This window comes from Erythrobacter sp. (assembly GCF_023653175.1).
Lineage (GTDB): Bacteria > Pseudomonadota > Alphaproteobacteria > Sphingomonadales > Sphingomonadaceae > Erythrobacter.
Genome location: NZ_JAMNXL010000006.1, coordinates 1 through 53144, shown reverse-complemented (window position 1 = coordinate 53144; position 53144 = coordinate 1). Strand labels below are relative to the sequence as shown.

The 53144-nt window shown below is 68.2% G+C and carries 55 protein-coding genes, 2 tRNA genes and 1 other RNA gene; 25 read left to right on the top strand and 33 right to left on the bottom strand.

Going from position 1 to position 53144, the window contains the following annotated elements; genetic code table 11:
- The 3 genes from NBV68_RS01710 to NBV68_RS01700 form a co-directional block, all read right to left on the bottom strand.
- A partial coding sequence (locus NBV68_RS01710) for a phosphatidylserine decarboxylase (protein WP_296306685.1) occupies window positions 1–718 on the bottom strand: 718 nt, incomplete at its 3' end.
- A gap of 51 nt (window positions 719–769) precedes the next feature.
- Window positions 770–1909, bottom strand: a complete 1140-nt coding sequence (locus NBV68_RS01705) for a beta-ketoacyl-ACP synthase III (RefSeq protein WP_296306684.1) — start codon at window positions 1907–1909, stop codon at window positions 770–772.
- Between the two features lie 104 nt (window positions 1910–2013).
- A complete protein-coding gene (locus NBV68_RS01700) occupies window positions 2014–2901 on the bottom strand; it encodes a LysR family transcriptional regulator (protein ID WP_296306683.1) in 888 nt (295 codons plus the stop codon).
- Between the two features lie 129 nt (window positions 2902–3030).
- Between NBV68_RS01700 and NBV68_RS01695 the strand changes: the two genes are divergently transcribed.
- From NBV68_RS01695 to NBV68_RS01680, 4 genes are all read left to right on the top strand, one after another.
- Window positions 3031–4596 (top strand): proton-conducting transporter membrane subunit, encoded by a 1566-nt coding sequence (locus NBV68_RS01695; protein WP_296306681.1) that lies wholly within the window; start codon window positions 3031–3033, stop codon window positions 4594–4596.
- Between the two features lie 25 nt (window positions 4597–4621).
- Window positions 4622–7009 carry a DUF2309 domain-containing protein gene (locus NBV68_RS01690; protein ID WP_296306679.1) on the top strand — a complete coding sequence of 796 codons (2388 nt, stop codon included), beginning with the start codon at window positions 4622–4624 and terminating at the stop codon, window positions 7007–7009.
- Window positions 7010–7102: 93 nt separating this feature from the next.
- Complete coding sequence (locus tag NBV68_RS01685; protein WP_296306676.1) at window positions 7103–7600, top strand: hypothetical protein; 498 nt, start codon at window positions 7103–7105, stop codon at window positions 7598–7600.
- Window positions 7601–7666: 66 nt separating this feature from the next.
- The gene (locus NBV68_RS01680; protein WP_296306675.1) at window positions 7667–8077 is read left to right on the top strand and encodes a hypothetical protein; all 411 of its coding nucleotides are present in this window, start codon (window positions 7667–7669) and stop codon (window positions 8075–8077) included.
- 605 nt (window positions 8078–8682) lie between these two features.
- On the opposite strand, the gene NBV68_RS01675 is transcribed toward NBV68_RS01680, so the two are convergent.
- Together NBV68_RS01675 and NBV68_RS01670 are read right to left on the bottom strand one after the other, a co-directional pair.
- Entirely contained in the window at window positions 8683–9567 is an 885-nt protein-coding gene (locus NBV68_RS01675; protein ID WP_296306674.1) for a hypothetical protein, read from the bottom strand.
- An 87-nt stretch (window positions 9568–9654) separates the two neighbouring features.
- A tRNA-Tyr gene (locus NBV68_RS01670) sits at window positions 9655–9740 on the bottom strand.
- Window positions 9741–9918: 178 nt separating this feature from the next.
- On the opposite strand from NBV68_RS01670, the gene rlmB reads away from it, so the two are divergent.
- Window positions 9919–10710 carry a 23S rRNA (guanosine(2251)-2'-O)-methyltransferase RlmB gene (gene rlmB, locus NBV68_RS01665; protein ID WP_296306673.1) on the top strand — a complete coding sequence of 264 codons (792 nt, stop codon included), beginning with the start codon at window positions 9919–9921 and terminating at the stop codon, window positions 10708–10710.
- 32 nt (window positions 10711–10742) lie between these two features.
- Window positions 10743–11654, top strand: coding sequence for a hypothetical protein (locus tag NBV68_RS01660; RefSeq protein WP_296306671.1), 912 nt, complete (start codon window positions 10743–10745; stop codon window positions 11652–11654).
- An 85-nt stretch (window positions 11655–11739) separates the two neighbouring features.
- Here the strand turns inward: NBV68_RS01660 and NBV68_RS01655 are convergent, their stop codons facing one another.
- Together NBV68_RS01655 and lon are read right to left on the bottom strand one after the other, a co-directional pair.
- Window positions 11740–12012, bottom strand: coding sequence for an HU family DNA-binding protein (locus tag NBV68_RS01655; protein ID WP_296306670.1), 273 nt, complete (start codon window positions 12010–12012; stop codon window positions 11740–11742).
- Between the two features lie 412 nt (window positions 12013–12424).
- Window positions 12425–14836 (bottom strand): endopeptidase La, encoded by a 2412-nt coding sequence (gene lon / locus NBV68_RS01650; RefSeq protein ID WP_296306669.1) that lies wholly within the window; start codon window positions 14834–14836, stop codon window positions 12425–12427.
- A gap of 122 nt (window positions 14837–14958) precedes the next feature.
- On the opposite strand from lon, the gene NBV68_RS01645 reads away from it, so the two are divergent.
- Both NBV68_RS01645 and NBV68_RS01640 read left to right on the top strand, forming a co-directional pair.
- A complete protein-coding gene (locus tag NBV68_RS01645) occupies window positions 14959–15378 on the top strand; it encodes a hypothetical protein (protein WP_296306668.1) in 420 nt (139 codons plus the stop codon).
- A 109-nt stretch (window positions 15379–15487) separates the two neighbouring features.
- On the top strand, window positions 15488–15907 hold the full coding sequence (locus NBV68_RS01640) for a hypothetical protein (RefSeq protein ID WP_296306667.1): 420 nt from the start codon (window positions 15488–15490) through the stop codon (window positions 15905–15907).
- Here NBV68_RS01640 and NBV68_RS01635 read toward each other — a convergent pair.
- From NBV68_RS01635 to NBV68_RS01605, 7 genes are all read right to left on the bottom strand, one after another.
- Window positions 15904–16377: a hypothetical protein gene (locus NBV68_RS01635; protein ID WP_296306666.1), complete on the bottom strand. Its 474-nt coding sequence runs from the start codon at window positions 16375–16377 to the stop codon at window positions 15904–15906. The two genes, NBV68_RS01640 and NBV68_RS01635, sit on opposite strands and share 4 nt — an antisense overlap.
- Window positions 16378–16382: 5 nt before the next feature.
- The gene (locus tag NBV68_RS01630) at window positions 16383–16724 is read right to left on the bottom strand and encodes a YbaB/EbfC family nucleoid-associated protein (protein WP_296306665.1); all 342 of its coding nucleotides are present in this window, start codon (window positions 16722–16724) and stop codon (window positions 16383–16385) included.
- A 14-nt stretch (window positions 16725–16738) separates the two neighbouring features.
- A complete protein-coding gene (locus NBV68_RS01625) occupies window positions 16739–18529 on the bottom strand; it encodes a DNA polymerase III subunit gamma/tau (RefSeq protein WP_296306664.1) in 1791 nt (596 codons plus the stop codon).
- 59 nt (window positions 18530–18588) lie between these two features.
- An RNA gene (gene ffs, locus NBV68_RS01620) (signal recognition particle sRNA small type) lies at window positions 18589–18683 on the bottom strand.
- Window positions 18684–18718: 35 nt separating this feature from the next.
- Window positions 18719–18997, bottom strand: coding sequence for an ETC complex I subunit (locus tag NBV68_RS01615; protein WP_296306662.1), 279 nt, complete (start codon window positions 18995–18997; stop codon window positions 18719–18721).
- A gap of 15 nt (window positions 18998–19012) precedes the next feature.
- Complete coding sequence (gene hrpB, locus NBV68_RS01610) at window positions 19013–21448, bottom strand: ATP-dependent helicase HrpB (protein WP_296306661.1); 2436 nt, start codon at window positions 21446–21448, stop codon at window positions 19013–19015.
- Between the two features lie 19 nt (window positions 21449–21467).
- Entirely contained in the window at window positions 21468–22478 is a 1011-nt protein-coding gene (locus NBV68_RS01605; RefSeq protein ID WP_296306658.1) for a polyprenyl synthetase family protein, read from the bottom strand.
- Between the two features lie 69 nt (window positions 22479–22547).
- Between NBV68_RS01605 and NBV68_RS01600 the strand changes: the two genes are divergently transcribed.
- Entirely contained in the window at window positions 22548–22856 is a 309-nt protein-coding gene (locus tag NBV68_RS01600) for a chorismate mutase (RefSeq protein ID WP_296306688.1), read from the top strand.
- Window positions 22857–22862: 6 nt separating this feature from the next.
- Here the strand turns inward: NBV68_RS01600 and NBV68_RS01595 are convergent, their stop codons facing one another.
- The 8 genes from NBV68_RS01595 to NBV68_RS01560 form a co-directional block, all read right to left on the bottom strand.
- Window positions 22863–23240: a hypothetical protein gene (locus NBV68_RS01595; RefSeq protein WP_296306656.1), complete on the bottom strand. Its 378-nt coding sequence runs from the start codon at window positions 23238–23240 to the stop codon at window positions 22863–22865.
- Between the two features lie 194 nt (window positions 23241–23434).
- The gene (locus tag NBV68_RS01590; RefSeq protein WP_296306655.1) at window positions 23435–23992 is read right to left on the bottom strand and encodes a hypothetical protein; all 558 of its coding nucleotides are present in this window, start codon (window positions 23990–23992) and stop codon (window positions 23435–23437) included.
- Window positions 23993–24113: 121 nt separating this feature from the next.
- A complete protein-coding gene (locus NBV68_RS01585) occupies window positions 24114–25037 on the bottom strand; it encodes a hypothetical protein (RefSeq protein WP_296306653.1) in 924 nt (307 codons plus the stop codon).
- Window positions 25034–25651, bottom strand: a complete 618-nt coding sequence (locus NBV68_RS01580) for a sigma-70 family RNA polymerase sigma factor (protein WP_296306651.1) — start codon at window positions 25649–25651, stop codon at window positions 25034–25036. The genes NBV68_RS01585 and NBV68_RS01580 overlap by 4 nt, the downstream gene beginning before the upstream one ends.
- 76 nt (window positions 25652–25727) lie before the next feature.
- Window positions 25728–27065, bottom strand: coding sequence for a HAMP domain-containing sensor histidine kinase (locus NBV68_RS01575; protein WP_296306686.1), 1338 nt, complete (start codon window positions 27063–27065; stop codon window positions 25728–25730).
- Window positions 27066–27183: 118 nt separating this feature from the next.
- On the bottom strand, window positions 27184–27861 hold the full coding sequence (locus NBV68_RS01570) for a response regulator transcription factor (RefSeq protein ID WP_073976149.1): 678 nt from the start codon (window positions 27859–27861) through the stop codon (window positions 27184–27186).
- 120 nt (window positions 27862–27981) lie between these two features.
- Entirely contained in the window at window positions 27982–28293 is a 312-nt protein-coding gene (locus NBV68_RS01565; RefSeq protein WP_296306647.1) for a PepSY domain-containing protein, read from the bottom strand.
- A gap of 47 nt (window positions 28294–28340) precedes the next feature.
- Window positions 28341–29072, bottom strand: coding sequence for an SIMPL domain-containing protein (locus tag NBV68_RS01560; RefSeq protein WP_296306645.1), 732 nt, complete (start codon window positions 29070–29072; stop codon window positions 28341–28343).
- 114 nt (window positions 29073–29186) lie between these two features.
- Here NBV68_RS01560 and NBV68_RS01555 point away from each other — a divergent pair, with 114 nt between their 5' ends.
- A complete protein-coding gene (locus tag NBV68_RS01555) occupies window positions 29187–31022 on the top strand; it encodes an ABC-F family ATP-binding cassette domain-containing protein (protein ID WP_296306643.1) in 1836 nt (611 codons plus the stop codon).
- Window positions 31019–31621 (top strand): uracil-DNA glycosylase family protein, encoded by a 603-nt coding sequence (locus tag NBV68_RS01550; protein WP_296306641.1) that lies wholly within the window; start codon window positions 31019–31021, stop codon window positions 31619–31621. The genes NBV68_RS01555 and NBV68_RS01550 overlap by 4 nt, the downstream gene beginning before the upstream one ends.
- Window positions 31622–31627: 6 nt before the next feature.
- Here the strand turns inward: NBV68_RS01550 and NBV68_RS01545 are convergent, their stop codons facing one another.
- Window positions 31628–32110 carry a DUF6456 domain-containing protein gene (locus NBV68_RS01545; protein ID WP_296306638.1) on the bottom strand — a complete coding sequence of 161 codons (483 nt, stop codon included), beginning with the start codon at window positions 32108–32110 and terminating at the stop codon, window positions 31628–31630.
- Between the two features lie 191 nt (window positions 32111–32301).
- Here NBV68_RS01545 and NBV68_RS01540 point away from each other — a divergent pair, with 191 nt between their 5' ends.
- Both NBV68_RS01540 and NBV68_RS01535 read left to right on the top strand, forming a co-directional pair.
- Complete coding sequence (locus tag NBV68_RS01540; RefSeq protein ID WP_296306636.1) at window positions 32302–32880, top strand: helix-turn-helix transcriptional regulator; 579 nt, start codon at window positions 32302–32304, stop codon at window positions 32878–32880.
- A 24-nt stretch (window positions 32881–32904) separates the two neighbouring features.
- Window positions 32905–34086, top strand: a complete 1182-nt coding sequence (locus NBV68_RS01535; RefSeq protein ID WP_296306635.1) for a glycosyltransferase — start codon at window positions 32905–32907, stop codon at window positions 34084–34086.
- A 43-nt stretch (window positions 34087–34129) separates the two neighbouring features.
- Here the strand turns inward: NBV68_RS01535 and secF are convergent, their stop codons facing one another.
- The 3 genes from secF to yajC all read right to left on the bottom strand — a co-directional run bounded on the left by secF (window position 34130) and on the right by yajC (window position 37122).
- A complete protein-coding gene (secF, locus tag NBV68_RS01530; protein WP_296306633.1) occupies window positions 34130–35107 on the bottom strand; it encodes a protein translocase subunit SecF in 978 nt (325 codons plus the stop codon).
- A gap of 13 nt (window positions 35108–35120) precedes the next feature.
- Window positions 35121–36719: a protein translocase subunit SecD gene (gene secD, locus NBV68_RS01525; RefSeq protein WP_296306630.1), complete on the bottom strand. Its 1599-nt coding sequence runs from the start codon at window positions 36717–36719 to the stop codon at window positions 35121–35123.
- A 70-nt stretch (window positions 36720–36789) separates the two neighbouring features.
- On the bottom strand, window positions 36790–37122 hold the full coding sequence (gene yajC, locus NBV68_RS01520; RefSeq protein ID WP_073975880.1) for a preprotein translocase subunit YajC: 333 nt from the start codon (window positions 37120–37122) through the stop codon (window positions 36790–36792).
- A gap of 198 nt (window positions 37123–37320) precedes the next feature.
- Here yajC and NBV68_RS01515 point away from each other — a divergent pair.
- Both NBV68_RS01515 and NBV68_RS01510 read left to right on the top strand, forming a co-directional pair.
- Window positions 37321–37397 (top strand) — tRNA-Pro (locus NBV68_RS01515).
- Window positions 37398–37508: 111 nt separating this feature from the next.
- The gene (locus NBV68_RS01510; protein WP_296306625.1) at window positions 37509–38516 is read left to right on the top strand and encodes an XdhC family protein; all 1008 of its coding nucleotides are present in this window, start codon (window positions 37509–37511) and stop codon (window positions 38514–38516) included.
- Here the strand turns inward: NBV68_RS01510 and NBV68_RS01505 are convergent.
- The 3 genes from NBV68_RS01505 to NBV68_RS01495 are packed head-to-tail and all read right to left on the bottom strand — an operon-like array spanning window position 38429 to window position 41791.
- Window positions 38429–39040 (bottom strand): nucleotidyltransferase family protein, encoded by a 612-nt coding sequence (locus NBV68_RS01505; protein WP_296306623.1) that lies wholly within the window; start codon window positions 39038–39040, stop codon window positions 38429–38431. The two genes, NBV68_RS01510 and NBV68_RS01505, sit on opposite strands and share 88 nt — an antisense overlap.
- 10 nt (window positions 39041–39050) lie before the next feature.
- Complete coding sequence (locus NBV68_RS01500) at window positions 39051–41315, bottom strand: molybdopterin cofactor-binding domain-containing protein (protein WP_296306621.1); 2265 nt, start codon at window positions 41313–41315, stop codon at window positions 39051–39053.
- Window positions 41315–41791, bottom strand: coding sequence for a 2Fe-2S iron-sulfur cluster-binding protein (locus NBV68_RS01495; protein ID WP_296306619.1), 477 nt, complete (start codon window positions 41789–41791; stop codon window positions 41315–41317). The genes NBV68_RS01500 and NBV68_RS01495 overlap by 1 nt, the downstream gene beginning before the upstream one ends.
- Before the next feature lie 166 nt (window positions 41792–41957).
- Between NBV68_RS01495 and NBV68_RS01490 the strand changes: the two genes are divergently transcribed.
- Window positions 41958–42860 carry a CoA ester lyase gene (locus NBV68_RS01490; RefSeq protein WP_296306617.1) on the top strand — a complete coding sequence of 301 codons (903 nt, stop codon included), beginning with the start codon at window positions 41958–41960 and terminating at the stop codon, window positions 42858–42860.
- Between the two features lie 73 nt (window positions 42861–42933).
- On the top strand, window positions 42934–43347 hold the full coding sequence (locus tag NBV68_RS01485) for a holin family protein (protein ID WP_296306616.1): 414 nt from the start codon (window positions 42934–42936) through the stop codon (window positions 43345–43347).
- 10 nt (window positions 43348–43357) lie between these two features.
- On the opposite strand, the gene NBV68_RS01480 is transcribed toward NBV68_RS01485, so the two are convergent.
- Window positions 43358–43897, bottom strand: coding sequence for an STM3941 family protein (locus NBV68_RS01480; RefSeq protein WP_296306614.1), 540 nt, complete (start codon window positions 43895–43897; stop codon window positions 43358–43360).
- Between the two features lie 96 nt (window positions 43898–43993).
- Here NBV68_RS01480 and NBV68_RS01475 point away from each other — a divergent pair, with 96 nt between their 5' ends.
- The 5 genes from NBV68_RS01475 (at window position 43994) to NBV68_RS01455 (ending at window position 48576) form a co-directional block, all read left to right on the top strand.
- Window positions 43994–44434: a type II 3-dehydroquinate dehydratase gene (locus NBV68_RS01475; RefSeq protein WP_296306613.1), complete on the top strand. Its 441-nt coding sequence runs from the start codon at window positions 43994–43996 to the stop codon at window positions 44432–44434.
- Between the two features lie 123 nt (window positions 44435–44557).
- The gene (gene accB / locus NBV68_RS01470; RefSeq protein ID WP_296306612.1) at window positions 44558–45073 is read left to right on the top strand and encodes an acetyl-CoA carboxylase biotin carboxyl carrier protein; all 516 of its coding nucleotides are present in this window, start codon (window positions 44558–44560) and stop codon (window positions 45071–45073) included.
- 4 nt (window positions 45074–45077) lie between these two features.
- Window positions 45078–46427 carry an acetyl-CoA carboxylase biotin carboxylase subunit gene (accC, locus tag NBV68_RS01465; protein WP_296306611.1) on the top strand — a complete coding sequence of 450 codons (1350 nt, stop codon included), beginning with the start codon at window positions 45078–45080 and terminating at the stop codon, window positions 46425–46427.
- Window positions 46391–47110, top strand: coding sequence for a phytanoyl-CoA dioxygenase family protein (locus NBV68_RS01460; protein WP_296306610.1), 720 nt, complete (start codon window positions 46391–46393; stop codon window positions 47108–47110). The genes accC and NBV68_RS01460 overlap by 37 nt, the downstream gene beginning before the upstream one ends.
- A gap of 155 nt (window positions 47111–47265) precedes the next feature.
- Window positions 47266–48576, top strand: a complete 1311-nt coding sequence (locus NBV68_RS01455; protein WP_296306609.1) for an NAD(P)/FAD-dependent oxidoreductase — start codon at window positions 47266–47268, stop codon at window positions 48574–48576.
- On the opposite strand, the gene NBV68_RS01450 is transcribed toward NBV68_RS01455, so the two are convergent.
- A complete protein-coding gene (locus NBV68_RS01450; protein WP_296306608.1) occupies window positions 48573–48959 on the bottom strand; it encodes a hypothetical protein in 387 nt (128 codons plus the stop codon). The genes NBV68_RS01455 and NBV68_RS01450 overlap by 4 nt on opposite strands.
- A 23-nt stretch (window positions 48960–48982) precedes the next feature.
- Window positions 48983–49351, bottom strand: coding sequence for a GFA family protein (locus NBV68_RS01445; RefSeq protein WP_366067269.1), 369 nt, complete (start codon window positions 49349–49351; stop codon window positions 48983–48985).
- On the opposite strand from NBV68_RS01445, the gene NBV68_RS19030 reads away from it, so the two are divergent.
- Window positions 49317–49469: a hypothetical protein gene (locus NBV68_RS19030; RefSeq protein ID WP_366067267.1), complete on the top strand. Its 153-nt coding sequence runs from the start codon at window positions 49317–49319 to the stop codon at window positions 49467–49469. The two genes, NBV68_RS01445 and NBV68_RS19030, sit on opposite strands and share 35 nt — an antisense overlap.
- On the opposite strand, the gene NBV68_RS01440 is transcribed toward NBV68_RS19030, so the two are convergent.
- Entirely contained in the window at window positions 49426–49887 is a 462-nt protein-coding gene (locus NBV68_RS01440; RefSeq protein ID WP_066525791.1) for an Lrp/AsnC family transcriptional regulator, read from the bottom strand. The two genes, NBV68_RS19030 and NBV68_RS01440, sit on opposite strands and share 44 nt — an antisense overlap.
- Window positions 49888–50158: 271 nt before the next feature.
- On the opposite strand from NBV68_RS01440, the gene NBV68_RS01435 reads away from it, so the two are divergent.
- Window positions 50159–51973 (top strand): histidine kinase dimerization/phospho-acceptor domain-containing protein, encoded by a 1815-nt coding sequence (locus NBV68_RS01435; protein WP_296306604.1) that lies wholly within the window; start codon window positions 50159–50161, stop codon window positions 51971–51973.
- Window positions 51974–52004: 31 nt separating this feature from the next.
- Window positions 52005–53006, top strand: a complete 1002-nt coding sequence (locus NBV68_RS01430; protein ID WP_296306603.1) for a polysaccharide deacetylase family protein — start codon at window positions 52005–52007, stop codon at window positions 53004–53006.
- Window positions 53007–53144: the final 138 nt, after the last annotated feature.

Below are 53144 nucleotides of genomic sequence, written 5' to 3'. Positions count from 1 at the left end.
CGATCTCGGCAAGCACCGTCTCGCCCGCGACCACCGTCTGGCCGATCATGACCTTGGCGTCGGTCCCGGCGGGCAGGTACACGTCGACCCGGCTGCCGAAGCGGATCAGCCCCACCCGCTGGCCCTTGGCGAGGATGTCGCCGGGCTTGACGAAAGGCACGATCCGCCGCGCCACCAGCCCCGCGATCTGGGTGAAACCGACGCGCAAGCCGTCAGAGCGCTCGACCAGCAGGTGCTGGCGCTCATTCTCCTCGCCCGCCTTGTCGAGCTCGGCGTTCACGAAGCGGCCGGGGATGTAGACCACGCGGCGCACCGTGCCGCCCACGGGCGTGCGGTTGATGTGAACATCGAAGACGCTCATGAAGATCGACACTCGCGTCACCGGGCCCGCAGGCAGACCCGGATAGCCCGAACCATCGTCGATCTGGAGTTCGAGCGGGGGCTCGACCTCCCGGATGAGGCTCACGATCCCGTCGGCGGGCGAGAGGATCACGCTGTCGGCCTGCGGCACCACGCGCTCGGGATCGCGGAAGAAGGCGAAGATGCCCCCCGACAGCACCAGCAGCGGCCAGCCGATGATCTCCCAGCTGAGCACGAGCAGGAAGAACAGGCTCACAGCGACCGCGATCAGCCCGAACTTGCGTCCTTCGGGATGGATCGCGGGCCAGTCCCAGCCCGCCTCGCCGCGGCCCTTGTTGTCGAGGATTTCACCTGCCATGGCTCACGCTTCTAGGGAGAGCTTGCGCCCCCCGCAAGGCAAGTCGCCCCCTCAGCCAACCTTGCGCACGAACACGGTGCCGGCCGAATAGCCCGCACCGAACGAGCAGATCAGCCCGGTATCGCCCGCGCCAAGCTCCTCATTATGCATATGAAAAGCGATGATGGAACCGGCGCTCGAGGTGTTGCCGTAGGTGTCGAGCACGGTCGGGCTTTCGTCCCCTGTCGCTTCGTGGCCAAGCACGCGATGCGCGATCAGCCGGTTCATCCCCGCGTTGGCCTGATGCAGCCACAGTCGCCGCAAACCCGCCGGATCGATCCCGAGCCGCGCGGCCTCCTCGACGATCATCTGCGCGACCATCGGCACCACTTCCTTGAAAACCTTGCGCCCTTCCTGGACGAAGAGCTTGTCGGGCGCGCCCTCGCCCTCGGGCGCGGCGCGGTTCAGAAAGCCGAAATTGTTGCGGATGTTGTTCGAAAACACCGTCTTCAGCTTGGTGCCGAGGATTTCCCAGTGCTGCACGGGCGCGATGGCGGCGTCTTCCACCAGCACCGCGGTCGCCACGTCACCGAAGATGAAGTGGCTGTCCCGGTCGCGCCAGTTGAGGTGGCCCGAGGTGATTTCAGGGCTGACCACCAGCACGCTCCGCGCATTGCCCGCCCTCACGTAATCGGCCGCGGTCTGGATGCCGAAGGTTGCCGAGGAGCAGGCGACATTCATGTCGAAGCCGAAGCCCTCGATCCCCAGTGCCTGCTGGATCTCGATCGCCATCGCAGGGTAGGCGCGCTGCATGTTCGAGGCTGCGCACAGCACCGCATCGACATCCTCGGGCCGCCGTCCTGCGCGCTCCAGCGCCTGCTTGGCTGCAGCGACGCCGATTTCGGCCATCACCGAGATCTCGTCGTTCTCGCGCTCGGGCAGGCGCGGACACATGATTGCAGGGTCGAGGATCGGCGCCTTGCTCATCACGTGGCGCGCCTTGATCCCGCTCGCCTTCTCGATGAACTCCACCGTGGAATAGGCCAGAGGTTCGGCGTCCGGGTTCGCGGCATTGTGGCGGTCAACAAAGGCGTTGAAGCTTGCGACCAGCTCCTCGTTGGTGATGCTTTCGGGCGGAGTGAACAGACCGGTGGCGGAAATGACCGGGCGGCCGGTCATCGTGGCGTTGGGTGCGACGTGCGTTTCCTGCATGGAACTCTCTTGCATAGGGATGGCGGCATTAATCCGCAGCCTGCAATGCTGCAAGTCTTGCAAGTTAGATGTCGGTGGGTGGTCAGAGGGCCGCAGCGGACACGTCAGCCCCCCCCACCTGTCGTCCCGAGCACATCGCGCAGCAGCGGATTGGGGAAGGTGCGCGGGGTGGTGACGGCGTGGAACTCCTCGGTAAGGCCGGGCAGCTGGGCGAGCTCGTAGAGCGTGCCATTGGCCAGCTCGTCGCGCACCACGATCGGCGGGATCACCGCGACGCCCGCGTCCGAGCGCGCGAGCAGGCGCAGCATCGCCATGTCGTCGGCTTCGGCGGCGATGCGCGGAACGATGCCGAGTCCCTCGACCAGCGCGTCGAATCCGGCGCGCAGCGCGGTTTCGGGGGTGGGCAGGATCAGCGGCGCGCGCGACAGCAGCATCGGCAGGCCCTGGGCTGCCAGCGCCAGCCGCGTGCGGCTGCCGACGAGGCTGACCGGCTGCTCGGCCAGCCGCCGCACCAGATAGGGACTCGCCGCGTCGCGGGCGGGCACCTGGTTGGTGAGCAGCACGTCGATCCTGAGCGCTTCCAGCGCGCGCAGCAGGGAGGCCTGTGTGCCAGAGCGCAGCACCACCTCGACATCGTCGCGCCCCAGCAGCGGTGCCAGAAACCCCATCTGGAAGTTGCGCGAGAGCGTGGCGAGCGCGCCGATGCGGAGCACCTTCCTCTGCCCGCCCACCGCGCGGAAGGTGGCGGTGAGCTGTTCGGAAGCGCGGAAGATCTGCTCGGCATAGTCGAGCGCGATCCGCCCGGCCTCGGTCAGCACCAGATTGCGCCCGCGCCGTTCAAACAGATCGTGGCCGAGGTCGGTCTCGAGCGCCTTGATCTGGGTCGAGACCGCGCTTTGCGAGATGTTGAGCGCACGCGCGGCGGCGGTCAGCGTGCCCTCACGGGCGACGGCGCGGAACAGGCGCAGGTGGTGGAGATTGAGCGTGGCCATGGCTGCGAATCCGCATGAGCGTTCCATTGTATAGAACGATTGACGATAAAATATGAATTTTCTTTGATTTCGTCCAGCCCCTATCCGCTCGGCATCAGCAATCCTGCCCGCCGACGGAGTTTTCGCCAGATGCCAGACGCCATCACCCAGACCATGATCGCCCCGCTGGCGCTAGTGCCGGCCATCGTGCTGGCTCTGCTGCGTCCGGGCAAACGCCCCGGCAACCTCCCGGCCCTCGCCGAACTGGCAGCCTTTGCCGCATTCGGCGTGACGCTGGTCGGGCTTGCGCAGGCGATGCTGGGCACCCCTTCTGGAGCGGCGCTGTTTGACGCACCCTTCACCCTCGCCCTGCGCGCCGACCTCGTCGCGGCGAGCCTTGCCACGCTGGTCGGCTTCATCGGCTGGATCGTGATGCGCTACAGCCGCACTTACCTTGATGGCGAAGCGCGCGAGGGGGCATTTCACGGGCTGATGCTGACCGCGCTCGCCGCAGTGCTGGTGTTCGTCCAGGCGGGCACGCTCCCCACCCTGATCATCGCCACCATCTCCGTCGGGCTCGCGCTGAAGCGCCTGCTGCTTTTCTACCCCGACCGCCCGGAGGCCCAGCGCGCGGCGACCAAGTTTGCCGCCGTGTGGCACACCGGCGACATCATGCTAGTGATCGCGGCGGCGCTGCTCTTCGCGCGGTTCGGCACGCTCGACCTGACCGCCCTGCCCGCTGCCGCAAGCGTCGCCGGCGTCGGTCTGGCAGGAACGCTCGGTATCGCCGCGCTCGTCGCCGCCGCTGCCCTCAAGACCGCCGCCTTCCCCCTGCACGGCTGGCTAACCGAGGTGATGGAGGCCCCCACCCCTGTCTCCGCACTGCTCCATGCCGGGATCATCAATTCGGGCGGCGTGCTGCTGATCACCGCTGCGGGCCTCGTCCAGCAGAGCACCGGAGCGATGGCCGCGCTGGTCATGATCGGCGGCTTCACCGCGCTGTTCGGCGCGGCGGTGATGCTGACCCAGAGCGCGATCAAGACCGCGCTCGCCTGGTCGACGGTCTCGCAGATGGGCTTCATGCTGCTCCAGTGCGGTCTCGGCCTGTGGACGCTGGCGCTGCTGCACATCATTGCCCACTCGCTCTACAAGGCGCACGCCTTCCTCTCTTCGGGGACGGCGGTGACCGAAGTCGCGAGCATCCGCCGCCCCGGGCCGGTCGCGGTGCCAAGCGTGGCTGCGGTGCTCAAGAGCTTCGCGCTTGCGCTCGCCATCTTCGCTGCCATCGCCGCGAGTTTCACCTATGCCTTCGGCTCCAAGACCCCGCAGGCGCTGGCGCTGGGCGCGATCCTGATCTTCGGAGTGGCCTACCTCGTCGCGCAGGGCCTTGCCGACCGCGCGCCCGTGGCCCTGACCAAGCGCACCGCCGCCGCCGCGCTCGCTGCCGCGATCGGCTATTTCAGCTTCCAGACCCTCGCGCAGGGCATCTGGGGTCCGGTGCTGCCCGCCGCGCCGCGGCCGACGGATCTCGAATGGGCACTGCTGGTCGTCGCGGTCGCGAGCTTCGGCCTCGTCGCCTTTGCCCAGGCGCTGTTCCCGCTGTGGGCGCATCACCCCGCCGCTGCTGGCCTGCGCGTCCACCTCGCCAACGGCCTCTATCTCAACGCCCTGCTCGACCGTGCGATCGGCGGCTTCCGCACCGCAACGACCCGCTGACGAACGCATCAAAGGAGACAACGCCATGCTGATGAACCACGCCGACATCGCCCCGGCCCGCTTCTCGGCGGTGCTCGAAGCCGCAGAGGCCGCAGGCCGCATGGTACCCCCCGCCTTCCCGCTCGATGCGACCGTCGCGGTCAATCCCTTCCTCGGCCAGACGCACGAGGACCTTGCCACTGCCGCCGCGCGGCTGGCGCGGGTCGCCGGGGTGCGGGTCACGCAGACCGGCGCGGACTATTGCGAGGCGATCGTCAGCGGCGCGATCATCGAGAGCGACCTTGCCGAGGCGCTGGCTGCAAGCGCCTCGCCGCTCAAGCCCGCCGACACCGCGATGCTGCGCCACGCCGCCGCGCGGATCGGCGCCGGGCCGGCCCCGCGCGCCCTGCCGACCGTCGCCGACCTGGCAGCGCAGGCGACCGGCATCGACTGGCCCGCGCTCATCGACAAGTGCATCGGATTGTGGGCCGCGGGCCACTTCGATCGCGGACAGGCGCTGTGGTCCCCCGCCCCCGGCGCCGAGGCCTTCACCGCCTGGCGCGGCTGGGCGATGCATGACCTCACCCCCGAGATCGCGGGCCTCACCGGCTTCTGCGCCCATGTCGCCTGCGCCCCCGACACCACCGAGCGCGCGATCCTTTCGGCTGCCGAGACCCTCGGCATCACCGACGCCGCCGCGCCGACCGCCTTCCACCGGCTTGCGATGAGCCTCGGCGGCTGGGCGCAGCATGCGCGCTGGCTGCTGTGGCAGGCGGAGCTTGACGGCGGCACCGACCGCACCCTGATGGACCTGCTCGCGATCCGTCTGATCTGGGACGAGGCGCTGCTGGTCCAGACCCCCGCCATCGCGACAAGCTGGGCCGCGGTCGTTGCCGCCCATGCCGAGCAGGTCGCGCCCTCGCCCGAAGGCGTCGCGCTCGCGATCCTTCAGGACGCTGCCGACCGCGGCCACCAGCGCCGCCTTGCCGCTGCATTGGACGGCGCGGCTCCCAACGCTGCGGAGCGCCCCTTCCTGCAGGCCGCCTTCTGCATCGACGTGCGTTCCGAAGTGTTCCGCCGCGCGCTCGAAGCCATCGACCCTGCGATCGCCACGATCGGCTTTGCCGGCTTCTTCGGCCTGCCGCTGGCGCATCACGCCCATGGCTCGGACATCCTCGAGGCGCGCCTGCCGGTGCTGCTCAACCCGGCGATCGAGACCACCAGCGCTGGCGATCCGGCGAGGGATCAGGCCGACCGCATCGCGGCGCGCACCGCCCGCGCCTGGGGCCGGTTCCGGCAGGCGGCGGTCTCCTCCTTCGCCTTTGTCGAGGCGATGGGCCCCGTCTATGCGGTCAAGCTGGTCAAGTCCGCGCTGGGCTTCACCCCCAAGCCCGCGCCCGAGCCCGCCCCCGCAGTGATCGGCGGCATGAGCGCCGAGGCCAAGGCCGATACCGGTGCGGCGGTGCTCAAGGCGATGAGCCTGACGCGCGGCCACGGCGCAATCGTCCTGCTGCTCGGCCATGGCGGCTATGTCACCAACAACCCGCACGAAAGCGCCTATCACTGCGGCGCCTGCGGGGGCTACACCGGCGAGGTTTCGGCCCGTCTGCTGGCAATCCTGCTCAACGATCCCGAGACCCGCGCAGGGCTTGCCGCACGCGGGGTCGAGGTGCCTGAGGACACGCTGTTCGTGGCGGGCCTGCACGACACCACGACCGACGCGATCACCCTCTACGACGATGGCCTGCCCGCCGCCCGCGCCAGCGATCTGGCGAAGGTCCGCGGCTGGCTGGCGCAGGCCGCCAAGGTCGCCCGCGCCGAGCGCGCGCTGCGCATCCCCGGCGCTTCGGCCACGAGCATCCCCGCCCGGGCGCAGAACTGGGCCGAGATCCGCCCCGAATGGGGCCTTGCCGGTTGTGCCGCCTTCATCGCCGCGCCGCGCGAAGCCACGGCGGGCCGCGACCTCGGCGGCCGCGCCTTCCTGCACTCCTACGACTGGCAGGCGGACGAGGGCTTCGGCACGCTCGAACTGATCATCACCGCGCCGGTGGTGGTCGCCAGCTGGATCAGCCTCCAATATTACGGCTCGAGCGTCGCACCCGCAATGTTCGGCGGCGGCAACAAGCTCATTCACAATGTCGTCGGCGGGATCGGGGTGGTCGAGGGCAATGGCGGAGCCTTGCGCGCAGGGCTCCCCTGGCAGGCGGTCCACGACGGCGAGGGCCTGCAGCACGAACCGCTGCGCCTCAGCGTGATGATCGAGGCGCCGCGCGAGGAGATACTGAAGGTTCTCGAGAAGCACACCGCGGTGCGCGCATTGTTCGACAATGGCTGGCTGCACCTGTTCGCGCTCGAGGGCGGCAAGGTCGCCGCCCGCTATCTGCCGGGCCTCCGGTGGAGCGATACCGACTCGGGAATTGCCGTGGCCGCATAAGGCAGAGGTAAATTTCCCGGCGCGGGAATTTGTGACGGTGTCGATCCGTTCGGACAGGCAGGAACCCAACTGCCGTGAATGGATGACTGGCCGATGTCCGCACACCTTGCCGATCCCTCGACCCGTGTCGATCGGGTGAGCGCTGCAAATAGCCTGCGCGCGCAACTGAACTGCGGCGGGCAGCCGATTGGCGAAACAGCGCGCGGCGAGCAGTCGGCGGCGGCCAAGGCCGAGGCACTATCCTCGCTGGACGCGCTGCCCTGGTTCGAGCCGTCCGGGCCCGGCCCGGGTGCGCTGCGCGCGGCTCGCGTACCGGCTGCTCGGGAGCGGATCGGGCTGATGCGCCATGCCGGCCTCGCCGCAGCGCTCGCGGTGCTGGGCGGCGGCGCGTGGTATGCGGCGGGAAACACCGCAGCGCCGCCTGCCCCCGCAGCGCAGCAGGCGCTTGCCTCACAGGACAACACCGCTGCGCCCCCTGCAAGGATCGCGGCGACCGATACCGCTGCGCCGACCGGCCAGAGCACCGCACTCGGCACGCCGCCCGCCGCGCCGCTGCAGAACCTGGTCGCCGAACCGGCCCGCTCCGGCTGAGAGGCAGCGGCTGTAAAGGTCAAGCCGGTCGCAGCCGCTCCAGCCACCGCCCGGACGCTGCCTCCGGTGACCCGCACCGCGTCGGCCCCTGCCGCAGGACAGGCCGCCGCCCTCCCGGCCACGAGCATCGTCGCCCCGCCCCCGCCGCCCATTGCCGACAGCCCGGCGACGACCGCAACACTTAAGCAATACCGCGCGGCAATGGACGATTGCCGGGATGCCATCCGCGCCATGATCCGTCTGGGTGACCGCCAGCGGCCCGGCCGCGATGCCTCGCCCGCGGAACTGGCCAGCTATCGCCTGAGGCAGCAGAATGCCGAGGCGGCGAAGACCTACCGCACCTATCTCGAGACGCTGGCACGCTCGGTACGCGGCACGAATTCGGAGAGCCTGACCCGCCAATCGCTGGAGCGGGCGCGCCAGACGCGCGGCTATCTCGACACCATGCTCGCGGACTCGAAAGCCTCGCTGCGCTGACTGCGGGCAACGGTAAAGGGTGTGGTGGACAGGGCTGGACTCAGCCAAGACACCATCTAACATACTGACTTTGCGTGATTTAATTCCGCGTTGTTTCGCGCCTTCCGTACCTGATTTCCGTACCCCGTGCAATGTTCGATTGCAAAGGCGGGATTCGAACCATTGTTCGATCTAGCGGTACGGCATTTATCCCTCCCTATAGCACGATGACCGCCCGCGCCGGGGCTGGAGCATCCCAAAGGTTGCCCTATTGCACAGAGACCGCGCCAGCCGGGGGAACCCCAAAAGGTGACCTATAGCACCGAAGTCCCAACGCCCTCCCCGCGCCCTACCCTAGGTCTCTCAAAACGGCCCTCCCCGCCCACGCATTTCTGCGGGTTTGCGGGCTGCTTAGCGTCCCGTGTCGACAGGACAGGTAGGGTAGGTAGGGGGGATGCCCAAACGGGACGCTAAGGGGGGTTCCCAAAAGGCCCCCTATAGCAGGGGGATCACCAACCTCTTCCTATAGCACCCGGATCACCAACCACCGCCTATAGCACGATGACCGCCCCAGCCGCGCTGGGGATCACAAAGGGCGCGCTATAGCACCTGAGACCGGGAGCGGATCACCAAGGTCTTCCTATAGACGGGATGAGGCCTTGCGCCACCGCATCCGCCAGAATGATCTTGATAGCGGGAAGGTAGCTGTCCTGCACCGTCTTGACCGCCAGAGGCTTGGCGATGAGCGCCTTGACCCAGCCGTTCACATCCGCCGCCGTCACCCGTGTAGCGTCGTCATGCCCGATATGGGCCACGAAGCTATTCACATGGGGCCTCCACTTGGCGACCGTGCGAGGGGAGGATGCGCCAGAGGCGGCGTAGTCTTCGAACAGCTGCTTGAGCGAGACTGCCGCCTTCGGCTTCACTGAGGCGACCTCAAGGGCTGGCAACGTGTCGGCCAGCGGGTCTGGCCCATAGTCGCCTTCGGCCCGCCGCTCCATGAGGGCGCAGAGCGACACCCAGAGGTCGCCCATCTCCTGCAACAGGGCATCGCCCGAGGACGGCGTGAGCGCCAGCCCCTTGGCCCGCAACAGGGCATCCCGTTCTTCGATCAGCCAGCCCGTGGGCCTCACGCGCCCCGCTTCACGCTCCTCTGGGTCTTCCGGTTCGACCTCCAGCGCGGCGAACCACCACCCCGCCGGATCGCCCGGGTCATCCTCATGCTGGGCAACCTTGGCCCTGTACCATTCGCCAGCGATAGCGCGGGCCTGCCGCTTCGAAAGGGTGACGGGGGTCTGCCCTGCCATCGCCCGCAAGGCCGCGATGCGCTCTTCGACGGGGATAAGCCATGCGGCCAACTCGGCTTTCGCCTGCCCCGCCGTGAGTTCGGCTGGCCAACTCTTTTTCTCTTCCCGCTTCCCGTAGGCTGCCCGAACGTCCGCCGGTATCTCCTTGCGGGCTGTCCAAAGGCCTGTCTTGCTGCGCTTCAATCCGACCATCGCAAACGCCATTCCGTACCAACCTTCCGTACCAAGTGGGGGAAGAAGATCAACGGAAAGTCAGTGAGTTATTGAGGGATAAGGCCTCAGGAGGGGGTGTGGTGGACAGGGCTGGATTCGAACCAGCGTACGCTTGCGCGGGCAGATTTACAGTCTGCTGCCTTTAACCACTCGGCCACCTGTCCACACAGTCCCCTGCGATGAGGGGGGCATCTCGAAGCGCGAAGAAACGCTGAAATTGCGCGAGTCCCCGGGGGGGGGCCCGCTGCCGAGAGGCGCCCCTTTGGCGAAGCGGTGCTTGCCTGTCAATGCCCCTGCTGGCAGGGGGCGCGCTTCAATGCCTGTGAGGCGCTAGGAACGAGCATGAGCAAAGGTGAGAAGAAGCGCGCGCTGCGCGGCCGTGCGGGGCGGATGAAGGGCGGACGCGGCTCGGGCCGGGCGTCGAGCGGACAGGTACGCCTGTGGGGCCGCCACGCTGTCGAGGCGGCGTTGAAGAATCCGGAGCGCCAGCACCGCAAGCTATGGGCCACGCCCGAAGGGCTCGAAAGCCTCGACGGCGAATTGCCCGCCGATTTCCCGATCGAGCACGCCCAGGCCGCAGACCTCGCGCGGCTGGTGGCCAAGGACGCGCCGCATCAGGGTCTGGTGCTGGAATGTGCCCCGCTCGAGGACGTGTTCCTCGATGAAGTCGCGCTCGGCGCGGCGGAGCGACCGATCGTGGTGCTCGACCAGGTCACCGATCCGCACAATGTCGGCGCGATCCTGCGCTCGGCGGCGGCCTTCGGCGCGGCGGCGATCGTCACCCAGGACCGCCACGCCCCGCCCGAAGGCGGCGTGCTCGCCAAGGCAGCATCGGGCGCATTGGAGACCGTGCCCTGGGTGCGCGTCGTCAACCTCGCCCGCGCGCTCGAGGAACTCGCCGAGGCGGGTTACTGGCGCATCGGGCTGGCGGGCGAGGCCGAGGCGGTGCTCGCCGACATCCTCCCGACCGGCCCGGTCGCGATCGTGCTCGGCGCGGAAGGCGAAGGCCTCAGGCAGAACATCGCCGCGCATTGCGACGTGCTGGCAAAGCTGCCGATCTCCTCGGCGATCGAGAGCCTCAACGTCTCCAACGCCGGTGCGATTGCGCTTTATGCGGTGGCCTCGCGCGGGTAGAAGCCAGGGTGAGAGGGGGAAATACCATGACAATGTTTTCGCAAATCCGCCCGCGCACCGCCGTGCTGCGGGCCGCCGCGCTGCTGACCGGCTTCGCGCTGGCGCTCAGCGGCTGCTTCATGACGCCGGGCAAATTCATCTCCGAGCTAGCAATCACCGGACCGGACAGCTTCACCTTCACCTATGAAGGCGAGATCTTCTTCCTAGGCCTTTCCAAGCTCGCGCAGATGGAGGCGGGCAAGGAGGAGTTCACGCCCACCGAATGCTTCGACGAGGAAACCTACGAGAACCGCGATTGCACCGAAGATGAGCTCGCCGCCCAGCGTTCCGAATGGGAAGCGGGCGCGGCCGAGCGGGCTGAGCGGGAAACGAAGCAGGCGAAACAGATGGCGGCGCTGATGGGCGGGATCGACCCGTCCGACCCCAAGGCCGCCGACGAGCTGGTCAAGATCCTCCAGCGCCAGAAGGGCTGGGAGCGCGTGGTTCACAAGGGTGACGGGGTGTTCGACGTCAGCTACCGCATCACCGGCACGATGGGGCATGATTTCATGTTCCCGCTGATCGAGGGCTTCCCCACCACCAACCCCTTCGTCCAGGCATACTTGCGCAAGGGCGGTCAGGTGCGGATCAATGCGCCGGGTTTTGCCGCGCAGAGCACCGAGAGCGGCGGGCTCGGCACGGTGCTGGGCGCCGGCTCCTTCGCGGGGCTCGCGGCGATGGGCGCGGCCGAGGAAGCGCGCGAAGCGGGCAAGGATCCGGGCGCGATCCCGGGCGTGCCCCAGATCGAGGGCACCTTCACCGTCCGCGCAGCCCCCGGCATGCGCATCCTTGCCAACAATACCGACGAAGGCCCGGTCGCCCAAGCCGCAGGCGAGGCGCTTGTGTGGCAGATCAATCCGCGCACCGCGCAGGCCCCGACCGCGCTGATCGCCGCCGGGAACTGAGGACACGCATCTGCCAAAGAAAAACCCCGCCAGCGGACTCGCCGGCGGGGTTTTTTTATGCCCCTGTCGTAGTCGGCGCGCGGTCCTAGTTGACCGCGTCCTTCAAGCCCTTGCCCGCCTTGAACTTGGGCTGGTTGGAGGCCTTGATCTTCATCGGCTCGCCGGTGCGCGGGTTGCGCCCCGTCGAAGCCTTGCGCTTGGCGACCGAGAAGGTGCCGAAGCCGACCAGCCGCACCTCGTCGCCGCCCGCCAACGCCTTGGTGATCGCGTCGAAGACGCTCTCGACCGCACTCGATGCGTCGTTCTTCGAAAGACCGCTCGCGTTGGCAACTTCGCTGATCAGGTCGTTCTTGTTCATATGGGAACCCCCTCGCTTCAGAATTTTGTTTTCGATGAATCGCCTTTGTCGAAAGCCGGCAAATTGAGACCTTTTTGCCAACGCTGTCAAAGCCTATCGGCTCCAGGCCCGGGCGCGCGCAAAAAGGCAGGGAACTTCCCGCGCCTAACCTCGGTTGGACGCAAGATTCAGTCCCGTTTGCCGACTGACGGAAAAAAGCGACCCTGCCGCGAATCACGGCAAGTGGCGGCCTTCTAGAGCCTGTCCGGGTCAGGTGAAAGCATTTGCACCGAGCCGATTTTGGCCCTGCGCGAGGAGCGCGAACGCATCCATGCCGGAGCATAGTGACCGCCGAGGGCTTTGACTCGCTGAGGGGCGATAGGCTCGAAGCGGCCCACCCCTGCGGGGTCGCGGCAGGAAGACCGCTGGCGGATCAGTGCGCGGTTGGCACTTCAGACGCTCCCGACGGCCCCGAAGTGGAGGGGGCGACGCCCGGCTGGCTGGCAAGATCGTCGGCCTCGGTCCACTCGATCGGTGCCACCGGCTCGACCAGCGCGCGGGCGAGCACCTCGTCGACATGGCTGACCGCGATGATCTCCAGGCCTTCGCGCGCATTGGCGGGGATTTCGGCGAGGTCCTTGACGTTCTCCTCGGGGATGAGGACGGTCTTGATCCCGCCGCGCAGCGCCGCGAGCAGCTTTTCCTTGAGGCCCCCGATCGCCAGCACGCGTCCGCGCAAAGTTACTTCGCCGGTCATCGCCACATCTGGGCGCACCGCAATGCCTGTGAGCGTCGAGACGATCGAGGTGACCATCCCGATCCCGGCGCTCGGCCCGTCCTTGGGCACCGCGCCCTCGGGCAGGTGGATGTGGACGTTCTTGCGGTTGAACACGCTGGGCTTGATACCGTAGGCGGGCGCGCGCGCCTTGACGAAGCTGAAGGCCGCCGCGACGCTCTCGTTCATCACCTGGCCGAGCTTGCCGGTGGTCTTGACCTCGCCCTTGCCCGGCGTGGTGACGCTTTCGATGGTGAGCAGTTCGCCGCCCACCGAGGTCCACGCCAGCCCGGTCACCGCGCCGACCTGTGCTTCTTCCTCCGAAACGCCGTGCTTGAAGCGCCGCACGCCCGAGAAGTCGCCGAGGTTTTCGGGCGTGATGGTGACGCTTCCGGTCTTGCCTTCGAGGATCTGGCGCAGACTCTTGCGCGCCAGCTTGGCAATCTCGCGCTCGAGCGTGCGCACGCCGGCCTCGCGGGTGTAGTAGCGGATCAGGTCGCGCAGGGCCTCTTCCTGAAGGGTGAATTCGCCCTTCTTGAGCCCGTGCGCCTTGACCTGCTTTTCGACCAGATGCCGCTCGGCGATGGCGACCTTTTCGTCCTCGGTATAGCCTTCGAGGCGGATGATCTCCATCCGGTCGAGCAGCGGCTGCGGCAGGTTGAGGCTGTTGGCGGTGCACACGAACATGATGTCGCTGAGGTCGAGATCGAGTTCGAGGTAGTGATCCTGGAACTTGGCGTTCTGCTCGGGGTCAAGCACCTCCAGCAGCGCCGAAGCGGGATCGCCGCGGAAATCCTGCCCGAGCTTGTCGATCTCGTCGAGCAGGAACAGCGGGTTGGACGTGCCGGCCTTCCTCAGGTTGGCGACGATCTTGCCCGGCATCGAGCCGATGTAGGTGCGCCGGTGGCCGCGGATCTCGGCTTCGTCGCGCACGCCGCCCAAGGACTGGCGCACGAACTCGCGGCCGCAAGCCTTGGCGATCGACTTGCCGAGGCTGGTCTTGCCGACGCCCGGCGGGCCGACGAGACACAGGATCGGGCCCTTGAGCTTGTTGGTGCGCGCCTGCACCGCGAGATACTCGACGATCCGGTCCTTGACCTTCTCGAGTGCATAGTGATCGGCATCGAGCACGGCCTGCGCACGCGCGATGTCCTTCTTCAGCTTCGATTTCTTGCCCCATGGCAGGCCGAGCAGCACGTCGAGATAGTTGCGGATGACTGTCGCCTCGGCGCTCATCGGCTGCATCGCGCGCAGCTTCTTCAGCTCGGCCTGGGCCTTGGCCCTGGCTTCCTTGGAAAGCTTGGTCTTCTCGATCTTCTCGGTGAGCTCGGCAATCTCGTTGCCCTCGCCCTCGTCTCCGCCGCCGAGCTCCGACTGGATCGCCTTCAATTGCTCGTTGAGGTAATATTCGCGCTGGGTCTTCTCCATCTGGCGCTTAACGCGCCCGCGGATACGGCGTTCGACCTGCAGCACCGACAGCTCGCCTTCCATGAAGGCCATGACGAGTTCGAGCCGCTTCAGGGGATTGCCCTCGGTCAGCAGCGATTGCTTGTCGGACACCTTGGCGCTGATCGCCGCGGCGATGGTGTCGGCGAGCTGGCCGGCATCATCGACCTCGGTCAGGTCCACACCCGCATCCTCGCCCATCTTCTTGTTCAGCTTCACATATTCGCCGAACTGCTCGGTCACCTGGCGCATCAGCGCGGTGACCTCGCTGCCCGAGACCGTCTCGGGCGCGATGCTCTCGACCTCGGCAAGGAGGTGCGTGCCGAGATCCTCCAGCGCGCTGAGCCGCGCACGGCTCTTGCCCTCGACCAGCACGCGCACCGTGCCGTCGGGCAGCTTCAGGAGCTGGAGCACCTGAGCGATCACGCCCACATCATAGAGATCATCGCCCTCCGGATCGTCGCAGCCCGGATCGAGCTGGGCGAGCAGAACAATGTCTTTCGACGCCTCCATCGCCGCCTCAAGCGCCGCCACCGACTTGTCGCGCCCGACGAACAGGGGCACGACCATGCCGGGGAAGACGACGATATCGCGCAGGGGGAGGAGGGGATAGGTATGGGTCATGACGGAGATATGGGAAGCGGGCGGGCCCATCGCAATGGGGCACGCGGGCTAGGTTGTGGACATGAATGACCGACAATTAAGACTTTGGGCTTAGGCTCGCCTGCATCGCACAGGAGGCAGAGATGAAAGCGATGTTCTGGGTCATGGGCGGCTGGGTGTTGCTCACGCTTGCGCGGTTGATCGAAGCTATCGGCGACCGGGGAGCGACCTCAAGCGAGCGTCTGCCGATCTACTTTCTCGGTATTGGAGTTCTGCTCGGCGCTGCGTTCTGCTTCATCAAGGCGGGCCGGGTTGTGTGGGACACCTTCACGGGCAGAAACCGGGGCGGCGGATCAGGCGGAAACGGCCCAGAGGGAGGTGCGCGGCCCGCCCGCCGTCTGACCGACGCCCTGCCCGCCGACGGCTCCGACAGTTTCGATGCCGATGCAGCCTTCGCCCGCTACATGGAGCGGCGCGGCGACAGCGGGCCGCAAGCTCCTCGCGCGTCGGACCAGAGCGTGCCGCCGCCGCAACCGCGCGGGTTCGGACGCAAGGGCGCCTGACCTTCGCTCCGATAGCGTCGCGCCCTCGAATGCAGCGAAAGGCAGATCCCCACGCGGCGTTAACCCTCACCGGCTATTCCGGGATCCGTGCGAACCGGAGCGACGCGCGATGAAGACCGTGATCTGGATTGCCTGCGGCCTCGGCCTCAACATTGCCGCCGTCGCGCTGCACGGCGGAGGCGCGTCCCAGGCGATCATGGACACAGGGCTGGCCGGCACCCTCCCCAAGCTGCTGATGGTGGCGGCAGGCAACATCTGCATCTGGCGCGGTCTGCGCAGCGCACTGGCCGACCTGTGGGGCGTGGCAACGGGCAAGACCTATCGCAAGCCCCAAGGCGGCAGCCGTTTTGCCGAGGATGCCGAGCCGCTGTCGGACTTCGACGCCGACGCAGCCTTCGAACGCTACATGCAGCACCGCAAGGCGCGGGAGGAGGCGGAGCCTGAACCGCCGGCCGCATCCTCACCCAGCAAGCCCGTCCCCGCCCGCGCGCCTGCCGCGCAGGGAGGCTTCGGACGAAAGGTCGTCTAGAGGCAAGCGCCCCATTGGGGCGGGCCGGGCCGGGCAAGCATCGTCTCGGTTGTCGCTCGCAGATCGGCCATGTCCGCGCTGGCAAAACCGCGATACATCTCGGTCGCCTCGGTATTCGCGCAGAGCTTTTCGGTGGGCGTGTCGGCCTCGCCCATCTGACGGCGGAAGCCCTCAAGCTGCTGCGGTGTCCAGCCGCGCGCCACGAACATCGCGCCAAGCTGCGCAGTGGCCTGATCGAGCTCAACGGCAAGCGCGGGGTTCTCTCCCGGATGGCAGCGGGTGCCGACCTGGCGGATGGACTCCACGATCGCCGCCCAGCACACCGGGCCCATCCTTGTCTCCTGAAGAGCTTGGATGACAGCGCCGGACGGAGGCTGCGCCGCCCCCTGGTCCTGCGCGCGGCCTGCAGAACCAATGGCGGCAACCGAGAGCAGCATTCCGGTCACCAGCATCGCGCCGCGTGCCGCCACTGGCCTCACCCCAGCCCGGGCAGGTTGAACCCCGGCGGCAGGCCCATCTGTGACTGCATGGCCTTCATCTCCTGTTCCGACACCCGATCCGCCCGGTCGCGCGCGTCGTTGAAGGCGGCGGCGACGAGATCCTCGAGGATCTGCTTGTCGTCGGCGTTCATCAGGCTGTCGTCGATCGCGACGCCGAGGATGCGGCCCTTGGCGCTGGCGCGGACCTTGACGAGGCCCCTGCCCGCCGTGCCCTCGACCTCGATCGAGTCGAGCTTCACCTGCATCTCGTTCATCTGCTTCTGGATGGTCTCGGCGGCTTGCTGCGCGGCTGCCATCATCTCTTCCATCGACTTCATCGGGGGATACTCCATCAATTCCAGGGGGGGCTACCGCCAGCGGCGGCGCGGGGTTCCGAACCGATCAGCTCGGCATCGGGGAAGGCTTCGAAGGCGGCTCTGACCAGCGGATCGGAGCGGATGCGCGCGTCCTCGGCAGCGGCGGCGGCCTCGGCGGCTTCGCGCAAGCTGGGCTGCGGGGTTCCGGTGCCACGCTCGATCTGCCAGCGCTTGCCCGTGAGCTTGAACAGCGCCTCGCGGATCTCGGGCGCAGGGTCATCGGGGAAATTGTCGGCTTGCTCATAAACGAGGCGTTCGGGGCCGAGTTCGATCACCCGCACCCGGTCGCGCATCATCTGGGCGATGCGCAGCTGGCCCGAGGCGTCGATCTCGTCGACCAGTGCGGCCCAGGTCTGATTGGGGCCCTGGTTGGACGAATTGGCGACGGGCGCGGGCGCCGGAGCGGCACCGGCAGGCGCGGGCGCGGCAGCGAGGCCGCTCGCCGCCAACTCTTCGATTCGCCGTGCGAGCTTGCCCGGATCGGGCATTTGCGCGGCGTGGAGGATGCGCAGCAGCGCCATCTGCAGCGAAACCAGCGGATCGGGCCCGGTGCGCACCTCGTCATGGCCCTTGAGGAGCAATTGCCACAACCGGTGCAATTCCGCCGGCCCGAGCCGCGCGGCGAAATCGGCGAGCGCGGCGCGCTCGTCCTCGGACGGGCCATCGGGCGCAGTCCCCGAGACCTGCGCGAGGGTGACGCGGTGGACGAGGTCCATCAGCGCACGCATCAGCGCGAGCGGCTCGACGCCCAATGCATATTGTTCGTCAACCGCCGCCAGCAAAGCCTTGGCATCGCCCGACAAAACATGTCCGAGCAGCCGGCGCTGCGCGCTCTTGTCGGCAAGCCCCAACATGTCGCGCACGCGGGCGGCGGTGACCTTGCCCTCGCCGTCGAGGTCGGCATGGGCAATGGCCTGGTCGAGGATCGAGAGCCCGTCGCGCACCGATCCTTCGGCAGCGTTGGCGATGATCGAGAGCGCCTCGGTATCCGCCTCGACGCCTTCGAGGCCGCAGACCCGCGCAAAATGTTCGGCCAGCATCGGCGCAGGGATACGGCGCAGGTCGAAGCGCTGGGTCCGGCTCAGCACCGTGACCGGCAGCTTGTCGACCTCGGTGGTGGCGAACAGGAACTTCACATGCGGCGGCGGTTCCTCAAGTGTCTTGAGCAAAGCGTTGAAAGCATTGCGCGACAGCATATGGACTTCGTCGATGATATAGATCTTGTAGCGCGCCGAGACGGCCGCATAGCGCACCTGCTCGATGATCTCGCGCACGTCGTCGACGCCGGTATTGGAGGCCGCGTCCATCTCGATCACGTCGATATGGCGGCCCTCGGCGATCGCGGTGCATGGCTCGCAGACGCCGCAGGGGTCGATCGTCGGCCCTCCCTGCCCGTCGGGGCCGACGCAGTTCAGCGCCTTGGCGATGAGCCGCGCGGTCGAGGTCTTGCCGACCCCCCTCACCCCGGTCATCAGGAAGGCATGGGCCAGCCGGTCGCGGGCGATGGCATTGGCAAGTGTGCGCACCATCGCCTCCTGCCCGATCAGCTCGGAGAAGGTCTGCGGGCGATACTTGCGGGCGAGCACGCGATACGGCTTGGAAGCAGCCTGAGCGGGCGCTGGCGGCGGTGCGACGGGCGCGGCCACCGGGGCGAGTGCAGGCTCAGGCAGGGGATCGCCGAAAAGCGCATTCTGCCCCGCCGCCTCGAGCTCGGCAGCGGTCGGCCCGGTGTCTTCCTCGGGGAGTTCGGGATCGGAATCGCTCATTGGACCAAGCTAGGCGCTCGGACGCGGTTTGTCATGCAAGGCATGGCGGCGACGTGGGTGAAAAAGGAGCCGGGCGACCCGCCGCAATCCACCTGTGCTGCTTCCTTCCGGACCTGACACGGTGAGCGGACGCAAACGTCCACCCGACTCCCGGTTGGGCATATGGCGTCGGCGAACCGAAACGTCAACTCAGCGAAAATTATCCGCGTAGGCCTGGAGCTTGAGCCGCTTGGGAGGCGTGGCCAGCACACGCGCGGGAATGCCGTATTTCTCGGCATAGGCGCGCGCGGCGTCCTTGTCGGGGAAGGTCAGGCGCACCTGCGACTGGGTGTCGGCGCTGCCCGTCCAGCCCATCAGGGGATCGGCGAAGCGGGCTTCCGACTGCTCGAACTCGAGCACCCACTCATCGATGTGGGCCTTGCCGGACTGCATGGCGTGCTTGGGCTTCTGATAGATGCGTGCGCTCATAGGGTGGCCCTTAACTCACGAATCGCTGCGGTTGAAGGCGTTTTTGGTCTTCATGCTCGGGCGTTCGAGCCATGGCTGATCGGGCCAGCGGTGCTTGGGATAGCGACCCTTCATGTCCTTGACCACATCGCGCCAGCTACCGCGCCAGAAGCCGGGCAGGTCGCGGGTCGATTGCACCGGGCGCCCGCCGGGGCTGGTGAGTTTGAGGAGCAGCGGCGTCGCCCCGATCATCGGCTGCACGTCGAGCCCGAAAACCCCCTGCACCCGCACCTCCACACTGGGAGCATCGTCGCCCGCATAATCGATGGGGTGCCGGGTGTCGGCAGGCGAGGTGAAGTGGGTGGGCGCGGCGCGGTCGAGCGCTTGCCGTCCGTTCCAGTCGAGCAGGCCCAGCGCGGCGTCCGCAAAGCGGTGCGGCGGCAGGTCTAGATCGCGGCGGCCGGCGAGCAGCGGGGCGAGCCAGTCGGCGGCGCGCGCACTCAGGGCCTCGGGCGAAACCGCCTCGACCCCGGCAAAGCGGGCGCGGGCGAGGAAGCCGGCGGGCAGAAGTTCCCCCAGCTTCTCCAGCGCCTTCTCCACAAGTATATCCACAAGCAGCGCGGGATCGGGCAAGGCTTCGGGCGCGCTCGCCAGAATGATCGCGCCAAGGCGGCGCTCGCGCCGTGCCTCGACGCGGTTCTTCTCGTTGTTCCAGCGGGTTGTGACGCGCTCCTGAAGCTCGCTCGCAAACAGTGCGGGGATGCGTTCGGGGGCTATCTCGGCGCCTGCGGTGATGCGCGCCCCCTTGGCTTGGCCCTGCGCGTCGCCGACCACGATCCACTCGGCGCGGGCCAATGGCGAGGCCGGGTCGAGGATGTAGCCCCTGCCCCCGGCGCTCAGCCAATGCTCGCCGCTGGCATCCCGGCGGCGCGCGACGAAATCCGGTCGGGCGAGTGCGATGGCTTCGGCCGCATCCGTGGCGGGGCTCTCGCCGATCACGCTGGCGAGCTTGCCCCCCTGCCCCGCCCAGCCCCGCGCAATGCCTGCCGCAGCGACAGCACGCGGCGCGCGGTCGCCGCGCCAGCGGGCGAGGCGCTGCATCAGGTCCTCGCCGCGCCCGCCCAGCCCACGCTCCTGGAGCAGCATGACCAGCCGCGCCGCATCCTCGCCCACGCCCGCCGCCGCGCCATGGAGCACGGCTGCGGCCTGATCGGGCGCCATCGGCAGGCTCGCGATCGCTTGCCCGAGCGCGGTGATCCGCCCGGCCCCGTCAATCGCGCCCAAACCCTCCAGCGCGCGCCTTGCCGCGGCCACCGAGGAGTCGGGCGGCGCATCGAGCCACGCCAGCGCAGCCGGGTCCGCCGTGCCCCACTTCGCCAGCCGCAGCAGCAGCGGGGCAAGGTCGGCCTGCATGATCTCGGCCGGCGCGAAAGGCGGGAGCCCGGCATGCGCGGCCTCCTCCCACAAGCGATAGGCCACCCCCGGCCCCTGCCGCGCCGCGCGCCCCGCGCGCTGCTCCGCCGAGGCTTGGCTGGCGCGGCGGGTGACGAGGTGCGTGGTGCCCGCTGCGCGGTCGAACTCCGCGAGGCGCGCAAGGCCGGAATCGACCACCACGCTCACCCCATCGAGCGTCAGCGAGGTCTCGGCAATCGCGGTCGCCAGCACGATCCGGCGGCGGCCCTCGGGGTCGCGGCGGATCGCGGCGCGCTGGGCGGCGGGCTCGATCTGGCCGTGGAGCGGATGGATCGGCGTGCCCGCAAGGCGCGGTTCCAGCCGCTCGCGGACCCGCTCGATCTCGCGCACGCCGGGGAGGAAGGCGAGGATGTCGCCCGCATCCTCGCGCCATGCGGTCATCACGGCGGCCGCCACCCGATCTTCGATGCCTTGCGAGGCGTCACCGCCAAGCCATTTGATCGCAAGCGGAAAACTGCGCCCCTCGCTCTCGATGATCGCGGCATCCTCGCCCAGCAACCGGGCAAATCGCGCGCCGTCGATGGTCGCCGACATCACCAGCACCCTGAGATCTTCGCGCAGCACCGCGCGGGTCTCGAGCGCCAGCGCCAGACCCAGATCGCTGTCGAGCGCGCGTTCATGCGCCTCGTCGAACAGCAGCGCGGATACACCGGGCAGCTCGGGATCGTCGACCAGCCGGTTCACGAGAATGGCTTCGGTCACCACCAGAATGCGGGTTCGGCCTGAAACCTTGCTGTCGAGCCGGGTCATGTAGCCGATGGTCTCGCCCGGCTTCTCCCCCAGCATTTCTGCCATGCGCTCGGCCGCGGCGCGGGCGGCGACACGGCGGGGGGAGGTCATGATGATCTGGCCGCTGCACCATGCCTCGCCCAGCAGGGCCAGCGCGACTGCTGTGGTCTTGCCCGCCCCTGGCGGCGCGATGAGCACAGCAGCGCCCGCCACGCCAAGCGCGGCGCGGATCTGCGCGAGGACGGCCGTGATGGGAAGGTCGGGGGTCATCGCCCCGCCGATAGCTGGCTCAGTGCCCGCGCGCGACCGCGAATTGCGCAGCTTCCGCCATGGCGGCCCGGGCCTTGCCATCGGGGAAGATCGAGATCGCATCGATCGCCCGGTGCGCGAAGTGGCGCGCGCGCTCGCGGGTGTCTTCGAGCGCGTTGTGCTTGCCGATCAGCCCGATCGCGTGAGCAAGGTCCGCGTCGGACGAGCGGTGGCCGATGATAGCGTCCTTCCAGAACTTGCGCTCATCCTCCCCGCCGCGGGCATAGGCGAGGATCACCGGCAGGGTCATCTTGCCCTCACGGAAATCGTCGCCCTGATCCTTGCCCATTTCGGCGGCGTCGGAATCGTAGTCGATCGCGTCATCGACCAGCTGGAAGGCGACGCCGAGGTTGCGGCCATAGGCCTCGAGCGCGCGCTCCTGCTCCTCCGAGCACTCGGCCACCACCGCGCTGATCTGGCTGGCGGCAGCGAACAGCGCAGCGGTCTTGGCGCCGATGATGTGGAGGTATTGTTCTTCGCTGGTGTTGATCTGGCGCTGGGCGGAAAGCTGCGAGACCTCGCCTTCCGCGATCACCGCACTGGCGCGGCTGAGGATCGAGAGGACGCGCAAGGATCCGTCCTCGGTCATCAGTTCGAAGGCCCGACTGAACAGGAAGTCGCCCACCAGCACGGTCGCGGGATTGCCGAAGATGATATTGGCCGCAGCCTTCCCGCGCCGCAGCTCGCTGCCGTCGACCACGTCATCGTGCAGCAGCGTAGCGGTGTGGATGAACTCGACCGCAGCGGCAAGCTTGTGGTGGCGCGTGCCCTGGTAGCCGACCAGCTCCGCGCCTGCGAGCGTCAGCATCGGCCGCAGCCGCTTGCCGCCGCCCGAGATCAGGTGCCCGGCCAGCCGCGGGATCAGCGGGATCTCGCTCTGCATCCGGTCGAGGATCACCGCGTTCACGGAATTCATGCCGCCGGCCGTCAGCGACAGCATCGGATCCAGCGTCGGTGCCTTGCGCGGCATGGGAATGATGTCGGCACTCATGCTGCCTTGGCTCCTAGGGCGGCCCCAGCGTGCTTGGCAAGCGCAGAATTGCTGCTAGTTTCGCGCGCGATGGCGCATGATCCGCAACACCCAACCGAGCCCGATCCGATTCTGGCAGGCTTCCGCAAGAGCATCGACAATATCGATGCGGCGATCATCCACATGCTGGCCGAGCGGTTCCGGATCACGCAAGCCGTGGGCGAGTACAAGGCGAAAGCCACCCTCCCCCCCGCCGATCCCGAGCGCGAGGCGCGCCAGATCGCGCGGCTGAGGAAGCTGTCGGAGGAGGCCGATCTCGACCCCGAGTTCTCCGAGAAGTTCCTGCGCTTCATCATCGACGAGGTGATCCGCCACCACGAACGCGCAGCAGCGGGCTGAGGCGGTTCACGGCGCCGGCGTTGGCGCGGCTATCGGTGGCGGAGGCGGAAGCGGCGGCGGGATCGCCGGTTGCTGGCGCAGCGCTTCAAGCAGTTCGGCACGCTCGCGCAGCAGGCGGCGCTGGGCGCGGGTGAGGCGCGGCCCCTCGGCGAGCGGCACCCCGATGGCATTGCCCCGCCCCTTCCGCGTGAGCGGCACGCCAAGACAGGTCGCATCACCAGCCCGCGCGGTGGTCTCGCATTGCGGGCCGATCCCGTCCGGGTCGAGGGCCGCCGGGGCATAGGGGTTGTGGAACACCGTGCGCTCGGCCTCGAGCGAATCCGCGGCGCATCCGGTGAGCAGCAACGGGGCGAGGATCAGGACGGTGCGGGGGCCTCGGTTCACGTCATCGCCTCCAGACAAGCGCTACGCGAATTCAGTCGCTTGGAGGGCTTGAACCGGCGGTGAACCGGGCGTGCAAAAAAGGGGCACGCCGCCGCTTGTCCGGCCGGCGTGCCCCAGAACGCGCGCTCCTTTGCAAGAACAACGGGCAGGCGAGCGGGGCCACGCCGCCTGCCGGAGCGGCGCAATCGTGATCTTCAGCCGCGCGGGCGGCGAGCGCGCGGCGGGCGCGAGACGCCCTGGGCGCGGGTCTTGTTGACGGTGGTGCTGACCTGGCCATTGCCGCGAGTGGTGACGCGGTCGCGCGCGGCGATGGTCTCGCCCGCGCCGTTGGTGACGCTCTGGCTCGCCTGCGAATTGCCCTGGCCGTCACGGCTGCGGCTGCCCCCAAGCCCGTAGGTCTGGCCGCCGCGACCGGTGGCGCTGCCGGTGAAGGTCGAGCCCCCTTCGGTGCGCACGCGCTCGCCCTCGAGGCTGCGGGTGCCGCCGTTCGGGCCGGTCTGGACGACGCCGATGGTCGAGCCGGTCTCGGTGCGCTGGCGCACGGCGCTGCTGGTGGCGGTCTTGCCGGTGCTGACGTTGGTCACCGCGCGGTCGCGGGTGGCGGTGCCGGTTTCGGGGTTGACGGTGGTGGTCTTGGTCGCGGTGGCGTTGGGACCATCATAGGTCTTGGTGCGGCTCTTCTCCTGCGCGGCAAGAGGCGCGGCAAGCGCAATTGCGGCGAGCGAGGCGATCATCATCGGGGTCTTGAACATCGTCACATTCCTCCATGCCTTCAAGGCGTTGATCTGTCCCGGCGGCGGCAAGCTGAGGCGCTGCCGGTGACAAGACTTCAACGCCGCAGCCGCAAATGCCCTTCGCGGCCGCCGGAGAATTTCATTCGGAAGGCGGCGGGGTGTCCTGTGCCGGGACATCAGCAGGCTCGGGCGCAGGTGGCTGGGGCAACCGCGCCGCGCGGCGGGCACGCAGCTCGTCGGCGAGCGCGCGGCGCTCCTCGGGCGACAGCTCGCGCCACGCCTTGGCGCGCTCGCCGGGGGGCAGGTCGCGCAGGCCGCGGAACCGCTCGCGCGCCTCGGGGCTGACCGGCTTGCGGCCGGTCATGTCCTCGCGGGTCAGCGCCTCGCCGTTCTCGACCTTGCGCTGCATCGCCTCGCGCCGTGCGGCGGCGGCGGCATCGGCGCGCTGTTCGCGGGCCGTGACCGCCTGTTCGATCCGGGCGCGCAGCCGCGCCTCTTCCTCGGGCGCAGGCACAGGGAGCCCTGCGGCGCGGCGGCGCTCGATCTCGGACTTGATGCGCTGGTCGATGATCGCGCGACGCTCCTCGCGGCGGCCTGCGCGCACCTGATCGACGCGGCGGAAGGTCTCCTGCAATTCCTCGGGCGTGTCGATCGGGCCGTCGATGACTACGGCTGCGGAGGTGGGAGCAGGCGCGGGCGCGGCGACGACCGGCTCGGGCGCGGCCGCGGCCGGCGCGCTGCCGGTGAGGCTGGCCCACACTTTGTTGGCCGAGGGCACGGGGATGGCGAGCTGCTCGAGCAGGCCCGTCGCCGCCGCCGCACTCGCGAGCGCGCCGAAGCTGGCGACGCCGATGGCGATGCGCTGGCCTATCCGCCAGCGGCGGCTGCGCACAGGGCGGCGCAGGTCGGGGAGCGGAGCGGGGCGTGCTTCGGCAGCGGCGAGCACCCGCTCGGCAAAGCCTGCGGGAAGATCGGGCGCACCGTAGCCGTCCAGCACACGCGCGAGCGGGCTGCCGGGGGCAATGGGGCCGGTGCCCCTGTTGGCTTGTTCGTTCACGCTCATGGCGCATCTCCTTGCGCCGTCAGGGCCTGCCGCAGCGCCGTCCGGGCACGGTGGAGCAGGCTTTCGAAGGCCTTGATGTTCATATCCATCGCTTCGGCCGCCTCAGCATTGGGCAGCTCCTCGTAATAGGTCAGCACGATCGCGGCGCGCTGGCGTTCGGGCAGGCCGAGCACCAGCGAGCGCGCCAGATTGTCGCGCTCACCCGCCTCGATCACTGCATCGGCCAGCGGGGCGCCGTCCTCCTCCTCGGGCACCTCGCCTCCCGACAGGCGCCGGGCGCGGCGCAGGCGGTCGATGGCGAGGTTGGTCGCCACCCGCTGGAGCCAGCCGCCTAGCCTGAGCCGCGCCGCCGCCTGGCTGCCGACAGGATGCTTGGCCGCGATGGCGGGCGCATTGTCCCACAGTCGCAGCATCGCCTCCTGCACGATGTCCTCGGCCTCGTGCGCGTCGCCGGTCATCCGATAGGCGACTCGGTGGAGCGCCGCGCCGTGCCGCGCGATCATCTCCCGCAAGGCTTGCGGCTCGCGCGCCGCCACCCGAGCCGCCCACGCCGCATCATCGCCCGGCGGCGGGGCGAGCATGGTCGCGGGAGCTGGCTCGGTCGCAGTGTTCATAGGTTCGCAAATGGCCTGTTTGCGGCGGTGTCTTCGCCCCTATAACGCTGGCGCTGAAAAAACCCTTCGCGCAGGCTCAATCGGCGCGCGGCAGACGCAGTTCGACCAGCAGCCCGCCGAGATCTTCGCTCTCCCCGAGCATAACGCTGCCGCCGTAGATCTCCGCCACATCGCGCACGATCGCAAGGCCGAGGCCGGTGCCGGGCTTGCCGGTGTCGAGCCGGACGCCGCGATCGAAGATGCGGATGCGCTCGGCCTCGGGAATGCCCGTGCCGTCATCCTCGACCCAGATGAGGCACATCTTCGGGTCGCGCTCGGCCTCGTCGGGGTCGATGGTGACGAACACGGAGCCGCCGCCATACTTCGCCGCGTTCTCGATCAGGTTGCCGAGCAGTTCGTCGAGGTCCTGCCGTTCGAGCGAGACCAGCGCCTCCCGGTCGCCCGCAATGTCCAGCCGCCCCTCGGGATAGAGCCTTTCGACCGCGCGGCGCACGGCCTCGGCGCTCGCCATCACATTGGTGCGCGCATGCCCAACCGCGCGGCGGCCGACGGCGCGGGCGCGGGCGAGGTGGTGGTCGACATGGCGCTGCATCGTCCGGGTCTCGCGCATCACCGCATCGCCGAGGTCGGGCGCGCGCGCGGTCGCAGCATTGGTGAGCACGGTGAGCGGGGTCTTCAATGCATGTGCCAGATTGCCCGCGTGCCGCCGCGCTTCCTCGGCCTGCCGCTCGGAATGTTCGAGCAGCGCGTTCAGCTCCTCGACCAGCGGCTGCACTTCCAGTGGGAGGGGATCGGTGATGCGGTTCGCGCCGGTGGTGCGCAGGTTCTGAATCGCCGCGCGCACGCGTCGCAAGGGCGAGAGGCCGTAGCGGATCTGGAGCAGCGCCATGACAAGCAGGCCGAGGCCGAGCACCGCAAAGCTCCAGATCAGGATCAGCCGCACGCGCCCGATCTGCGTGTCCATCTGCTCGGTGGCGCTGGCAACCGCGAAGGTCCAGCGCGTCTCGCTTCCGGGGAGGATCACAGTGCGCTCGGCAATCCGCAGCGGCTCGCCGGCGAACTGGTCGGAATTGTATATGTGCACCTCGCTGTCGAAGTGCGCGCCCTTCCCCTCGGCCCCGTGGAGCTTCAGCGTCCGGTCCCACAGGCTGCGCGAGGGCCAGGGTTCGAAATTGCCGCCCGAGATCTGCCAATAGAGCCCGCTGCCGGGCTCGAGGAAGCGCTGGTCGCCCAGCGTGCGGTAGAACCACACCTCCCCGCTGGCATCGATCTCGGCCGAGGCGATCATCGCGGTGAGCTGGTAATCGAGCTGTTCGTCGAAATTGGCCTCGACCTGCGAGGTCAGGGTGCGTTCGAGCGCGAGGCCGCCGCCCAGCAGGAGCACGAAGATCCACCCCGCCGCGATCAGCCCCATGCGCCGGGCGAGGCTGGCGCGCGGCTTGGAAACGGCGGGTGCCGGGGCGGCCTCGTGCACGTCCTTCGCCCCGCCCGCAGGCAAGGTCACGGAGGCATCGCCGCCGCCGGCCGGCGCCTCAGGCGCGCGGCTGGTCGGCGGGGTCGTCGAGGCTGTAACCGAGGCCACGGATGGTGGTTATCACGTCTGCGCCGAGCTTCTTGCGGATGCGGGTGACGAAGACTTCGATGGTGTTCGAATCCCGGTCGAAGTCCTGATCGTAGATGTGTTCGATCAGTTCGGTGCGGCTCACCACCTTGCCCTTGTGGTGCATGAGGTAGCTCAGCAGCTTGTATTCCTGCGCGGTCAGCTTGACCGGCTCGCCTGCGAGCGTCACCCGGCCCGAGCGGGTATCGAGCCGCACGTCACCGGCGGTGAGTTCAGAGGAAGTATTGCCGCTCGCGCGGCGGATCAGCGCGCGCAGGCGGGCGATCAGTTCCTCGGTCTGGAACGGCTTGGCGAGGTAATCGTCGGCGCCCGCATCGAGGCCTGCGACCTTGTCGCTCCATGAATCGCGCGCGGTCAGCACCAGCACCGGGAAGGCCCGGCCCTCGCGCCGCCACATGCCGAGCACGGTCAGCCCGTCGATCTCGGGCAGGCCAAGGTCAAGCACCACCGCATCGTAATCCTCGGTCGAGCCCATGAAGTGCCCGTCCTCGCCATCGACCGAGAGGTCTACGGCATAGCCCTGCCCCTCCAGCGTCGCCTTCAACTGTGCGCCAAGGGTCGGTTCGTCTTCGACGATCAGAATGCGCATGGGTCCCCGGTTTCCTGATTGATGTCCGCTGGGTTCGTGCGCTTTTGGGCCGCAGGCGTCAAGCAAGGCGCTTGCGCCCTTCGGGCCGCTTTCCCCCGCTCAGTGCCCATCAGCCCGCCGTCAGCGCGAACGGCCGATGATGCGCCCGGTGCGGGCGTCGACATCGACATAGGTGACGCGGCCATCCTTGATGAACTTGAGGCGATAGGCGCGCGCGGTCGAATCGTAGGCAAAGCCGAGATATTCGGCATCGCGCATCTGGGGCAGGATCTTCGCCTCGATCTCGCCGGAACGCATGATGTTGCCTGCCTGCGCCTCGCGCCGCGCCTCGCCCTGCTCGCCGCGCAGCTTGTCCGGCTCCGCAGACGCGGGCGCACCCGCCAGCGTGGCGGCGGCAAGCGAGGCAAGGAGGATGGCGGAGCGAAGGTTCATGACAGGATTGTGCCTAGCAGATGTCCATTGAACAAGCCGTGAATGGCTTAACCGGTTCCGGCGGCGGATTTGCCGACCAATTCGTAGGTGATCGTCACGTTGACCCCGGTCGAGACCCGACCGGGCTGGATCGGGGTGGAGGTCGCCTCGAGTGCCACCGTCTTGGCGGCCGCGTAGAGCGGCACGCTGCCCTCGATGCTCTCCGCAACGGCAAGCACCCGGATGTCCGCATAGCCGAGCATCGCCGCATAGGCCCGCGCCTGCGCCGCGCCGCGCGCGACGGCGGCCTTGCGGGCCTGCTCCTTGATGGCGGTGTCGTCGGCGATGGTGAAACTCGGTCCGCCGATGTCGGTCGCGCCCGCTTCGACCAGCGCATCGAGCACGCGGCCGGTATCGTCGATCTTGCGCAGGATGACGCTCACCCGGTTGCTGGCCTGATAGCCGCGGAAGACCGGCCCGCTGTCCTGATAGTCATATTGCGGGCCGAGCGCGATGCCAGCGGTCTGGATGTCCTTCTCGGCGATCCCGAGCGCCTTGATGCGGGCGATCACCTTGGTCATCTCGGCCGCGTTCTGGCGCATCGCCTCGCTGGCCGAGGGCGCGGTGGTGGTGACGCCCGCGCCGATCGTGACCTGATCGGGCGAGGCATCGATGCTCTCGTAGATGCTGAGTTCGACCACCGGCCCCGTGGGCGCAAGATTGACCTGCGGCGCGGCGAAAGCGGCAGCGGGCAGCATCAGCGCCGAGGCGGCAGCGAACAGGGTGGCAGGCTTCAACATATGCAATTCCTCCGATTAGCCGCGCCTTTGGAACGCCTCGCCTTTCGCGAGACTGAACCACGCGGGATACGCAGGCTTGCCGCTTGGCCGCGCAGTCCCTAGGTGCGGCGCACCATGGCACAGCCTCCCATCTTCTCGCTCGAAGGCGTGGCCTTGCAGCAGGGCGGCCGCTGGCTGTTCGGCGGGCCGACCCCGACCAGCGGCGCGGCGCCGATCGACCTGCATGTGCTGCCCGGTGACCGGCTGGCGCTGATCGGGCGCAATGGCGCGGGCAAGACCACGCTTCTGCGCCTCGTCACAGGGCGGCTCGAGCCCGACAGGGGCCAGCGCCGCGTCAAGCCGGGCACGCGCATCGTGTCGCTCGAGCAGGACCCCGACTTTGCACCACATGCGACGTTGATGGACTTTGCCATCGGCGGCGAGGATCCGCCTGAGCGACACGAGGTCGAGGCCATCGCCGGCCAGCTCGGCATCGACATGAGCCGCCCGGCCGCCACCGCCAGCGGCGGCGAGAAGCGCCGCGCCGCGATCGCCCGCGCGCTGGCGCAGGACCCCGACCTGCTCCTCCTCGACGAGCCGACCAACCACCTCGATCTTGCCGCCATCGAGTGGCTCGAGGACTGGCTCTCGCGCTACCGCGGTGCCTTCATCACCATCAGCCACGACCGCACCTTCCTCACCCGCCTGACTCGCGCGACCCTGTGGCTCGACCGCGGGACGATGCGGCGCAAGGAGGTCGGCTTCGGCGGCTACGAGGCGTGGGAGGAGACCGTCTACGCCGAGGAGGCACGCAACGCGGATCGCCTTGATGCGAAACTGAAAATCGAGGCGCACTGGCTCGAGCGCGGGGTGACCGCAAGGCGCAAGCGCAACCAGGGGCGGCTCGAGAAGCTTCACCAGATGCGCGCCGTCAGGGCGGCGATGATCTCGGGCGCGGGCACTGCCAAGCTGAAACTGGCGAGCGACGATGACTTCAAGTCGAAGTCGGTGATCGTCGCCGAAAATATTTCAAAGACTTACGGGGAGCGCGCGGTCATCAAGCCCTTCAGCTTGCGCATCCAGAACGGCGACCGCATCGGAATCGTCGGGTCGAACGGCGCAGGCAAGACCACGCTGTTGAAATTGCTCACCAAAGAGATCGAGAGCGACACCGGTTCCGTCACCCACGCGCGCACCTTGTCGGGGGTGATGATCGACCAGCAGAGGACACTCCTCGCACCGGGCGCGACGGTCCGCCAGGTCTTGGCCGAGGGCGGCGACTGGATCGACGTTCGGGGGGTGCGCAAGCATGTCATGGCCTATCTCAAGGACTTCCTGTTCGATCCCGGCCTCGTCGACACCAAGATCGGCATCCTCTCGGGCGGAGAGCGCTCGCGCCTCCTGCTCGCCCGCGAGTTCGCGCGCACCGCCAACCTGCTGGTGCTCGACGAGCCGACCAACGACCTCGATCTTGAAACCCTTGATCTTCTTCAGGAAGTCATCGCCGATTTCGACGGCACCGTGCTGATCGTCAGCCACGATCGCGACTTCCTCGACCGCACCGTCACCGTCACCTTGGGGCTCGACGGGTCGGGCAAGGTGGACATTGTCGCAGGCGGTTACGCCGACTGGGAAGCCAAGCGACGGCCCGCGCACAAGCCCGGCAAGACCGCGCAACCACCTGCGCACGACCGTGCAACGACTGCTCAACAACCGGCCGCCACCGCCCGGCCCGCCGCCGCGCCGAAACTGTCCTACAAGGACCAGCGCGACTACGAGATCCTGCCCGCCCGGATCGCCGAACTCGACGCCGCGATCGCCAAGGGTGAGGCGCTGCTCTCGGACCCCGCGCTCTACACCACCGACCCCGCCCGCTTCGCCGCCATCTCGCAAGGCATCGCCAATGCGCGGGCCGAGAAGGACGCGGCCGAAGAGCGCTGGCTCACCCTCGCCGAGCTGGTCGAGGGATGAGCGCACCCGCAGAGGGGGCACAGGACAGCATCGACGACCTCAAGGCCGCCATCAACGCCTGCACCCTGTGCGCGGCGCACCTGCCCTTGGGCCCGCGCCCGATCACCCGCTTCTCGGCGACCGCGCGCATCCTCATCATCGGCCAGGCACCCGGCACCAAGGTGCACCTCTCGGGCGTGCCATGGGACGACGACAGCGGCGACCGGCTGCGCGGCTGGCTCGGGATCGACAAGCCCACCTTCTACGACGAGGCAAGGCTCGCGCAGATGCCGATGGGCTTCTGCTACCCCGGCAAGGCGGCGGGCGGCGATGCCCCGCCGCGCCGCGAGTGTGCGCCGCAGTGGCATGACGCCGTCCTCAGCCACCTGCCTGAGGACCGGCTAACCCTGCTCGTCGGCACCCATGCGCAGGCCCGCTATCTGCCCGAGACCAAGGGCTGGCCCATGACCCAGCGCGTGCGCGCCTTCGGACAGTTCGGCAATCGGGTCGCGCTCCCCCACCCCGCCTGGCGGTCGCGCCTGTGGATGGCCAAGAACCCGTGGTTCGAGGCCGAGGTGCTGCCCCCCTTGCGCGCGGCGGTTGCCGCCCGCCTCACCTGATCCGCCTCACCTGATCCGGTAGTAATCCGCCACCCGCTCGAGCGCGATCCGCAGCACCAGCTTGCCGCTGCGCGAGGGCCAGCCGAGATGCTTTTCCGCTTGCGGAAGCGCCTCGCCCGCGCAGACCACGCGCCACAGGATGTCCTCCAGCCCGCGCCCCGCTGCAGAAATCGCCCCATCGAAACGCCGCCGCGCGGCGATGTGCTTCTCGGAAGGGTCGAGGCCGCCCGGCGCGGTCGACTTCGATCGCACCGGGTCCCAGCGCATGGTGATGCTCGCCGGCAGCTGGGCGCGTTCGTAATCCGCGCGCAGCGCCTCGCCCGCGTCGAACAGGCGCTCAGACAGATGCCCGCGCGCATGCAGCCAGGCGAGCGGGCTCTCGGCGAGATTGACCGTCACCGAGCGTGACCGCGCTAGGCCGCCGGGGCCTGCCGGACGCTGCCGCGGGCCTTCCGAGGTGAGTTCGCGTTCGACGAGATGGCGCTTCATGGGCGAATCCTCCGCTTGAGTTGCCAAGAAGGCTTGCCAAGAGGGTGCATCTGTAGGAAAGAAAAATCACCAATCCGGTTATTTCTTTCCCGAGGGTTCTTGATGCCTACCGGTTCAGCCTTCGGCTGTGCTTCGCAACCGCTACTTGAGGCGTTTCTGTTCCCCTACCGCTTCGCTGCTTGAGGCCTGACATGACCAACCGCATCCGCGACATCCGCAAGGCCAAGGGGCTGACCCTCGCCGATCTTGCCGCCGCCTGTGATCCGCCGACCACCGCGCAGACCATCGGCAGGCTCGAAACCGGGATGCGCCGCCTGTCGCTCGGCTGGATGAACAAGATCGCCGCGGCAATGGGCGTCGAACCCGCCAGCCTGATGCGTGACGAGGCGGCGGCCCCGGCGCAGATCGTCGCCGACCTCACCGCCGCCGGCCCGCAGGCCCTCACCGCCCCGCGCGAAGCGCTTGCGCCGGATGCGCTGACGCAGAGCGATGGGTCGCCGGCGATGGTGGTCGCGGTGACCGAGAGCGTCGGAGAATATCGCCCGGGCGATCTGGTGTGGATGCGCCCGCTCGATCCGCAAGCGGTGCAATCGGCGATCAACCGCGACTGCCTCGTCCCCAAGCCCGGCGGGCGCTTCGCCTTCGGACGGCTGATTGACCGGCGCGGCAGTCTCGTCGGCCTGCTGCCGCCCGGCGCGGGCCAGAAACAGGTGGTGGTCGACAACCCGCCATGGGTCGCGGTTGCCTTCATGCTGGTTAGAGCGCTTTAACGTGGGGGGCGATAGGCAGGCGGCGTGAAGCACGTCCTCGTCCTCTCGACACTCTATCCCAACCCGGCGGGTCCGCGGTTCGGCACCTTCGTCGCGCGCTCGGTCGAGGCGCTGGCCAAGCGCGGGGACTGGCGGGTTACGGTGGTCAATCCCATCGGCCTGCCGCCACTGGTGCTGGGGCGCTACCGCGCGCTCGCCGACCTGCCCGAAGTGGCCGAGGAAGGCGGCGTCACCGTCCACCGCCCGCGCTTCACGCTGATCCCGCGCATCGGCTCGCGCCGCAACGCCGCGGCCATCGCGCGGGCCGTGCTGCCGCTGGCGCAGCGCCTCCACGGCGAGGCGCCGTTCGACCTCGTCGATGCGCAGTTTTTCTTCCCCGATGGCCCCGCTGCCGCCAGCATCGCGCGCGCGCTGCATCTGCCGCTGTCGATCAAGGCGCGCGGGAGTGACATCACCTTGTGGGGCAAGGAAGGCTTTGCCCGCGCCCAGATGCTGGAGGCCGCACAGCAAGCCAAGGGCCTCCTAGCGGTGAGCCATGATCTGGCCCGCCAGATGGCGGCAATGGGGATGCCGGCCGAGAAGATCACGGTGCATTACACCGGGCTCGACCGCGACCGATTCCGGCCCTTCGATCACCCGCAGCTGCGCCGCCAGCTTTCCGAGGAGCTGGGCTTTGCCATGCCGGCCGGGGTGCCGCTGCTCGCCTGTGTCGGCGCGCTGATCGAGCGCAAGGGTCAGGCCATTGCCATCAAGGCGCTGCAAGCCATTCCCGAGGCGCGGCTGGTGCTGATCGGCAAGGGCGAGGCGGAGGCGGCTCTTCGCGCGCAGGCGCAGCGCGAAAGCGTAGCCGAGCGCGTGTTCTTTGCAGGCTCGATCGACCATGATCTGATGCCGCTGCTGCTGTCGGCCGCCGACGTCATGGTGCTGCCGACCGCGAGCGAGGGCCTCGCCAATGCCTGGGTCGAGGCGCTCGCCTGCGGGACGCCGGTGGTCACCTGCGACGTGGGCGGCGCGCGCGAGCTGATCGCGAGCGATGTGGCCGGGCGGCTGGTGGCGCGCGGTCCGGATGCGGTGGCGGCCGGGATCAACGCGATCCTCGCCGAACCGCCCCCACGCCAGGCGGTGGCGGCGCTGACCGAGGGCTTCAGCTGGGACGCGAATGCCGCCGCGTTGGCGGCGCATTATGAGGGGCTGTTGGCCGCCTGACGGCGGCGCAGACCTGCCGGTTCGCGCTAGCGAACCCGAGAAATCAACCCTGCCCCTTGGCGAGCTTTTCCTGCTTGTCGAGCGCGGTTTCGGTGGGGACGAAGCTGTTGGTGGTCACCCCCATCCAGATCAGCAGCGGCCCGGCCATGTAGACCGAGGAATAGGTGCCCACGAACAGGCCCACGGTGATCGCCGCGACCATGCCGAACAGGCTCGGCGGGCCGAACAGCAGCAGCGGGATCAGCGCGATGAACAGCGTCAGCGAGGTCATCACCGTGCGCGCCAGCGTCTCGTTGACCGACAGGTCGAGCAGCGCGCCCATCTCCATCTTGCGGAACTTCTTGAGGTTCTCGCGGATGCGGTCGTAAACGACGATGGTGTCGTTCAGCGAATAGCCGATGATCGCGAGGATCGCGGCGACGATCTGCAGGCTGAACTCCCACTGGGTGAGCGCGAACAGGCCCAGCGTGATCGACACGTCGTGCACCAGCGCGAACATCGCGCCCACGCCGAACTGCCATTCGAAGCGCACCCAGATATAGACCGAGACCGCCGCCATCGCCGCCAGCAGCGCGAGGATCGCCTGGTTGCGGAACTCGCCGGCGACCTTGCCCGACACGGTGTCGTTGCCGTCGACCCGCGCATCGACATGGTCGGCTCTCACCGTCGCGATCACGCGCTCGCCGATCGCCTTGGCGGCATCGGGCGCGGCCGCGGCGTCGTCGGGCAGCTTGACGCGGATCGAGACCTGGTTGGGGGCGCCGAACTCCTGCACCACCGGCTCGCCATAGCCGAGGCCGGCGATCTTCTCGCGCAAGCTCGGGATCGGGGCGACAGTCTGCTGGGTGAAGGTCATGCGCACTTCCTGACCGCCGGCAAAGTCGACGCCGAAGGCAAGGCCGTTGACCCCCACCGCGATCCAGCTCCCCAGGATCAGCACGAGGCTGAGCAGGAAGAACGGCACGCGCAGCTTGAGGAACTGGATATTGGTGTTGTCGGGAACCAGCTTCAGGAGTTTCATGTGTCCCTGCTCCTCAGATGGTGATGTCGTTGGGGCGCGCCTTGCGCAGCCATCCGGCGACGAACATGCGGGTGAGGGTCACGCCGGTGAACACCGAGGTGATGATGCCGATGAACAGCACCACCGCAAAGCCGCGCACCGGGCCGCTGCCGAACATGCCCAGCGCCAGCGCGGAGATGAGGTTGGTGAGGTTGGCATCGAAGATCGCGCGGCTGGCTTCCTTGTAGCCGGTCTCGACCGCGGCGATGACCCGGCGCCCGCGCGCGCGCTCCTCGCGGATGCGCTCGTTGATCAGCACGTTGGCATCGACCGCCGCGCCGATGGTGATGACGAAGCCCGCGATCCCCGGCAGGCTCAGCGTGAAGCCGCCCAGCGCCATCAGCCCGAGCAGCATCAGCACGTTGAACACCAGCGCGACCGTGGCATAGATGCCGAAACGGCCATAGGTTGCGATCATCAGCGCGATCACCGCCAGACTGCCGATGCCCATCGCGATCAGGCCCTTGCGGATTGAATCCGCACCGAGGTCCGGCCCGACGGTGCGTTCCTCGACCACCGCCAGCGGCACCGGCAGCGCGCCAGAACGCAGCGCGATCGCGAGGTTGTTGGAGCTCTCGGGCGTGAAGCTCCCCGCGATCTGCGCCCGCCCGCCGAGGATCGGCTCGTTGATGTTGGGCGCGGAGAGCACCTGCCCGTCGAGGATGATCGCAAACGGCCGTCCGACGTTCTCGGTGGTCAGCTTGGCGAATTTGGCCCCGCCTTGCGCGTCGAAGGCGATGGTCACCACACTTTGGCCGTTCTGCGGGTCACGCTCGGCCTGCGCGCCAGTGAGGTTCTCGCCGCGGATTCCGCCGAGCCGCTTGACCGCGATCGCGCTGCCCGCACCCGGGGTGCCGGGGGCATAGGGCACGATCTCGCTGCCCGGAGGCGCGATGCCGGCCTGGATATTCGTCGGCAGGGCATCGAGATCGACCAGCTTGAATTCGAGCTGCGCGGTCTGGCCGACCAGCGCCTTCAAGGCCTCGGGGTCCTGCAGCCCCGGCACCTGCACCACGATGCGGGTCTCGCCCTGGCGGATGATGGTCGGCTCGCGCGTGCCGAGCTCGTCGATGCGGCGGCGCACGACTTCGGTGGCGCTGTCCATCGCATCGTCGATCGCCTGGTTCACCCCGGCCTCGGTCTGGCTGAGCACGATGCGCTGGCCATCGACAACCCGCAGCTCCCACTCGCGCACCGTGGTCGCGCCCTGCATGGTCGGCTCGATCAGCCCGCGCGCGCGGTCGATATCGGCCGCGTTCTCGAGGATGAACGAAAGCTCGCCGCCCGCGGTCGAGACGTCGCCGATGCGGATGCGCGGGGAGGCATTGCGCATCAGCTGGCGGACCGTCTCCTCCATGTTTTCGAGCCGCTGCGCGCGCACGTCGGTCGCCTTGGCCTCGAGCAGCAGGTGCGAGCCGCCGGCAAGGTCGAGCCCGAGATTGACCTGCGGGCTGGGCAGCGCCTCGGGCCAGTCGAGCCCGGCCACATTGACCAGCGAGGGCAGCGCCAGCAGCGAGGCTGCCAGCGTGATCGCCCACAGCGAGAGCTTTTTCCAGAGGGGAAAGTCGAGCATTGCGTCAGGGTCTCACACGCAAAAGTTCATCGTCGCGCGAGCGGCCGCGAGGGCCCGCGCGCGCGCAGGATCAGTCGTTGGCAGGCTTGCCGGCCGGCGGAATGATGTCACCCAGCGTCGCCTTGATTGCCTTGACGCGGACATTGGGGCCCAGATCGAGCTCGACATAGACGTCGTCGACCTTGACGACCTTGCCGACGAGGCCGCCCGCGGTAACCACCTGGTCGCCCTTCTTGACGGCCGCGATCTTGGCCTGATGTTCCTTCTGCTTCTTCATCTGCGGAGCGATGATAAGGAACCAGAAGATCGCGATCATGCCGACGATCGGCACGATGTTGAGCCAGAAGGCCGCCCCCGAAGGCGCGCCCGCCCCGGCAGCGGCAGCAAGAAGGTCGATTGTCATGCGCTAGAGCCCGTCAGATCCCGTGAATATGCGTCCGAGGCGTCCGCCCCGTGCGTTCAAGTGGGCGCGCGTAGCAGCAATGCAAGCGGGTCGCAATCGCGAGGGGGCGCAGACCGTGCACAGTTGCAACACAGGTGCCCTTTCAAACCCGCTTGCCAGCAATTGAAGCCGCGCCTATAGGCCCCGCTCCACTGGTGACGGGACGTAGCGCAGCCTGGTAGCGCATCACACTGGGGGTGTGGGGGTCGGAGGTTCGAATCCTCTCGTCCCGACCAGTGGACCTCTTTCCTTCCATCCGCTGATCGCCCCGCGCAATTGCGCGCCGGGCGCGCGCGGTCTAGGCTGGCGGCTTGCTCAGGCCTCCCGACGAAAGCCCCTCCCCGCCCATGACCCGCTGGCGTCTTGCCGCTCCTGTCGACGATATCCGCGAGGCCCTGCTGGCTTGCCCTGTGCTGCCGGAGCGCTTTGCCATCGCGACGCTGGTCGCGGTCGACGGCTCGGCCCCGCGCGATGTGGGGGCGCAGATGCTCATCACCGAAAGCGAGCACTGGGGGTTCCTGTCGGGCGGCTGCATCGAGGATGACGTTGCCCGCCATGGCCGCGAGGCCTTGGCAGAGGGCGCGCCGCGCACCTTGCGCTATGGCGAGGGCAGCCCGTGGATCGACATCAAGCTCGCCTGCGGATCGGGGATCACCGTGCTGGTCGAGCCGGTCGCAGGCGGCGAACCTGCGGTCACCGCACTGCTCGAAGGCTGGCGCACCCGCACGCCGGTGCTGTGGTCGAGCAACGGCGTGACCCGCCGCGCCGAAGCCGCAGGCGAGGCGCCTGCGCAAGACCACTGGGACGGCAAGCGCTACACCCGCCTCTTCACCCCGCCGCTCAAGCTGGTGCTGATCGGCGAGGACGGGGCGACGCTCACCGCCGCTTCGCTGGCGCTGGCGATGGGCTGGCAGGTTGCGCTCGTCACCCCTGGCGGGCCCGAGGCCGCGCCGATGGCGGGGATCGTCTACCACCGCAACGACCCTGCCGCCGCGCTGGCGGATATCGCGCCCGACCGCTGGACGGCGATCGCCGTGCTCTCGCATGACCGCGAGGATGACGAGCGCGGGCTTGCCGCGGCGCTGTGCTCGCAGGCCTTCTATGTCGGCGCGATCGGCGCCCGCGTGCGGCTCGAGCAGCGGATGGCGAAGTTGCGCGGTCACGGCGTCGGCGAGGCGGCGCTGGCGCGGCTCCATGCCCCGATTGGCCTCTACGGCTTCGGCAAGGCTCCGCGCGAGGTGGCGCTTTCACTTGTGGCAGAGATTTCTCAGGCCTTCCATGCGGCCGCGGCGGCTTCGAGATCGGCGGGCGTGTCGATATCGAGCAGCACACCGCTGTCGGCGGTGTCGCAATAGGCGACCGCCTCGGGCCGCGACTTCAGCAGCGCGGTCGCGCCCTGATCGCCGGTCAGCGCGAGCAGATCGGCAAAGGCGGCGCGGGCGAAGGCCACGGGATGCCCGGGCTTGCCCGCAAGACGCGGCCGCGCGGCGAAGCCCGCCGCTTGCGCCCGCGCGGCAAGGTCTGCGCACAGCCCTACCGGCACCAGCGGCATGTCGCCGAGGAAGACGCACACCCCCATGCACTCGGGATCGAGCGCAGCAATGCCGGTGCGCAAGCTCGCGGCCATGCCTTCGGCCCAGTCGGAGGCGTGGCGTATCGACACATCCGCACCCGCGATTGCGCGCCTGATGTTCGCCTCGTCCGCTCCGGTGATGGCAATCACCTCGGCAAATCCTGCGGAGACCACCCGCTCGGCCACCCGCCGGATCACCGGCGCGCCGCCGAGATCGGCAAGGAGCTTGCCCCCACCCTCATTGGCGCCGAACCGCCGCCCCGCGCCCGCGGCGAGGATCAGCGCCGACCAGCCCCCAAGTGCCAAAGGCTCGCGCTCAGGCTTTCGCCTGCGTCAGGATCGGCAGGTTGCGGATACGCTTGCCGGTCAGCGATGCGAGCGCGTTGGCGAGCGCCGGGGTCGCGGGCGGCAGGCCTGGCTCGCCGATCCCGCCGGTCTTGGCGCCGCTGTCGGCAAAGTGCACGTCGACCGCAGGCGGCGCGTCCGCCAGTTTGAGGATCGGGTAGTCGGTGTAATTGCTCTCGACCACCGCGCCCTTGTCGAGCGTCACCGCCTCGCCAATCGCCGAGGACAGCCCCATGATCAGGCCGCCCGCAATCTGCGCCTCGGCGTTCAAGGGGTTCACCGTGGTGCCGCAGTCGACCACCGCGAAGGCGCGCACCACCTTGGGGCTGCCGTCTTCCTTGAGGGTCGCCTCGACGACTTCGGCGACGATCGTGTCGAAGCTTTCCACAATGGCGATCCCGCGGCCCACACCCTCGGGCAGCGGCGTGCCCCAGCCGGCGCGCTTGGCGACTTCATCGAGCACCTTCAGGTGCCGCGAGCCTTCGGGCAGATGCTTGCGCCGGAACTGGTAGGGATCCTCCCCCGCCGCCAACGCGAGCTCGTCCATGAAGCTTTCGGTGTAGAAGCCCAATTGCGTCGCATTGACCGAGCGCCACGGCCCGTCGATCTGGTTCGACTGGTAGGCAAAGTGCCGCCGCGAGGTGGCGGGCAGCTTGTAGATGAAGGGCACCTCGCCTTCGGCATTGCCGCTCTGCGCGTAATCGATCCGCATCGCGGTGATCGCACCGTCCTTGAGCGATGCCGACAGCTTGGCCGAGGATTGCGGGCGATAGGAGCCGTGGCGCACTTCCTCCTCGCGGCTCCAGACGAGCTTGACCGGGTAAGGCACCTCTTTCGCCACTAGCGCGATCTGGTCGATGATCTCGACGATGTCGGGGAAGCGCCGACCGAAGCCGCCGCCCATGATCATGGTGTTGAACACCACATCGTCGATCCCGAGCCCGATCGCCTTGGCCGCCCGCGCGCGGGTGCTGAGCGGGTCTTGCAGCCCGCCCCAGATGGTGAGCTTGCCGTCCTTGAAATGACCGGTCAGCGCGAAGGGCTCCATCATCGCGTGGTGGAGGAAGGGGACGCGGTACTCGGCCTCGACCAGCTTGGCACCCGCCGCCTTGAATGCGCCGTCAACATCGCCCTCGCCCGCCTCGTTGTCGGGCTTGCCGCCGGCCATCAGCTTGGCTTGCGCGGCGTAGATCGCCGGGGTCGAGACCGCCGCATGGCCGCCATCGGAGAACTTCGGCGAAAGCGCCTGAAGACCCTTGGTCGCGGGCCAGTAACCCTTGCCGATCACCACCACCGCGTCGGGCAGCTTGATGACCTTCTCGACGCCCTTGACGGCGAGCGCCGGAGCCTCGTCCACGCTTTCCAGCGTGCCGCCGCGCACAGGGGCCGCCGCGATGGTGGCGACGCGCATCTCGGGGAGCGTGAAGTCGATCCCGTAGACCGCGGAGCCATCGACCTTGGCGGGGATGTCGCGGCGGGGAACGCCGGTGCCGATCAGCTTCCACTGCTCGCGAGTCTTGAGCACCGGATCGCTGGAAAGCGAGCGCTCGGCCGCGCCCGCCGCGAGTTCGCCATAGCGCAGCGACTTGCCCGTCGCGGCATGGATCACTTTGCTGTCGGCGGTGGTGAGCTCGCTCTCGGGCACGCCCAGCCGGTCGGCGGCCTCGGCGATCAGCGCCGCGCGCACCGCCGCGCCGGTGCGACGCATCGCGATCTCGCCGGTAAAGCGGATCGCCGAGGAACCGCCGGTAATCATCAGCGGCATCGAGCGCGCCATCATCCCGATGACTGCATCGGGGATCAGCCCTGCCAGCGTCTCTCCCGCCATGGTCGGCAGGAAGCCCTTGGCGAGCGACGCGTTGGCGAAGGCGAGGTCGGCCGGGGCCTGCTCGATCGCGACCTTGTTCCAGTCCGCATCAAGCTCGTCCGCGAGCATCTGCGCGAGCGCGGTGTGCGAACCCTGCCCGAAGTCGATATGCGGCGAGAAGACCGTGACGGTATCGTCCTCGGCGATGGTCATGACGCTGCCGAAGGCTTGGCGGCCCTCGCCGCCGATCAGCGCATTGCCCTTGGCCTTGGCGCTGCTGTCGGTCCACCACACGCCGAAAATGCCGCCGCCCACCACCAGCGCCGAACCAGCGAGGAAGATACGGCGCTTGATGCCCTTCTTCTTGGGCTTGGGCGCCGGAGCAGCGGTTTCGGGCAGGTCGAGATCGGGATTGGGGTTATCGGCCATTATGCATCTCCCGTCTGAGCGGCGGCGCCGGTCGCGGCGAGGATCGCCTTGCGGATGCGCGGATAGGTGCCGCAGCGGCAGATATTGGTCATCGCCTCGTCGATCTGCGCGTCCGACGGCGTGCCGACCTGTTCGATCAGCGCCACGGCGGCCATGATCTGGCCCGACTGGCAGTATCCGCATTGCGGCACCTGCGCGTCGATCCACGCCTGCTGGACCTTGTGGAGCACGCCATCGGCGCTCTTCAGCCCCTCGATCGTGGTCACGGCCTTGCCCGCAACCTCGCTGACGGGCACGCTGCACGAGCGGGTGAGGTTGCCGTCGACATGCACCGAGCACGCCCCGCAGGCCGCAATGCCGCAACCGAACTTGGTGCCGGTCAGCCCGAGATCGTCACGCAGCGCCCACAGCAACGGCGTGTCGGCATCGACCTCCACGCTGACGGGCTTGCCGTTTACAGAAAATGCGATTGCCACAGGCGGCGCTCCCCGATGGTTGGTAATTTGAGTTGCCTATAGCAACGCGAGCCCCCCCTCGCCAAACGGAAAGACGCTGCGGCGGCGCGGCCCCGGGCAAATGACGCAGGCTTGCGATGCGCGGGCGCGCTTCGTAAGCGCAAGTGCGACGAGGAGAGGAAGTCCCATGCCCCACACCGCCCCCACCCCGCCCCGCATGCGCTCATGGCTGTTCGCGCCGGGCGACAGCGAAAAGAAGATGGGCAAGGCGGAAGGCAGCGCGGCGGATATCGCACTGCTCGATCTTGAGGATTCGGTTTCGCCCGAGAACAAGCCCGCCGCGCGCCAGATGGTCGCCGAGCAGATCGCCGCCTCGAAGAACAAGGCGCGGCTGTGGGTGCGGATCAATCCGATCACCGGGCACGAATGCATCGCCGATCTCGCGGCGATCATGCCCTCGCGCCCCGGCGGGGTGTTCCTGCCCAAGGCCGAAGGCGCGGCCGATGTGACGCAGCTCCACCACTATCTCACCGCGCTGGAGGCAGCGAACGGCATCCCGCTGGGCCGCACCCTGATCGCCGCACTCGTCACCGAAACGGCGGCGGCGATGTTCAGGACGGGCGATTATGCGGGCGATTACCCCGGCAAGGCGCGCTTGGTGGCGATGAGCTGGGGGGCAGAAGACCTGTCCTCGGCGCTCGGCGCGCGCGAGCAGCGCGGGGACGATGGCGAATATGCGCACACCTACGAAATGGCGCGCAGCCTGTGCCTGATCGGCGCTTCGGCGGCGGGAGTCGCGGCGATCGAGACGGTCCAGCCCGAATTCCGCGATCTCGACGCGCTGGCCGCCCGTGCGCGGCGGGTGCGGGCGCAGGGGTTCCGCGGGATGCTCGCGATCCACCCAGCGCAGGTCGATCCGATCAACGCCGCCTTCACTCCCAGTGCCGAGGAATTGGCGCACGCCCGCGCTGTGGTGCAGGCCTTTGCCGACCACCCCGGCGCGGGTGTGGTGGCGCTCGACGGGGCGATGCTCGACCGCCCACATCTGGTGCTGGCGCAGCGACTGCTCGCCGAAGCGGGCGCGCAATAGGTTATTTCATTTTCCTACATTAACCTATTTGGTTATTCGGTTGCGCGACTCACCTCCACAGGAGCGCGCTGCCATGGCTATCATCGACGTCCTCATCGGCCCCATCGCCTCGATCATCGACAAGATCATCCCCGACAAGGAAGCGAGGGCGAAAGCCAAGCTGGAACTCATCGCGCTCCAGGGCACGCAGGAAATGCAGATGCTCGAAACCCAGCTCAAGGCGATCGTTGCCGAGGCAAATTCGAACGACCCGTGGACCAGCCGCGCGCGCCCGAGCTTCCTCTATGTGATGTACATCCTGCTGCTCGCCTCGCTGCCGATGGGGCTGCTCTCCGCCTTCAATCCCGCGGCCGCCCGCGAGATCGCCGCGGGCATGAACGCCTACCTCGCCGGCCTGCCCGAGCCGCTCTACGCCCTCTTCGGCACCGGCTATCTCGGCTACACGGCGGCGCGGCAGTGGGGGAAGGTAAAGGGGGTGGATCGGTAGGCGATCTCACTCAATCAAACAGGGCGCGGCCGCCGAAATGGCTGATCGCCGCCATGGCGTCGTCGAACTTGCCGTCCGTGCCGACCAGATTGATTGCTATGTCGCCCCCGGTCAACATCCTGTTTACGCGCGCCAGTCTCGCGGCGATCCCGCGGCCGGGGTATGCCTCTGGCCGGTGCAGATGCAGGATGATGTGCTTCTGATGCTGGTATCTCCAGACCGAAACACGCTGGATTTCCGACCAAGGAATCGTCGCTTCGGACCAGCGCGAAATCCTGATGCCTGCCGCTCCAATTGCAACTTGTGCCTCATGGTCGAAGAAGCGTTTCAGGATGACCGGCACGCCGATCCCGAAAACGGCGGCGCAAAACCAGCCAAAATAGGGAAACAGTTCGGGCGGGATGCTCCTCCTCCGGCGAGACCATGCGTCGGGATCAGGTGGCTCGCCGATGACACCCGCAAGGAAAAGACCGAGTGTAACGAAGCCGAGGCAAATCAGCAGAATTAGCGTCATCCGCCAGCGGGAATAGTATGCCCGAAATTCTTTCATGACTGTAAGTGTCTAACCAAGTGTGTGTGGCTGGCAAGCGACGCGAAGTTTGGCACACCCTTCCCCGCCCCGCCCCTTCCCGCTAAGCGGCTGCCCATGAGCAACCTCGTCTACGTTCTCAACGGCCCCAACCTCAATCTCCTCGGCACGCGCGAGCCGGAGATTTACGGCACCACCACATTGGACGATATCGCCGGGATTCTCGAAGACCGCGCCCGCGAACTCGGGCTCGAGATCGACATGCGCCAGACCAACTACGAAGGCACGCTGGTCGACTGGCTGCATGAGGCGCAGGCGGAGGGCGCGCGGGCGGTGCTATTGAACGCCGCGGCCTATACCCACACCTCCATCGCCTTGCTGGACGCGATCAAGGCGATCCGCACGCCGGTGATCGAGGTGCATCTGTCCGATCCCAAAACCCGAGAGGCCTTCCGCCACATCTCCTATGTCGGCATGGGCGCAGCCAAGACCGTCGAGGGCCATGGCGCGCGCTCCTACCTCATCGCGCTTGAAGCCGTAGCGTCGGGCGAAGTCTGAATTCGCCACCCTGAAATCGTCACAGGGCTTTCACATTTTGCGCCCTTGCCACTTGCCTGCCGCAATTGGCGGCAATAGACGCCCCGGGGTTAAAGGTCGCACAGCACTCAACAAGGGGCATACATGGGAAACGACGCTGGCCAATCCGGCAAGGCAAACGGTCGCAAGTCGGGCATGAACATCGACACCGCGCTGGTGCGCGAGCTGGCCGAACTGCTGAACGAGACCGGCCTGACCGAGATCGAAGTCGAGGATGACGACCGCAAGATCCGCGTCTCGCGCGGCGCTGTCGCCGCCGCCGCACCGGTCTATGCCGCCGCCCCCGCGCCTGCCGCTGCCGCTCCGGCCCCTGCGGCCGTCGCCCCGGCTCCTGCCGAGCCCGCCGCGCCTGCCGGCCCCGATCTCAAGAACGCGGTCAAATCGCCGATGGTCGGCACTGCCTATCTGACCCCCGAGCCGGGCGCCGCGCCCTTCGTTGCGGTCGGCAAGGACGTGAAGGAAGGCGACACGCTGCTGATCGTCGAGGCGATGAAGGTCATGAACCCGATCACCGCGCCGCGCGCTGGCACCGTCACCGCGATCCTGATCGAAACCGCCCAGCCGGTCGAGTTCGACCAGCCCCTCGTTGTGATCTCCTGAACCCATGGGCATCAAACGCATCCTGATCGCCAATCGCGGCGAGATCGCCTTGCGCATCCACCGCGCGGCCCACGAAATGGGGATCGAGACGGTCGCGGTGCACTCTACCGCCGATGCCGACGCGATGCATGTGCGGCTCGCCGACCATGCGGTGTGCATCGGCCCGCCGGCGGCCTCGGAGAGCTATCTCAACATTGCCAACATCATCTCGGCGGCCGAGATCGCCCAGTGCGATGCGATCCACCCGGGCTATGGCTTCCTGTCAGAGAACGCCAAGTTCGCCGATATCGTCGAAGCGCACGACATCATCTGGATCGGCCCCAAGCCCGAACACATCCGCACGATGGGCGACAAGATCGAGGCGAAGCGCACAGCTGGCGCGCTCGGTCTGCCGCTGGTGCCCGGATCGGATGGCGCAGTCTCCGATATTGCCGAAGCCAAGGTGATTGCCGAAGCCGCCGGCTATCCGGTGATCATCAAGGCCGCGTCGGGCGGCGGCGGGCGCGGCATGAAGGTGTGCAACAGCCCTGACCAGCTTGAAACGCTGATCCAGCAGGCCGGCAGCGAAGCCAAGGCCGCTTTCGGCGATGCCACAGTCTATATCGAGAAATATCTCGGCAACCCGCGCCACATCGAATTCCAGGTGTTCGGCGACGGCAACGGCAACGCCATCCATCTGGGCGAGCGCGACTGCTCGCTCCAGCGCCGCCACCAGAAGGTGCTCGAGGAAGCTCCCTCCCCCGTCATCAGCCACGAAGAGCGGATGCGCATGGGCGAGGTCTGCGCCAAGGCGATGCGCGACATGGGCTATCGCGGCGCGGGCACGATCGAATTCCTGTGGGAAAACGGCGAGTTCTACTTCATCGAGATGAACACCCGCCTGCAGGTCGAACACCCCGTGACCGAGGCGATCACCGGTCTCGATCTGGTGCGCGAACAGATCCGCATCGCCGAAGGCCGCCCGCTCTCGGTCACGCAGGACGAATTGGAGTTCAAGGGCCACGCGATCGAGTGCCGGATCAACGCCGAAGACCCGTTCAACTTCGCCCCCTCGCCCGGCCTCGTGACCTATTTCCACGCGGCAGGCGGGATGCATGTGCGGGTCGATAGCGGGCTTTATGCGGGCTACCGCATTCCCCCCTATTACGATTCGATGATCGCCAAGCTGATCGTATACGGGCGGACGCGCGAAGGCTGCATCATGCGCCTGCGCCGCGCGCTCGAGGAAATGGTGGTCGAAGGCGTGAAGACCAACATCCCGCTGCATCAGGAACTGCTGCGCCAGACAGACGTGCTCAACGGCGACTATTCGATCAAGTGGCTGGAAAACTGGCTGGAGGAGCGGGAGGTCTGAGCGACCTGCGGCTCGCCACGGATGGCGCACAGCTGTTCGCGGGGGCCGCCCGCGACATGCTGCCGGTCCTTGCAGACTGGTATCGCGATGTCCCTGCTACGCCCGGCACCCGGCTTGACCGGCTGGGTGCCTTTACCCCCTTCCTCGCCGCGCCCGGGCCGATTGCCGAGCTGGCCTCGAAACTGCTCGGACGTCCTGCGAGGCCGGTCCGCGCCATCGCCTTCGACAAGTCGCCGGACGCCAATTGGGCGCTGGGCTGGCATCAGGACCGCACGATCAATGTCGCCGCAAGGGCAGAGGTCGCAGGGTTTGGCCCGTGGACGGTCAAGCAGGGCCACCTCCACGTCCAGCCGCCCTTCACGCTGATCGAGCGCATGGTGACGCTGCGCATCCACCTCGATCCGGTAACGCCCGACAATGCCCCGCTCGAGATCGCGATCGGATCGCACCGCAAAGGCTTGATCGCCGAGCCGCGCATCGCCGAAGTGGTCGCGACCTGCGAGAGTCGTGCCTGCCTTGCTGCGCCGGGCGATGTGTGGGCCTATGCCACCGCGATCCTTCACGCCTCGCGCCGCTCGGCCAGCGCGGGTCCGCGCCGTGTCCTGCAGGTCGATTACAGCGCCGACACGCTGCCTGCCCCGCTGGATTGGGCTCTGACATTTGGCGATCCGGCTTTTTCCTGATTGCAGGATCCGCGCTGGCCTTCAGGCGCTGATGCCATTATGCTGCACCGCAACAAAAGTTGCACGCAGCCACGTTGATTTGACGCGCAATTGTTGGCTGCACGCGCTAACACAGCGTCGGGATTGCGCTGCACCGCTGTGCCAAGGAGTGCCGAATGAACCGCAAGACCCAGATTGTCGTCGTCGGCGGAGGCGCGGGCGGGCTCGAGCTGGTCCGCAGGCTCGGCTCCAAGTACGGCCGCAAGAAGCACGACATCATCCTTGTCGACAAGAACCTCTCCCACATCTGGAAGCCGCTACTGCACGAGGTCGCCGCCGGCTCGCTCGACGCCAATCTCGATGAGGTCGGCTACCGCGGGCACTGCTATCGCTGGGGCTACCGTTTCTTCCAGGGCAGCCTCGACGCGATCGACCGTGAGCGCAAGACCATCCGCCTCGCGCCGGTCAAGGACGAGGACGGCAGCGAGCTGATCGAGGCCCACACGATCCGCTACGACATCCTCGCGCTGGCGCTGGGATCGGTCTCCAACGATTTCGGGGTGCCGGGGGTCAAGGACCACTGCCTCTACCTCGACAGCCGCGTTCAGGCCGACCGCTTCCGCACGCGGCTGCTCAATCACTGCCTGCGCGTCAGCCGGGCGATGATGAACGATCCGACCGCCAACGAGCAGGTGCGTGTCGCCATCGTCGGCGGCGGGGCTACGGGCGTGGAACTGGCGGCCGAACTCTACAACGCGGCCGGCGCGCTCAGACACTACGGGCTCGAGGTCTTCGACGAGAGCCGGATGCACGTGACTCTGCTCGAGGCCGGCCCGCGCATCCTCCCCGCCCTCCCCGACAAGCTCGCCGCGGCGGCCAAGCATGAACTGGAGGTGCTCGGGGTGCAGGTGCGTCCGCAAGTGCAGGTGGTCGAAGCTCGTCCGCGCCAGCTGATCACTAAAACCGGCGAGGTGATCGAGGCCGACCTCATCGTCTGGGCAGCAGGCGTCAAGGGCGCCGATTTCCTCTCGGGACTGGGACTGGAGACCAACGGGCGCAACCAGATCCTCGTCACCGACACGCTCCAGACGCGCGAGGATCCGTGCATCTACGCGCTCGGCGACTGCGCGAGCTACACGCCGCCGGGCGAGGACCGCCCGGTGCCACCCCGCGCACAGGCCGCGCACCAGATGGCCGAGACGGTGTTCGCCAACATCGTGCGGATGCAGGAAGGCCGCGCGCTCAAGCACTTCGTCTACCGCGACAAGGGCTCGCTGGTCTCGCTCAGCCGCTTCTCGACCGTGGGGAGCCTCATGGGCAACCTGATCGGCGGGAGCATGGCGATCGAGGGCCGGCTGGCGCGGTTCATCTACACCTCGCTCTACCGGTTGCACCTGATCGGCATCCACGGCTGGGTCAAGGCGACCTTCCTGATGCTGGTCGGCCGCGTGAACCGCATCGTGCGGCCCAAGCTCAAGCTGCATTAGAACCCGATCTTCAGCCGCACCTCGGCGCCATCGGCATCAAAGCCGCCGACGCCCTGCTTGAGGAGGTTGGCCTCAGCGCTGGCCGTATCGGAGAGCTTGATCCGCGCGCGTGGGATGGCGCTGCCGAAGCCCTCATCCACCGGTCCCACCACCGGCCCGAGCCGCGGCGCGGGGGTGCTTGCTGCACAGACCACGATTTCGGGGTTGAAGGGATCGGGCGGCTCATCCGGGCAATCGGGCGCGGGCGGCGGAGGGAGGAACTGGGTGAGGTCGATCACGACCCTGCCGTTGTCTCCCACAGGAAAGGCAGGTGCGGCGGGCGCCTCGCCTTGGGCTTCGGCGGCGAGCGGGGGCGAAGACGGGGCGGGAGGCTCGTCGATCAATTGGCACGCACCTCCCCTCGCGACTAGTCGAAGCTGAGTCCCTGCGCCATGGCCTCGGCGATCACCTCGGCGCCCGTCAGCATCGGGCTTTCCTGTGCAATATCATACCAGTCGGGCTTCTCGTCGACAAAAATCTGCCGCTCGATGGCCATTCCCTGCGGCAGATCGAACAGGCCCGCAAGAAAGCTGCGATGGCCAGTCGGCAAGAAGCGATACCACAGGTTGCTGCCGCAGGTGCCGCAGAAGGCGCGCTCGGCCCATTCGCTGGAACGGTAGAGGGTGATTGCGCCCTCGCCGGTCACGGTGACGCTCTCGCCCTTGAGCCCTGCGAAGAACGCCCCGCCCCACCGCTGGCACATGGCGCAGTGGCAGATTTCGACCTCGGCCTGCATCGCGGTGACGGTGATCGTCACAGCACCGCACAGGCAGCGCCCGGTGACCGGCTCGGCAAAGCGCGGCGCCTCACTCACAGCGGAACGCCGGGCTCCTGCTTGGCGGTGCGGATGGTGAGCGACGTTTTCACGCTCTCCACATTGGGCGCAGGCGTCAGCTTGCCGGTCAGGAACTCCTGAAAGCTCTGCAGGTCCTTGCTGACGATCTTGAGGATGAAGTCGATCTCGCCGTTGAGCATGTGGCACTCGCGCACTTCGGGCAGCGCGCGCATATGCTCCTCGAATTCGCGAAGCGAGCTTTCGGCCTGGCTTTTCAGGCTGACCATCGCAAAGACAGTGATCGCAAATCCCAGTTTCGACGGGTCGAGATCAGCGTGATAGCCGCGGATCACGCCGTCTTCCTCGAGCCCGCGCACCCGGCGCAGGCACGGCGGCGCGGTCAGCCCGACACGCTGGGCAAGTTCGACATTGGTGACGCGCCCTTCCGCCTGCAGTTCCGCCAGCAGACGGCGGTCGATTTCGTCGAGATTGGCCACTCAGTTCCTCCAGCACGCCCCCCCTTGCTTAGCTGCAAGGCCGTGCAACATGTTCCCCAAGAAACAACCGGCGTGCCTGATGGCGTGCTCGGCTAATATTATTAGGTCTGGCAGCAATTGTCCCGCTTTGCAACGCGCCTTTCGCGCCAGAGTGTGACAATTTCCCCATCCTGATAAGACGCAATGGCGCAGTCCACCTATCCTCGCCCGCTTGCAGGTGCGAAGAGATGCGAATCGCCGCGCAGCCATGTGCTTGAGGAGTTCCCACCGGGTGTTTTTCGATGATCGCCTTGCCACCGTGCTGCGCCAGCGCGCCACCGGCGAGACGAGCTTGCGCACGCAGTATCGGCAATTGCTCGACCTGCTCGGGCGCGAGCGGGTGCAGCCGCGCGGCGGCGATCGCAGCCTGCTCGCGGCGGCATGGCTGCGGCTCGATGCGCTGGCCGAGGCGATCCCGGCCGCCACCCGTGCGCGGATGATCCGCGAGCCCGGCTGGCGCTTCCAGAGCCCAGATCTGGTCGTCCACCTCGCCGATCAGGAGCCCGAGGTCGCCGCCGCCGCGCTGACCCGCGCGGATCTGGCCGGCGAGGACTGGGCCGTGCTGATCCCCCGGCTGCCGGTGCGTGCGCGCGGCTTCCTGCGCCTGCGCCGCGATCTGCCGGTCGATGTCGAGGCGCTACTCGAGCGGCTGGGCGTGCATGACCGCGGGCTTCCGGCCCCGGTGCAGGATCTACCTGAACATGCTGCACCGCCTGCGCCCGCTCCCGAACCTGTGCGGCTGCGGCCCGCCGCTGTCGTGCCGCGCGACATCCCCTCGGCCCAGCCCGCGCCCGCCGCCTTTGCGACGCCTGCGCCTGCGCCCGCACCAGCCACCGCGGCAAATTCCCCTGCCGCGCGCAGCCGCGACGATACCGGGCGCACCGAAATCTCCGCACTGGTCGAGCGCATCGCCCAGTTCCGTCGCACCCGCTCCGAAACCCAGGCCGAGCTCGAACGCTCGCCGCTGCTGCCCCTGGGCGAGTTGCCCGAGCGCTCCGAGCGTGCGGTAACGATGTTCGGCTTTGCCACCGACACCACCGGACGCATCGCCTGGGCTGCGGCCGAGGCGGCGCCGATGGTGATCGGCATGCGCCTGTTTGCGGGCAATGCGACCCATGACGGCGCGGCTGACGGGATCGCCCGCGCCTTCCAGCGACGCCAGCCGGTTACCCGCGCCGCGATCAGTCTCGAGGGCGCTCCGGCGATCACCGGCGAATGGATCGCCGATGCCGAGCCGCGCTTTTCGGAGGAAGGCCACTTCACCGGCTATTTCGGCCGCCTGCGCCGGGTGCAGGGCGCGGCCGAAGGGGCGGCCACCGGCCCCGAGGCGCGCGAGGCCGATCGCATCCGCCAGCTGCTCCACGAATTGCGCACACCGGTAACGGCGGTGCAAGGCTATGCCGAGGTGATCCAGCAGCAACTGTTCGGCCCGGCCCCGCACGAATACCGCGCGCTCGCTGCGGCCATCGCGGCCGATGCGGCGCGCATCCTCGCCGGTTTCGAGGAGCTCGACCGGCTGGCGCGGCTCGAGACGGGTGCGATCAACATCGCGCCGGGCGAGAGCGATCTGGCCGCGCTGCTGCGCCGCACCGCCGGGCAGCTGGCGCCGGTGCTTGCGCCGCAGGGCGCAGCCTTGGATCTCGACCTTGGCGAAGACGCCTGCCTCATGACCGCCATCGACCTCGATGACGCCGAAGGGCTGGTGTGGCGCCTGCTGGCAAGCCTTGCCGCGGCGGCCGGCCCCGGCGAGCGGATCGCCTTGCGGCTCGATCCTGTGATCGGCGCCGGGCGCGGCGAGGCGCGGCTCCATTGCACCATCCCGGCGCGGCTTGCCGCAGCCGGGGAGGCGGGCCTGTTCGCCGCCACCACCCGCACCGGCGACAGCGCGATCAGCCCCGGACTGTTCGGCACCGGTTTCGCGCTGCGGCTCGCCCGGGCCGAAGCCAGGGCCGCTGGCGGGGCGCTGCGGCGCGAGGGCGACGCGCTGCTCTTGACGCTGCCCCTGCTTGGCGGGAATAGAGAGCTGCGGGACACAGCCCTCGCCTGAACGGCATGCGGCGGGGAGACGCAGACAGGGGATGACAACAGGTTCGATGCTGGAGGTGCCGCCTGCGGGGCGCAGCGCCCGTCTTGCGCCCGGCTTTGGCCAGCGGGTGCTGCTGACGGTCGACACCGAAGAGGAGTTCGACTGGCGCGCCCCCTTCCGGCGCGAAGGCTATGGCCTCAGCCATGTCGCGGCGATCCCGCGGTTCCAGACCTTCTGCGAGCGGATCGGCGCGCATCCGGTCTATCTGGTCGATTGGCCGATCGTGCAGGACGCGCGCGCTGTCGAGGTGATCGGCGATGCGGTGCGGCGCGGGACGGCCGAGGTCGGCGTGCAGCTCCACCCCTGGGTCAACCCGCCGTTCGAGGAGGAGGTGAGCGTGACCAATTCCTTCGCCGGCAACCTGCCGCAGGGGCTCGAAGCGGCCAAGTTCACCCTGCTGCGCGATGCGATCGAAGCCGCTTTCGGCACCGCGCCGCAGATCTATCGTGCCGGGCGATACGGGCTCGGGCCACACACCGCCGCGCTGCTGAAGCAGGCCGGGATCCGTATCGACACCTCGGTGCGATCGCTGTTCGATTACAGCGATCAGGACGGGCCCGATTACAGCAACCACCCGCTCACTCCCTATTGGGTCGATCCCGAGCAGCGGCTGCTCGAGCTGCCGGTGACCAGCACCTATTGGGGCCCGCTGCGGGCGCTCGGCCCGCTGCTCCATCGCGTGCAGCGCCATGTGCCGACATTCTTCTCGGGCTTTTCGCGCCTGCGCCTGCTCGAACGTATCGCGCTGACGCCCGAGGGCGTATCGGCCGCCGAGGCGATCCGCGGGATCGACCTGTCGATCGATGCGGGGTTGCCGGTGCTGGTGCTCTCGTTCCACAGCCCGACGCTGGCCCCCGGCCACACACCCTATGCCGCGACCGAAGCTCAGGTCGAGGCGCTCTATGGCTGGTTCGAGGCCGTCTATTCCCGCCTCGCCGCGCGCGGAGTGCGAAGTTGCACAGTCGCGGAGATCATCGCCGCCACGGGCGGATAGTCGCGCATCTTGCCCGCTTGTCTAGCGCGCGCTCGCAGAGTAGGGCCCACCTGTCGCCCTGCCCTGCCCCGGATGCGTCACTGCGCAACGGGCCTGTAGCTCAGCGGTTAGAGCTGGCCGCTCATAACGGCTAGGTCG

Coding starts and splice junctions, on each gene's coding strand:
- NBV68_RS01705 (WP_296306684.1), bottom strand. CDS start 1,909: ATGCAGGAAACGCACGTCGCACCCAACGCCACGATGACCGGCCGCCCG.
- NBV68_RS01700 (WP_296306683.1), bottom strand. CDS start 2,901: ATGGCCACGCTCAATCTCCACCACCTGCGCCTGTTCCGCGCCGTCGCC.
- NBV68_RS01695 (WP_296306681.1), top strand. CDS start 3,031: ATGCCAGACGCCATCACCCAGACCATGATCGCCCCGCTGGCGCTAGTG.
- NBV68_RS01690 (WP_296306679.1), top strand. CDS start 4,622: ATGCTGATGAACCACGCCGACATCGCCCCGGCCCGCTTCTCGGCGGTG.
- NBV68_RS01685 (WP_296306676.1), top strand. CDS start 7,103: ATGTCCGCACACCTTGCCGATCCCTCGACCCGTGTCGATCGGGTGAGC.
- NBV68_RS01675 (WP_296306674.1), bottom strand. CDS start 9,567: ATGGCGTTTGCGATGGTCGGATTGAAGCGCAGCAAGACAGGCCTTTGG.
- rlmB (WP_296306673.1), top strand. CDS start 9,919: ATGAGCAAAGGTGAGAAGAAGCGCGCGCTGCGCGGCCGTGCGGGGCGG.
- NBV68_RS01660 (WP_296306671.1), top strand. CDS start 10,743: ATGTTTTCGCAAATCCGCCCGCGCACCGCCGTGCTGCGGGCCGCCGCG.
- NBV68_RS01655 (WP_296306670.1), bottom strand. CDS start 12,012: ATGAACAAGAACGACCTGATCAGCGAAGTTGCCAACGCGAGCGGTCTT.
- lon (WP_296306669.1), bottom strand. CDS start 14,836: ATGACCCATACCTATCCCCTCCTCCCCCTGCGCGATATCGTCGTCTTC.
- NBV68_RS01645 (WP_296306668.1), top strand. CDS start 14,959: ATGAAAGCGATGTTCTGGGTCATGGGCGGCTGGGTGTTGCTCACGCTT.
- NBV68_RS01640 (WP_296306667.1), top strand. CDS start 15,488: ATGAAGACCGTGATCTGGATTGCCTGCGGCCTCGGCCTCAACATTGCC.
- NBV68_RS01630 (WP_296306665.1), bottom strand. CDS start 16,724: ATGAAGTCGATGGAAGAGATGATGGCAGCCGCGCAGCAAGCCGCCGAG.
- NBV68_RS01625 (WP_296306664.1), bottom strand. CDS start 18,529: ATGAGCGATTCCGATCCCGAACTCCCCGAGGAAGACACCGGGCCGACC.
- NBV68_RS01615 (WP_296306662.1), bottom strand. CDS start 18,997: ATGAGCGCACGCATCTATCAGAAGCCCAAGCACGCCATGCAGTCCGGC.
- hrpB (WP_296306661.1), bottom strand. CDS start 21,448: ATGACCCCCGACCTTCCCATCACGGCCGTCCTCGCGCAGATCCGCGCC.
- NBV68_RS01605 (WP_296306658.1), bottom strand. CDS start 22,478: ATGAGTGCCGACATCATTCCCATGCCGCGCAAGGCACCGACGCTGGAT.
- NBV68_RS01600 (WP_296306688.1), top strand. CDS start 22,548: ATGGCGCATGATCCGCAACACCCAACCGAGCCCGATCCGATTCTGGCA.
- NBV68_RS01590 (WP_296306655.1), bottom strand. CDS start 23,992: ATGTTCAAGACCCCGATGATGATCGCCTCGCTCGCCGCAATTGCGCTT.
- NBV68_RS01585 (WP_296306653.1), bottom strand. CDS start 25,037: ATGAGCGTGAACGAACAAGCCAACAGGGGCACCGGCCCCATTGCCCCC.
- NBV68_RS01580 (WP_296306651.1), bottom strand. CDS start 25,651: ATGAACACTGCGACCGAGCCAGCTCCCGCGACCATGCTCGCCCCGCCG.
- NBV68_RS01575 (WP_296306686.1), bottom strand. CDS start 27,065: ATGGGGCTGATCGCGGCGGGGTGGATCTTCGTGCTCCTGCTGGGCGGC.
- NBV68_RS01570 (WP_073976149.1), bottom strand. CDS start 27,861: ATGCGCATTCTGATCGTCGAAGACGAACCGACCCTTGGCGCACAGTTG.
- NBV68_RS01565 (WP_296306647.1), bottom strand. CDS start 28,293: ATGAACCTTCGCTCCGCCATCCTCCTTGCCTCGCTTGCCGCCGCCACG.
- NBV68_RS01560 (WP_296306645.1), bottom strand. CDS start 29,072: ATGTTGAAGCCTGCCACCCTGTTCGCTGCCGCCTCGGCGCTGATGCTG.
- NBV68_RS01555 (WP_296306643.1), top strand. CDS start 29,187: ATGGCACAGCCTCCCATCTTCTCGCTCGAAGGCGTGGCCTTGCAGCAG.
- NBV68_RS01550 (WP_296306641.1), top strand. CDS start 31,019: ATGAGCGCACCCGCAGAGGGGGCACAGGACAGCATCGACGACCTCAAG.
- NBV68_RS01545 (WP_296306638.1), bottom strand. CDS start 32,110: ATGAAGCGCCATCTCGTCGAACGCGAACTCACCTCGGAAGGCCCGCGG.
- NBV68_RS01540 (WP_296306636.1), top strand. CDS start 32,302: ATGACCAACCGCATCCGCGACATCCGCAAGGCCAAGGGGCTGACCCTC.
- secF (WP_296306633.1), bottom strand. CDS start 35,107: ATGAAACTCCTGAAGCTGGTTCCCGACAACACCAATATCCAGTTCCTC.
- secD (WP_296306630.1), bottom strand. CDS start 36,719: ATGCTCGACTTTCCCCTCTGGAAAAAGCTCTCGCTGTGGGCGATCACG.
- yajC (WP_073975880.1), bottom strand. CDS start 37,122: ATGACAATCGACCTTCTTGCTGCCGCTGCCGGGGCGGGCGCGCCTTCG.
- NBV68_RS01510 (WP_296306625.1), top strand. CDS start 37,509: ATGACCCGCTGGCGTCTTGCCGCTCCTGTCGACGATATCCGCGAGGCC.
- NBV68_RS01500 (WP_296306621.1), bottom strand. CDS start 41,315: ATGGCCGATAACCCCAATCCCGATCTCGACCTGCCCGAAACCGCTGCT.
- NBV68_RS01490 (WP_296306617.1), top strand. CDS start 41,958: ATGCCCCACACCGCCCCCACCCCGCCCCGCATGCGCTCATGGCTGTTC.
- NBV68_RS01485 (WP_296306616.1), top strand. CDS start 42,934: ATGGCTATCATCGACGTCCTCATCGGCCCCATCGCCTCGATCATCGAC.
- NBV68_RS01480 (WP_296306614.1), bottom strand. CDS start 43,897: ATGAAAGAATTTCGGGCATACTATTCCCGCTGGCGGATGACGCTAATT.
- NBV68_RS01475 (WP_296306613.1), top strand. CDS start 43,994: ATGAGCAACCTCGTCTACGTTCTCAACGGCCCCAACCTCAATCTCCTC.
- accB (WP_296306612.1), top strand. CDS start 44,558: ATGGGAAACGACGCTGGCCAATCCGGCAAGGCAAACGGTCGCAAGTCG.
- accC (WP_296306611.1), top strand. CDS start 45,078: ATGGGCATCAAACGCATCCTGATCGCCAATCGCGGCGAGATCGCCTTG.
- NBV68_RS01455 (WP_296306609.1), top strand. CDS start 47,266: ATGAACCGCAAGACCCAGATTGTCGTCGTCGGCGGAGGCGCGGGCGGG.
- NBV68_RS19030 (WP_366067267.1), top strand. CDS start 49,317: ATGGCGCAGTGGCAGATTTCGACCTCGGCCTGCATCGCGGTGACGGTG.
- NBV68_RS01445 (WP_366067269.1), bottom strand. CDS start 49,351: ATGCAGGCCGAGGTCGAAATCTGCCACTGCGCCATGTGCCAGCGGTGG.
- NBV68_RS01430 (WP_296306603.1), top strand. CDS start 52,005: ATGACAACAGGTTCGATGCTGGAGGTGCCGCCTGCGGGGCGCAGCGCC.